Raw genomic sequence first — 51,872 nt, 5'->3', positions numbered from 1 at the left:
AACACGCCGCAACGACGCGCACAGAAAAGCCGATCACGGCCACTGTCAACCATCAGCTGGGACCGAAGTGTCAAGCATCTCCCGGGACCGGACACAGGTGCCGAACCGGGGTGAGTAGAAATCTTCTCTACGGCTTCAAGTGCTCGCTCCGCTCGCCGATGATCCCGGCCTCCTCGAACTGCAAGCAGTCTGATGCAGAGATCAGAGGTGCCGCGCACAGCGCGGCGGCGCCGGCCGGACGCCGCCGCCCGGCTCCCTCCATGTCTCCGCCACCGGGACCGCGCGTCGTCGCCCGCCCGCGCCCACAAAGGGGCGAAAGACCAGGCCGGGGCTAGGGACAGTGCGACACCACAGGTGAAAACCAGTCCGTGTCTGGGGCGGCCGGCTCCGCGGCTTTACGCAGCCACCATGGGGCGAGCCTCGAAGATCGGGGCCCACATCGGGCTATAGCGGGCAGGTCCACAGACTGCCCGATTCGCGACCAGCGTACGGGCCCCGATCTCTCGCCCCATGGCAGCTCCAGCCCAAAGCCGCTGCGCCGACCTGTGCCTATTGGTGGCCGCTGTGGGCCACAACACCCTCGTCGCGCAGGCTCCCTCTAAGCTACGTTGAACACGTTCAATTACTGCCGGGTGATAGCTGTGGGGGTACTGGATGTCAGCGGAGCTGACTGTCGCTCGCCGACTCGGGCGCGTGCTCGGGCGGATCGGGCGATGCGTGCTGACGTACGTGCTCCTTCACGCCGCCGCATGGTTGGCCATCTCGCAAACGGTCTGGTGGGACGACACCTTTCTGGAGACCATGACGCTCGGGATGGGCATGCTGCTGATCATCGGCACACCTACCCTCCTCATCGCCATCTTCGCGGTATGGGTGCATAACCGTATGGACGTAGTCCAGTTCCGCGTCCTGCTTGCCATCCCGCTGATCTTTTGCGCATGGCCTCTCCTTGCAAGCAGCGCAGCCGAACCGCTGCAGTTTCAGGTCATGGCGCAGATCGCCTTCGCCGCACTGATCCCTGCGCCGCTCTTTCCCGAGGGATGGCTCGGCGAGACTGACCAGTGAGGAGGATCCTGTGTGCCCGTAGCGTGCCCGAACGGATGGTTGCCACCGGGGAGTAGCGGGGAATCACGGAGACGGACCAGGAGATGCCCAGGTCAGCGCCCCGCAGCTCAGCGGCCATCCGCATACGTGGTCTTCCAAACAGGTGCTCCAACGCCCAAGCCGCTCAATGGTGTATTCACCCTTCACCGAGGGGTGAATTATGTGGTTGCAGTAGGTTGATTAGCGGAGCGCTTTCAGAGAGTGGGGCCGCGATACGAAACGGCTTCCCGTTATTTGAGATCCGAATCCGCTTCGGATCTCCCCCGACTAGCAATTCAAGGTCGACGGTCCAGTCGTAAACAGCGCCAGGGGATTTCGCCTTTACGTTGAGCAGGAAATCCGCCGCGTCTCCCTTATCTAGGTTCAGGCCGACCCTTTCGATGGGGTTGCCCTGCTCGTCGTAGAGCGTAAATGTGGGAGGAGTGTCATCTACCACGAGATCCGCCTCGCGACCTGGGAAGCCATCCCCGCCCGGACAAGGGAGCGACACGGTAGTCTCCATCGCCGGACCAGCGACCCTTCGAACATGTGGGCGCAATCCCGTTACTACGACCGCCTCGGAGCGTTCTGTCGTAAGGATGAAATGGACGGAGACATTTGTCGAGACGCCGCCCAGTGATCCGACCCACTTGCGTACAGCGTCCGACGCGCATGGGTCTCCGGGTGGAAGATTAAGCTCGTCTGGGCTTTGTGGCACTACCCAGGGCGGGTAACTCCAGACATCATTCACATGCACTTTCGGTTCAGGTTGATGGCGTGGCCACAAGTCTGCTGGCCAGAAAATGACCGCTGCTCCGATCAAGGCGGCAGCAATCGTCGCCGTTGCCCCGATGATGGCATCCTTCCCGGACATGCTGAGACCTCTCGTGGCCCGACCTATTTCGGTTGCAGGTATTAACTGCATCTGACCACTTCATTCATTCGTATGCGCTAGAGCGCCCAGTCGGCCCAGAGTCGGCGTACAGCAGCGCAGTACCGCAACCCCAGCAACCGCCCCAGCCCGGCAGTGTCCCTCCGGGGCTTCGTAGCGACCGGTATGGCCGTCGTTGACCGACCTGGCTAGAGCTACGGATCGGAGGGTGACCGTGCCAGACCCGTGCCAGATCGAGCGGTTTGCCACGGTCAACCAGGGGGCGCGGCGGTGCAGATGCTGTGTTGGCAGGCCTAGTTCCTCAGATGGCGGGTGACCAGCGGGGACGTGTCCGTAAGGGGCGCCGGGCTTACAAAGCAGATGTCGGCGGTTCGAAACCGTCCGCGCCCACCAGTGAAAAGGCCCCCAGCCGATCTTGGCTGGGGGCCTTTGACATCCACGTCTGACATCAACGAGGGCAGTCACTCACGGCCGGCGCCTCCTGAGCAGCCGGTCCATGTGGCTGACAGCTTCGCGTTGCATGTCCTGGACTACGTGGGTGTAGACGTTCATCGTCACGGCGATCTGACTGTGCCCGAGGATCTCCATCACGATGCGGGGAGCGACCCCGGCCGCGGTGAGGAGGGTGGCGCAGCCGTGCCGGGCGTCGTGCAGCCGGATGACCCGGAGGTCGGCGGAGTCGGCGACCCGGGTGAACGAGCGGTACAGGTTCCGCGGCTCGATCGGCCGACCAGTGCGTGTAGTGAACACGTAGCCGTGCGGCTCCCAAATATCTCCTAAACGATCAAGGGCAGCAGCTTGCCTCATTCGCTGCCAGCGCAGGGGCAATGCACATCGCGGGGAGTGGCAACGTCTGCTTCCGACGCCTCCCTTTGGGATCGTCGTCGTACGCCTCGCCCCCGACGCGCTGACGCTGGGAACGGACGCGGATCTCGCGCCTGTCCAGGTCCACGTTCTCCCATCGGAGACCGACGATTTCACCGCGACGGAGGCCGAGTGCTATGGCAAGCACGAAGGCGCGTATAGAGGGTCCTTCCGTGCTGCTGCCAGGAAGTCGAGGGTTTCCTCCAGGGACCACGGGGACAGCTCTCGTGCCTCAACGGACGGAGGCTCCACCAGCGTTGCAACGTTCCGCGTGACGAGTTCTTCCCGGCAGGCAGCAGTCAGCGCCACTGCACTCCGTGTCCGTGGCAGGAGCTGTCGTGCGGGAGGACGGCCGGCTACTGGCGATCCGCCGAGCGGACAACGGGACATGGGAGCGGCCGGGCGGAGTCCTCGAACTCAGCGAGGCCCCGGAGGAAGGCGTAGCCCGAGAGGTCTGGGCAGAGACCGGAATCCGCGTCGAAGTCGACGGGCTGACCGGGGCCCACGGTGTGTGGGTCGACGGCAGACGGGATGGGAGCTGGGCTGAGTGGTGGGTTAGGGAAGTACGTTCCCGACTGCGGTTCTCCGCGGGTGGGGGCTTTGTTCACACAGTGAGGGGGACAGGGTGGATCTCGTCGGCCAGGTGACCTGTGCGTTCGTGAATGCGTTTGACCGCTTCGGCCGAGGGAGCCTCGGAGAGGCAGTAGACCGTGCCGGACTCCGGGTCCGCCCAGGCCCTCTCGAAGTGGACGCCTTCTTCCCCTTCGATGGCGCGGTTATCCTGGTAGGCCTCCCTCAGCTGGTCGGCCGTGATGTCCTTCATCCCGTGGTGGACGTCCATGAACTGGGGCATGGCGTCGCACCTCCTTCCGACTTCCGCGTCCCGGCGTTTCGAATGGCCAACCCGCTTGCCAGCCATCATCTCCATCCTGTGCCCGTACGACCGTGGCGGCGACCGCACGGGCTGGCCGCATCAGGCCGCAGTGGCGGGCTGCCTCCGCTGTTTGACGTCGGCTGTGGGCTTCACGGGTCGCGCACCCGTGGCGGGTGTCGTGCAGGGCTTCGGCGTAGTCGCGTGACGTCCGTTTCGTGATCATGTGAGTCCGAGGAGGGCGAGAGGTCGGCCGGCGTCGCGGGCGTTGCGCCGGAGGCCGGCGGCGATGCTGCTCGTCCCGGCGAGGCGAAGGGCGCCGATGGCGAGGTTGCGCCAGGTCGCCATGGTGCGGGGTGCGGAGCCGGTCCGCAGCTGGGAGGCGTCCTCGGCGAATGTCACGTCTCGGACGTGGTGCAGGGCTTCGATCTTCCAGTGGCTGCGGATCAGCCGAGCGAGCTCGGCGGGCGTGGCCTGTTCCGCAGTGAGGCTGGTGACCGCGTAGACGGTCTTGATGCTGACCTTGCCGGTCTTGCGGTCCATTCGGCGGCGTTTGAGCTGGATGGCCTGGCGGGCGCCGGGAAAGAGCAGGCTGTTCGCCGTGCACACCTTGATGCGGCGGATCTCACCGCGGCCGTGGCCGGTGTCGTGGGTGCGGCCCTGCAGCGGGATCTGCTTCCAGGGAAGGGATTTGAGCTGCTTGTGGAGCTTCTTCTGGTTCCCTTTCGCGATCACGATGTACTGCGCGCCTCGGCCGAGCAGGTAGCTGGCGTGCTCGCGCTGGGTGCGCATGGCGTCGCTGGTCACGACCACGCCCGCCAGATCGGCGAGGGTCTCCAGCAGAGGCTGGAAGCAGGTGATCTCGTTGGTCTTCTCGCCAACGTCGAGTTGGGCCAGGACCAGGCCGGAGAGGTGGTCGCAGGCGGCGAGTAGATGAATCTTGCGGCCCGTGGCCCTGGCCGCTCCGCGCAGGGTCTTGCCGTCGACCGCCCACTGCGTGCAGCCGACCGTCGGCCCCAGCGCGCCGGTCGGCCAGCCAGCGGCCCACCGCCCGGTCCAACGCGTCGCCGTCGATGCGGCCCAGCAGCCGACGCACCGTCGCCTCCGCCGGCAGGCACCGCTTCGGGGACAGCGGACCGGGCCGTACGCCGAGACGCTCCAGGACGGACGGCGGGGCGTCGGTGATCCACTCACCCACCGCCGGCAGGGAGGTCGCTCCGGCCAGAACCGCGCACGCGGTCAGCGCAAGCATGACGACCAGAACGTGCCGTACGCCGCGCGGATCGCGAGTGTCGGGCACCTCGGCCAGACGCTCCAGCAGGCCCGGGATCTCCCCGGGTACGGCCCCGGGATGCTCGCGGAGTTGGTCAAAGGCAAACGGGATCGGCGATGACGCGTCGGCAGACACGGTTCATTCGCCCGCGGTGTCCTCGGCCTCCCAGCGAAGCAGGTCGCCTGGCTGGCACTTGAGCACCTCGCAGAGCGCGGCGAGCGTCGCAAAGCGCACCGCCTTGGCGCGGCCGTTCTTGAGTACCGCCAGGTTGGCGGGCGTGATCCCCACGCGGTCCGCGAGCTCACCCACGGACATCTTCCGCCTGGCCAGCATCACGTCGATGTCGACGGCGATCGGCATCAGATCACCTCGTCCAACTCGGCCTGCATCTGCGCCGCTTCGACGTCGCGCGCGACGGCCTGGGCGAGCAGCATCCGCAGCACGAGAACGATGAGCGCGACCCCCAGGATGGCCACGCCAATCCCGCCCATGATGAGGGTGACGCCCGGGTCGTCCCGCTGGCCCGGCGCATTCAGGGCCGTGACCGCGAACCACACGAGAGCAGCCGCAACGATCGCGCCGATGATGACGTCCACGTACCGGAAGGCGGCGTGGGAGAACACGGTTCCGCGCCGCACCATCGTTACCAGTCGCCATACACAGACCAGGGCGACCTGGGCCGTCCCGATGCCCAGGACCGTGATCACCCGCAGCGGGGTCAGCGGGAGCGACCCGTCCTCCGGGTCACTCCCGCTGACCAACGCCCACACCATCAATGCCTGTACGAACACGGTGCCGGTGAGCACCACCACGAGCACGGCGCGCAGCGCGCGCACTGTCAGCTTTCCCATGACCCATCCTCCCATCGAGATGCGATGGGAATTTATCGAATCTCGATAGGTGAAGCAAGGGCTGGGCCGGAGGGCGGGGCGGCGGTCTCGCGCCATGGCGGGATGCCGCCGCCCCCTCCCGCGGCATGGCGCAACGCGAAGGTTTTCGATCTTGCCGAAGTCGACCTCGCTCAGCCACAAATCGGACGCCACACGACTACGCCGAAGCCTTGGGGGTGTCGTGCAGCCGGATCCGCGGCAGCCCGGCTCCCTCGCTGACGCAGCCGGGCCCGCGATCCCGCCCCGCCTGAAAAGCCGTCCCCAGCAAAACTTGAGAGCTAAGGGAAAATAGCGTCCGCAGCGTCCGCCGGGGATCGCTCGCCGTCTCTGACCTGCGCGTCCGCCAGCATCTGCAGCGTCCGGCCACCCTCCGCTACCAAGGGCGCGTTTCCGCAGGTCAACAGCTCTTAGCGTTGGGCCGGTTGCGGACGCTGCCCCCTCCGGAACAACGAAGAGACCACCTGTCCGGCCGGGGTGGTCTCTTCGTTCCAAGGTCTGTCCGACGGGTCGCGTCACCGACCCCGCACCCGACAGCACTGTCACCCGAATGGAGCAATATGACGTGCCACCCACATGGGTGAAGATCAAGCTGACTAGTGCCCCAACCGAGGCAATCTGTGAAAGGGAAACCAAATGCGCATTCGACGAATCCTCGCCGCCGTCATCGCCACGGCAGCCCTCGCCGGACTCAGCCTCACAGGCGCCGCCACCGCCACCGCTGCCACCGCACAGGGTGCCCCATCCTACGTCACCCCTTCTGAGTGCAAGCAGGGCGGCGGAACGCCCGATCTGACGGACAACACCTGCAAGGGCGGTACGCACGACGGGCAGCCGATCGACTGAACCCCACAAGGCGCCCCGTAGCCACGCGCCACGCGCCGCGGGGCGCTCCCGCGCGAGCGTAGCCGGGAGAGTCGCAGGGACTGTGCCGACCCGTCGCTCGGCATCCAGAAGGCCGCGCTCGTCACGCACATCCGGCGGACGTACTACAGCGACCAGGGGCGGCCCGTGGAGACGGCGGACATCGTGGTGCCCGTCGCTCGTTGCGAGATCGTCCATGAGATCCCGATCAACCGTTAGCGGGCGGGCGACCGGCGGCGCGTTGGATCTTCGAATGCCAGGTCTCAGGCGTGCCCCACGCGTGCCCCTTCCGTGCCCAACAGACCGGGAAACCACGCGACTCCAGAGCAGCAGGCCCGCCCCGCCGGGCGGGACGCGGCCAAACCTCCCCGCCCAACGTGGTCACGGAGTGGGTCCGAGGCCTGTCTGCTGCCGTCGGCGGTGGGGCCGGCCGACGGCGTCCGCGTCGGTCAGCGGGTGCGGAGACGGCTCGTGTACATGTCCGTACGGTTCTGTGGTGCGCCGGAGTGGGTCTTGGTGAGCACCGCCCGTACTCCCTTGCCGTCTGCCACCAGGCCTTGGTAGTCGCCGAGGAAGTAGCCCCCGGAGAACGGCGCCTGCAGCCAGTCGAAGACCCGCGAGATCCGTCGTTCGGTCCGGAGCTTCGGGTTTCCGTGCCGCAGCGTGGCCAGTTGGTAGGCGGTGGGCAGGGTGGTGGTGTTGCCGGGCTTGAGGAAGCGCAGGTCGTAGTAAGTGAGCGCGACCGTGCCCCGCTCGGCGACCGCGATCGACGGTGAGAATGCCGGAACGCCCTTGGGGCTGATCAGCTCCGGGGTCCCCCAGGTGCGTCCGCCGTCGGTGGACCGCACAAGCTGGACGGAGTTGAACTTTCCACCGGAGAAGTCCGAGCCCTCGTAGGCCATGTACAGCGTGCCTGTCTTGGGGTCAACGGCCGGGCTCGGCAGGGTGGCCGCGGCGCGCAGCAGTTTGGTGGGGTCGTTCGGGTCGACCTCCGGTACGGAGGTGTCCCGGGCCACGGTGACCGGGGTGCTCCAGGTCTCTCCGGCGTCGGTCGAGGTGACCACCTCGTAGCGGGCTTCGACGACGGTGCTCAGGTCGTCGGAGTAGGTGATCCGGTCGAAGAAGTCATACAGGGTGCCGGTGGACCGGTCGGCGACGATCAGATGGCCGATGGTCTGGGTGTTGGGCACGGTGCTGGTGTCGACGAACGGCCGGGCCTTGCTCCAGGTGCGGCCGCCGTCGCGGGTGAGGGAGATGTAGCCGGGACCGTCGAGGGAGCTGGGGCCGGGTGGGTCGTTGTCGAGGCGGTTCCAGACCTGGTAGGCGGTGCCCTTGCGGATCGGGTCGGCGGTGAGTGAGGGCTTGTCGTTGAAAAACGGCTGCTCGTCGACGTGCGTGGTGGTGAGGTTCTGCCAAGTGCGGCCGCCGTCGCGGGACGTGACTGCCAGGAGGGCGCTGCGCGTGCTCTTCGTGAAGTCGACGCCCTCCCCGCCGGCGTAGACCGTGCCGTCCGGTCCGGTGCTCACCCAGGGGTCGGAGGCCCGTTCGTAGTCCGCGCCGCCGGGGGCGCACAGGCTGAACGGCAGCGTGCTCCGGTGGAAGGTGTGGCCGTCCGTGGTCCAGCTGGCCGCCAGGCCACGGGCGCCGCCGTCGCTCCAGCGGTCCTGCTGGAACACGGTGACCACGCGCTTGGGGTCGCGCGGATCGACGGACAGGTACGGCTCGACCTCGGTGGCCGGGTAGACGATGCTGTCGGGGGACCTCGCTCCGATGGTGCACTTCGCGTACGGGTCGCCGTGGGACACCTTGACCAGTGGTGTGCCGTCGGGGTTCCGGTCTGCTGCGGCGGGGGCCGCGCCGGTGACCGTGACGAGCAGGAGCGCGGCGCTGGTGACGGCGGTCAGGGGCAGGAAGACGCGCATGCGGGATCTCCTCCGGGCCTGTCGGCCGGGGTACTGGACCGCCGTCATCGGGGCGGCCTGGGGCGCGGAGGTGTACCGGAACGCGAGGGTGGGGCGACTCCGCTTGGTCCTTTTCGGCGTTGCAGCCGGTGCCCTTGATGGGCCGAACGACGGAGTCATCCCCGGGGTCGTCGAGGAGCACGGCGGAGCCGACCGGCGGGTGCACCGTGCCGGTCGGCTCCTTGGTCGTGCTGTTACGGCGCCTTCTTGTAGGTCCCCGGAGAGGGCCGTGGGCCGCGTGCCGGTTGGCGATGCCGGCGGGGTCGGCCTTGACTCAGACGGGTTCGAGCGGGATGACCTGCTGGACCTCTTCAACGGTGGGGATGAGTCAGGGCATCGGCAAAGGGCCACCTCAATGCGGACAGCGGCGCGATCATCGCCCGCGCCAGAAGGAAGACTCCATCACCGTCGGCACATCCAGGCTCGATGCCGGCGGGACTGCTCGTTCGTCTGCGCCTGTTCAGGACCTGCCGAGTGTCAACAACGCTCGTGATCAATACAGCTGGGAAATCCGAATCACTACAGCCAGGAAATGCGAACGACCTCGTCGGTCACTGTATGACGACATGGCCGAGGCCGTTCAGGACGGCGCGGCCGTCTCGAAGCGGTGACGGCCTTGGCTTCGAGACGGTCGGCGTCCACCATCGCGAGTGCCGCGGTGTCGAGACGGGCACGGGCGATCCACCCGACGGTGGTCCGGGTGCAGTTACTCCATACCCACCGCGCCGGGTGCACCGGCCGGACTGGTTGCCCAGCTGTGCGCCGACTGATCAAGTGATCGGCTGCGTGGTCCCGTCAGGCAGCGCGCAGGCATAGCCTGCGTAGGGGCGTGATGTTATCTGTCCGCCGGCTGCCGTGCACTCGTCTCTGGAGATGTTCGGAGACGAGGCGGCCCCGGCGCTGACAGCGCCGACGGCGCTCACGCCGGCAAGGGTTGCCGCGGCCAGGGCGAGGCCCAGGATCCTTCGCATGCGCATGACTTCCTCCTCCTCTCAGGCGCCTTCGTTCGGCCTTCGGGAAGGACAAGTCTCAAGACGACGGCGCCCTCTTACTCAGCATGGGTGCTCCGCATGAGGCCCGCGAGGCGAGGCTGGGCGCCGCGCCCGGGCGGTGACTGCCCTGCCCCGGAGAGGCATGACGTCACCGACCTCGACCGGCCGCATCGGTACGCCGCGTGCGCGTCGGTAGGAGCGGGGCGATGTCGATGTCCTTGGCGTCGAGACTGCCCACCGGGGCCGCGTTGTGTCCGGGCAGGCCGGGGGGTTGAGGAGGAGACGGGCCGTACCTGCCTCCGACCGGTGCCGGCGGGCGGCTGCCCCGCGCCGCCCTCTAACGCGGTTCGTGGGCCGCCGCCCGGCAGGCACCGGTCGCGGCGCCGCCCGCCACTCCGGCCCCGGTCAGCCCGGTCACACAACTCTGCAGGTCTCCGACCACGCCACGGCTGCAGGCCGCTGTGACGGAGTCGGAAGCGGTGGCACCGGCCAGTTCGGCCATCTGTGTGCAGGCGGCGATGTCCGCCCGGGCCGCGGGAGCGGCGAGGACCGCACCCCCGAGGGTGAGGGTCAGGCCGGTGAGGGCACCGGCGATACGGGTCGACGTGCGCATGGGACGCACCTGCCTTCCGGGTTCGTCGCGCGGTCCTGGTCCCGGCGGGCCGGATCCACGCGGTAAGGCCGCCTGGCGACGCTCGGTGAGTGGTGCCCCGGCCGGCGGGCTCACAGACTGACCGCACGATTCTGCGTCGCATCCATTGAGCCGCACCGGGACATGGTCGCCAGGCCGATGGAGAGGGCTCCGGACCGGATGGGACGCACTCGGACCTCCACTCGCGGGCCCCTCACTCCAGCGTCGCATCGTCTCCCCCGCCCGTCCTGGGCATCCGGGGGGCGGCCGCGCTGAGTAACTGCGATTGCGCGAAGCGCCGTAGCCGGCCCGTCCGGCCGACCAGGTGGATGGGACGGCTCAGCGTCCCGCCCGGCCTGTCCCCTGCACACCGCCGGACGCGGCTCGGCCGGGGAGGCGGCCGGCCTTCGCTTCCCCGCGAGGTGCTGGGCCGCCACTGCGGTGGCGCTTCACGGCGAGCGCCGATGGGAGGCCAAGGTGTCGCCGGGGAGAGCGAAGCCCGGCGGCCGGAACAGGCGGTAGCGCTGCGCCAGGTGCAGCCAGCAGCGGCGTCGGCGGTTGTGCTCGTCGTCCCCGGCGGTGATGCGGGCGGAGGTCTCCTCCCCGAGCTTGACGTAGTGGCCGAGGGTGGGTCCCGTTGATGATCCTGCGGTGACTGGCCCAACGCCCCCCGCGTTGCCCGGACTTGGGCAGATGCGGCTTCAGTCGGGCCCATTCCTCGTTCGTGAGATCCCACCGCTCCATGAACATGTCAACGGGCGCGAAGCGTGAGAAGTCACATGATCCGCACCTCAACCACGGACGAATGGCCCCTTGACTCTTTGACGCCCACGTTCACCGTTGACAGCGGGGGCAGCGCGTCGGGGGGTGTCCCAGGCCGGCGCCTGCCCCTCTGCGGTCGCACTGTGATCGCTGCACTGTGACCGTCCGTGACGGTGTGGCGTGTGACACGCCTGTGACAGTCGGCGGACGCCGTCGTGAAGTCGCCCCGGCAGCCTTTTGAAAAGAGGGCAAAACGCCTCATTCGGGCATATGCCTCCTGCTTCCGAGGGCGTGAGCAGAGATGACCGGGCCGATCCGCCGGAGGGAATCCCATGAGCCTCGCACTCGCCACGCCGTACGCCGAAGCCCCCGCACCCGCGCTGGCTCCGCGCGAGCAGGAGACGCTGCGGCACATCGCCGCCGGGCGCACCTACCTGCAGACGGCCCGCCACATGGGACTCTCCAAGCACACCGTCGACGCCTACCTCCGCCGCATCCGCGCCAAGCTCAACATCAACAGCACGGCCGAACTCACCCGACTGGCCATCTCCCTCGGCCTGTGACACCCACGCCCGGCCACCCGGGTCCGACCGCGTCGGCGGTCCGGAACGGTCCGCGCTCGCCGAAACCGAAGACCCCCGGCCGATCACGGCCGGGGGTCTTCGACGTACACACGCACATGAGCGACCTACGAGACGGGCTCCCTTCGTCGGCATTACCCGAATCAGGTAGTGGGGGTCGCCGTCCGGTCCTGCGACCTTTCAGCCTCTCAGCCCGACCGTCGACGTCGGCCCCAGCGGAACCAAACCCTTCCGCCAAAGTCGGCTACTCCGGTTGAACTCCCTCGCTCATCCCGCAGGTCTGTTATCAGAGTAACCCTCCAGACGCCCGATAGCGACGGTTAAATACAATTTTCGACCGGTTTCTCGGTAAAGGATGCGCAGGCCATGGCGGGGCGGCTACGGGGCGGCCGGAAAGCGGCGGACGTACCGCCGCTGCCAAGGGGTCTCGACGGCACGCCGGTCGTAGTGGCGGCGTACGAAGGCCACCGCCTCGGCGGACGGGACGCCGTCGAGAACGGCGAGGCAGGCCAGGGCCGTGCCCGTGCGGCCACGGCCGCCTCCGCAGGCGATCTCGACGCGGTCGGTGGCGGAGCGGGTCCAGGCGTCGTGCAGGACGGATCGGGCGTGGGCGGGATCGCTGGGGAGACGGAAGTCCGGCCAGCGGAGCCAGCGGGATTCCCAGGGGAACTCAGGGGGCTGCCCGCCCAGCAGATGAACGGCGTACGTGGGCGGTGGGCCGGGCGGGAGCGGGCGGCGCAGGGCGCGGCCCCGTACGAGCCGGCCGGAGGGCAGGCGGAGGACTCCGGGGGCGGTCGGGTGCCACGGCTCGGTCACGGTGGCCAAGGTAGCCGAGGGGGTGCGTACGCGGCCGGGGATGCTCCCTGCCGCCTGCGTCTGCTGCCCGCCGCCTGCCGGTCACGGTCGGTAGCCCCCTGAGCGCTGCAGTCCGCGCCCGGTAGCGCCCCGAGCGCCACAGTCCGCGGCCCGTGCCGACTGCGCTCGCAGCGTCGCAGTGGACCCACGACCCACCGAGGGCCCCGTGACCCGGGGCCCTCGGACGTCAGCGGGCAACCGTGACCAGGTCCTTCACCCGGCCCGCCAGCGCCGCGCTCGGGCGCGGGATGGTGCCGAAGTCGTCGAGTTCGTCGACGTCCAGGTGGTCGACGGTGTCCCTGACGGCGTCCTCGGGTACGAACGCGTCGTCTCCCGCCGCCTCGAAGCGCACCGTGATGCCGGAGGGCGGGGCACCCGGGTCGACCGCCTCGTGCGGCACGGGTCTGAACTGGTCCTGGGTGCCCGTCTCCAGCGCGGGAATCTGTGCCGCCCAGTGCTGGGCGTCCCGCAGTTCGCCCCGGCGCAGATGCAGCAGGTACAGACACAGCGCGCTCGTCGCGTTCCCCGCTCCGGCGGCGAACTGCCACCAGAACTGGGCGCCTTCCTCCGCGTCGGCCAGGTCCAGCAGGCAGGCGAAGGCGAGGGCCCCGTCCGGGTCGCGGTCGTCCTCGAAGCGGGCGATGTAGCCGGCGGCCTCGTCGTTCGTGATGACGTTCTGGGACAGCGACCACAGTCCGTCCCGCGCCTGCTGGTGGAGCGTCGCCGCGGGGCGGCCCCACGGGGAGGCACCGCCCGTGAAAATCTGCGTCCAGCGTGCCTCGGCGAGGTCGTGCGCGAGTCGCCGGCGCGATGCCTCCAGTTGTTCCTTCGAGTAGTCGCCCTCGAAGACCCTGGCTCTGGCGAGGGCCTCCTCGACACCGCGCGGCCGGCGTGACATAGGGCTCTCACTCCTCATCGTCGATGTCCACTTCCATGTCGAGATCGAGTTCGGCCGCCAGCCGCCGCTTGGCACTGCAGCGCAGCGTCCGCACCGTGGCCGGGGTGATGCCCATGACCGAGGCGGTGTGCTTCGTCGTGTAGCCCAGCGCATAGCGCAGAAGGACCACGTCAAACTGTCGCTCGGGGAGGTGGGTCATGGCGCGGTAGAGACCGATGCTGTGCTCGAGTTCGTCGACCTGTGCCCGGAAGTGTTCGCGGAAGGTGCCCATGACGGCATCCGTGGCGGCGCGTATCGCACGGGCGAAGGCCAGCGTTTCGGGGCCCGCGGGCGGGCGGCCCGTCACTGTCAGTTCGGTGGCCACCCGCTCCTTGTGCAGGGCCCAGGCGTCGGCCTCGAAGCTGCCCTGGCGGGTGAAGTGCTGCCAGTTGAAGGCCAGGTAGAGGAAGGTGCCGTGGACGAGTTCGTCAGCGGCGTCCCAGTCGCCCAGTTGGATACGCGCGTACTCGAAGTACGGCTGGTGGTACTGGGTGTGGAACGCCCGGAAGGGCGGTGGCATGGAATTGACGAGTCCCTGCATCGCCCGCTTGTTCACATCCTTGGGCTGCCGGCCACTCATGAGCGGCCTTCTTCGTCGGGCCCGTCGGCATCGGGGAGTGCCGGCGGGGAGGTGGGGTGGCGCTGTTCGATCAGGCTGGCGGCTCCGACACGTACACCCGCGCCGAGCAGGCGCCGCGTGAACGCCCGGACATCGGGCGCGTACGCTCTCGCGGCGGCCGCGATGGCCAGCACGAGGGCGGCTTCGTCGAACTTCACTTCGGTGCTGTCCTTACGTTCGCTGTCGGTCGGCACTCGGATCCCCGCTGCTTTCGCACGCCCCGGTGCCTGGAGCGTCATTGCTCGTGCGGACAGCAAAGCGGTTCCGCACCGCGAAACGTGGAGACGTCTGACAACGAATGTCTGGCGGACAGCAACCAGGCGGTTACAGCAACTCGGTGCATACGTTTGCAGTTGAGGATCGCCGGTACTCGCCACCCCTGGTGTACTCGCGAGTCACGCCGGACTACCTGCGGCCCGTCCGGAGCGGGCTGCGGAGGCATCACTCTTTGCGCAAACTCTGGGCAGCGTTCCGGGTGTTGGGGCATGTGACGGACGCCATATGTGGCATATGAACCTGGCATCCGCGTAAGTGGTATCCGTCACCGGGGCACGTCTGTGGGTCACCGTTGTCAGTCCGGGCCCGTAACCTTGTGACCATGTCCCCAACCCTTCGCGAGCTTGGTTCCGTACGGTCCGCTGCTATGGTGAATGCGGAGATTCGCGCACTGTGGGCGCGGTCCGGGGCGCGGTTGTCCGCCGTGGACGAGGCCCGGTACCAGCAGCTGCTCGTGGAGTGGGCGGCGGCGGTCGGGGCGCAGACGGACGCGGGGGCGGACGCGGAGACGGGCGCCGGTGTGATTCTGGGCGCGGGTGTAACTGCGGGCGTGGCTGCGTGTGCGGCGACGGGTGCGGCGCCGGGTGCCGGTGCGAGTGCGAGTGCGAGTGCGGGTGTCGGTGCGGCTCCGGGCACCTCGGGCGCCGGGATTGCCGACGCCGCGTGACGCACTCACGGCATGCGTGAGGCGTGCGTGGCGTACACACGCCGACCGAGGCGCGTTGTCAGTGGCGTGGCCCACACTGGAGACATGTGCCGCAGCATCAAGACTCTCCGACCGCCCGTCCTCCCCGAAGAAGCCACCGAGGAGGACATCAGGGCCGCAGCCCTGCAGTTCGTACGGAAGGTGTCCGGGTTCCGGGCGCCCGCCGCGCACAACCGGGAGGTGTTCGACCGGGCCGTGGACGAGATAGCGGAGTCGACCCGCAAGCTCCTCGACGGGCTGGAGGTGCGTGGCGGCGGGAGCGCGGCCGGGAAGGCTATACCGGTTCCGGCGCCGGACGCCGCATGACGTAGGCCGCGAGGGACCCCGCGGCGAAGAGGGCGAGGACGGACACCGCCACGCCCACCCATGTCGCACCCAGCCACTGGCCGCCGAAGTAGCCGAGGCCGACGCTGTAGCCCGCCCAGGCCACTCCCGCGAGGGCCGACCAGGGCAGGAACTCCGTCACCTTGCGGCGTGACGCGCCCGCGCCCAGGGAGACGACCGAGCGGCCCGCGGGGGCGAAGCGGGCGATGACGACCAGCATGCCGCCGCCACGGCTGAGGGCGGTGCCGAGACGTTGCTGCGCCCTGGTCAGCCGTCGGGAGCGCGCGATCGCCCGGTCAAGTCGGTCGCCGCCGCGCCAGGCCAGCCGGTAGGCGACGAGGTCGCCGAGCACGGACGCAGTCGTCGCGCAGAGCAGCAGCACCAGTAGCGAAGGCACTTCCTGGGGCACCTGGCCGGCGGCCTCGGCGACCGTCGTCGATCCCGCGGCCGTCGATCCGGCTGCGGCCGCCGTCGCGGCCGTGATCACCAGCACACCGCTGGGCAGCACGGGCACGAAGACGTCCAGGAGTACGGAGACGGCCACGACGGCATAGATCCACGGGCTGCCGGTCAGCGACCCCACAATCTCAAGCACCTGGACTCCCCCCTTGATGACAACGCCGCGACGTCGCAGGGGAGCGGCAGGGGCGGCATGACAGCCATACAGCGTACGCCCGCGCCCTGCGGCGAGATCATCAGGGGTGGGCTGAAGTCGGGCGCGGCCGTACGGGCGGCTCGCGGCGCGGAGCAACACCCCCGGCGGGCCCGGCCCCGCCAGCAGGGCGAGGCGCGAGGTGAGGCGCGAGGTGAGAGGAAAACGCGGGTGGGCCCGGGGCCGCACGGCACCAGCTGCCGGCCCGGGCCCACCGCCTGGAACGTCAGGCCGTGACAGCCGTCGCGGACTCCTCGGGCTTCTTCTCCTCGGCCGCGCCGCGCGAAGCGAACAGCCGGTCCAGCCCCAGCGCACCCGAGCCGGTGAAGACCAGCAGCAGGAACGCCCAGCAGAACATCGCGGATGCCTCGCCGCCGTTCTGCAGCGGGAAGAGCGCCTCGGGCTGGTGCACCTTGAAGTACGCGTACGCCATCGAGCCCGAGGCTATGAACGCGGCCGCGCGCGTGCCGAGGCCGATCAGCACCAGGCCGCCGGCGACGAGCTCGATCACGGCCGCGTACCAGCCCGGCCAGGTGCCGGTGGGCACGGTGCCGCCGTTCATTCCGCCGAGGACGCCGAAGAGCGCGGCGGCGCCGTGGCTGGTGAACAGCAGACCGACGACGATGCGGAACAGTCCGAGCACGTACGGCTGGGCCTGGTCCAGTCTCGAGGACGACTGTCGAGTGGCCATCTGGGGGTCTCCTTCGGTCTGGGGACGTGAAACCGATGGGACTCAAGTTAGGCGGACCTAATCAATACTTGCAAGTTCAACATTCAGCCGGCGGTCGCTCTTCATCGGGATTTCACAGTCGGCGGCAGCCACGCGCAGCACGGCCCGTGCCACCGCGTCCGCGTCCGACAGCGTCACCGAGTCCACTCCGGGCCGGGCCCCCGCCGCGGTCACCCAGTGCACTCCCTCGGTGGGCACACCGACCGCGAACCGCCGTGGATGCGCCCGCCCCTGACGATCGATCAGGCGGTACGGCCGAGCTGTCACGTCCAGGCCGCCGGTTTCGTAACCGCCGACCGCATGCGGCCGGCACTGCCCCGTGCGCAGCAGCCGCGCGAGCAACTCGTCACGGCTGCGCCTGAGGTCCGGCTCCGGGAGCCGTGCCTCGATCAGCGTCGTCGCCGTCACCGCCGACCCCGGCACGTCGGGCGACTCGGCGGTGAACCCCCCGTCCTCCGTCCGTACCGCCATCCGCGGGCCGACCACCTCCAGTACCCCGGCCTCGATCAGAGCGGTCATCTCCTCGATCCGGCGGCGCGGCGGTCCGATGGAGAGGAACGCGTTCAGCGGTGTGTACCAGCGGTCCAGATGGTCGCGCCGGGACCCGCCCGACAGTCCGCGGTGGTCCACGATCTGCCGCACCTCGTTGCGTACGTCCCGCAGGACGTCGAGAGCTGCCTTGAGGGGGCCCGCCACATTGCCGAGCGCCGCGTGCTCGGCGTCCCGCCGCAGATGCCCCAGCAGCCAGTCGCGGAAGGCGGCCGGGCCGGTGAAGGTCTCGCCCGCGTACGGCCGTGAGATCCGCTCCCAGGACCAGCGGTCGGCCTCCGTGCACCCATAGGCGTCCAGGACCGCGGCCTCCTCCGGGCTGCCGTGCGCCGTGTCCAGGAAGCGGGTGCGGAAGCGGGCCCGGAACTCCGCCGCGCGGCCGGGGCCCCTGCACAGCAGCGCCTCGTAGTAGACCGTCTCCACCTCCTTGGCGACCCGTGGCCATATCTCGGTGAGGAAGTCCGGCGGATCGTCGGCTTCCGCGCGTTTGCGGAAGACCGCGATCGCGTCCGGGGTGAGCACCAGCGGGCGGTGCCGGCCCGAAGCGCCCTTCGCGTTGTCCCCGCGTGCCTGGTACGGAATGCCGCGCCGAGAGCCCGCGTACAGCCTCGGTTCGCGTCCCGAGGGCCGGTAGACGAGGCGGTTCCCGTCACGGACGAACGCGCCGCCGCGGCCCGTCGTCAGCAGTGCCATGTGGTCGAAGAAGTTGAGGCCGAGGCCGCGCAGCAGGACCGATTCGCCCGGGGCGATCGCGGAGAGGTCGAGGTCCGCCGGGTTGGCGGGGGCGAAGTGGCGCAGGCCGTGCCGGGCCGCGTGGGCGCCGAGCCGGGCCGGAACCGCACCGGGCGCCACCGGCAGATGCCCCTGCGCCAGCACCACCGCGCTGAGGCCGGTCAGCGAGGTCCCGTCGTCCAGTGCCAGCGTCTGCGAACCGTCCTCGGCGTCGTCGAGGCGCACCGCGCGGGCCCGGTGCACCTCCATTCGTACCGTCCGCGACGCGCGGTCGGCGATTTCACGGAACGCCCACTCCAGATAGCGGCCGTAGCAGGCGCGGGTCGGATAGTCGTCGGGGCCGAGCCCCTCGGCCGGGTGGACGGCGGCCCACTCGTACAGGCTCGGCCCCGGCCGTACCGGCCCCTCGCAGTCCACGCTGTCGTCGGTGAAGAGCGTCACCTGGGAAGCGACCGTGTTCATCAGCAGCTCGGCGGGCTGGTCCGTTCGCCACACCTGGCCGGGGCCCGCCGGGGCGGGGTCGATGACATGCACCGTCAGCGCGGTCTCCGGGGCCAGTTCGGGCACGGAGGCGCAGAGCCTTTCGAGGACCGAGGTGCCGCGGGGTCCTGCGCCGACCAGGGCTATGGCGTGCGGAACTGCGGGCAACACGGACAAAGCACTGACTCCCGGGGCAATGTGGGGGCTTGACGGGACGGGAAGCGGATCGTCCGCCTCATCATGCCGTCGCTGTGTGGGGAGCCGGAGGGGCATGGGTGAGGATCATCTGCTGCTGTGTGAAGTGTCACGGACCATTCGTCAGGTTCCGCTCGTCGACCGTCACGAGCCGCGTACCCACACGATCCGCCCGATTGCCCCCGGCCGGTCTGCCGTCCGTGCGCGCCTGGTCGAGCCGGAGGCCGGCCGAGCGCCCGCGCAGCGTCAGTGTCATCAGCTGGTTCCCGAACCACGGCCCGCCGCTCCGGTGCCAGTCGATGACGGGCCGCCCCGCCCGCCCGTGCCGGGCCAGCGCATGGCCGAGCCGCCGCCCCGCCCGGCTCCAGCCGAAGCGGAAGCCGAGCTTCACCGAGGAGTGGATCGCGTTGTGGACGGGGGAGCAGGTCAGTTGCAGCACCCGCGCGTCCGGCGCCGCGTCCGGCCAGACCGGCTCGGCGACGTACGCGTGGTGCACATCCCCGGACAGCACGCAGATCGTCGCCGGTGCCAGCGGGCCGCTGCCCGCCTCCGCGATCAGCGCCGTCAGCTTCTCGAACGATGCCGGGAACGCCGCCCAGTGCTCCAGATCGGACCGTCTGCGCAGGTCTTCGCCGAAACGTGCCCAGCGCGCGCCTCGTTCGCCCCGGCACAGTGCCGCGTTCCAGCTCTCCGCGTCATGGATGAGCGGCGGCAGCAGCCAGGGCAGCGAGGTCCCGACGAGCAGGTGGTCGTACGAGCCCGGGGCCTCCAGTGCCTGTTCGCGGAGCCAGCCCGCCTCGCGCTCGTCGAGCACCGCCCTGTTCTGCTCGTCCAGCACACGGGCCGCCCGGGTGTCGACCATCAGCAGCCGGGTCCTGCCGAAGTCGCGCCGGTAGCTCCAGCGGACCGCGGCCGGATCGGTCTCGGCCTTCGCCGCGAACCGCCGCAGTGCGTCCGTGCCGTCGGGGCTGGACCGTACGGCAGCGTGGACCGGATCCGTTTCGAGCTCGGCCGGGGTGAGATTGCCCAGATGCTGGTAGACCCAGTACGACATCAGCCCGCTGCGCACGCGCTCCTGCCACCAGGCCGTCTCCCGCATCTCCGCGAGCCACGACGCGCTGGTGTTCCAGTCGTCGATCACATCGTGGTCGTCGAAGATCATGCAGCTGGGGACGGTGGAGAGCAGCCAGCGGACCTCGGGGTCCAGCCAGGACTCGTCGTACAGCCGGGTGTACTCCTCGTAGTCCGCGACCTCCACGCCCGGCGGCTCGCGCAGATCACGCCGGGCGGCCAGCCAGCGCTGGGTCGCCTGGGACGTCGCGTCCGCGTACACCTGGTCGCCCAGCAGGAGCAGCACGTCCGGGCGCTCGGCTTCCGGGTCGGCGGCCAGCCGGGCGGCGAGGGTGTCCAGCGCGTCGGGGCCGACCGGGTCGTGCTCGTAGGCGGGCGGCGCGGCCCAGCGGCAGGAGCCGAAGGCGACCCGGACGCCTTCGGCAGGGATCGCGGGGGTGCGGATCGTGCTCTGCGGGAAGGGGGAGTCCTCCAGGGGCCAGACGCGCCGGCCGTCCAGCAGTACCTCGTACGGGGTCGAGGAGGCGGGGGTGAGGCCGGTCACCGGGATCAGCGCGTAGTGGTGGCCCTCGATCTGGAACGTACGGACCGAGCCGCCCGCGCCGTCCGCGCATCGCACCTCGGCCGTGCACGGCCGGTCGGCCTCGACCCAGACGGTCGCCTGCTCACCGGCCTCCCAGTCGACATGCCGCAGTAGTGGTCCCAGGCGCAGCCCGGCTGCCATATGCCCTCCTCCGTCGCCCTCGTACGGTACGGAACGACGGGGGAGGGTAGCGCGGTTCCTTGCCGGACGGACCGGTCAGCCCCTGTTCAGCAGCCGTTCAGGATGGACTGCAGTGCGGACTTCTCGGCCGAGTCGACCGAAAGGTTCCAGTAGTACTTCGTGTGCACCCACATCCGGGCGTAGGTGCAGTTGTAGGAGGAGCGCGGCGGAAGCCACTCGGCCGGGTCCTGGTCGCCCTTGGCCTGGTTCACGTTGTCGGTGACGGCGATGAGCTGCGGGCGGGTCAGATCGTTGGCGAAGGCCTGGCGCGACGAGGTGGACCAGGAGCTGGCGCCGGAGCGCCAGGCCTCGGCGAGCGGGACGATGTGGTCGATGTCGATGTCCGAGGCGGCGGTCCAGGTGGCACCGTCGTACGGGGAGTACCAACTGCCGCTGACCGCGGCGCAGCTGGAGTCTTGGACGACGCCCGAGCCGTCGCGCTTGAGGACGACCTCGCGCGTGTTGCAGGTGCCCGACTGGGTGATCCAGTGCGGGAACTTGTCGCGGCTGTAACCGGTGGAGGAACCTTCCGCCTTGACGGTCAGCTGGCTCAGGTACGTGCGGGCGGTGGCGGCGCTGACCGGGGTGGGCGGGGCGGCCTGGGCGGCCGGCGCGCTGAGCAGTGTGGCGGCCGAGGCGAGCGCGGCGGATGCGGCGAGCATGGCGGTGCGGGAAAGTTGACGCGCGTAGACACCTGACATGCGAACTCCTCTGGAAGTGGGGGGCGTTGGCCGGTTGCGAGCCCTGCGGGCAGAGCCCGGGCCATCGTGGCGGCGCCAGGTTGCCCGGGGATGGGCGCCAGGTAACAGAGTGGCGACATGAACACGTCACGACAAGGCTTCTGACGCCCCGGCAATTCACCTCCGCCCGATTAGGGTTGGGCGCGTGCTCCTGCCGGTGAACGTCACATTCGGGGTCGTACTGGCCGCGCTGCTGGCAGCCGCGGCCGCCGTCGCCGCCCTCGCGCACCTCGGACGCTCCCGCTCCCGCGAGATCGCCGTCGCCGGGGTGCGCGCCGCCGTGCAGCTCACCGCGGTCTCCCTGGTGATCGGCTGGGTGGTCCACTCCGTCCCATTGCTGCTCGGCTTCCTGCTGGTGATGTACGCCGTCGCCGTACGCACCGCGGGGCGCCGGATCACCCCCAACGGCACCTGGTGGCGCACGGCCCTTCCGATCGGCGCGGGCGTCGCCCCCGTCGTCGCCGCGCTGCTGCTCACCGGGCTCGTCCCGGTCAAGGGCATCGCGCTCATCCCGGTCACCGGGATCCTCATCGGCGGGGCGCTCACCGCGACGGTCCTCGGCGGGCGGCGCGCGCTCGACGAGCTCACGATGCGGCACGGCGAGGTGGAGGCCGGGATGGCGCTCGGCCTGCCCGGCCGCGACGCCCGGATGGAAGTGGCACGGGAGGCGGCGTCCGACGCGCTGCTGCCCGGGCTCGACCAGACCAGGACGGTGGGCCTGGTCACGCTCCCCGGCGCGTTCGTGGGGATGCTGCTGGGCGGGGCGTCACCGCTCCAGGCGGGTGCGGTGCAGCTGTTCGTGCTGGTGGCGCTGATGGCGGTGCAGGCGGTCGCGGTCGCACTGGTGCTGGAGCTGGTGGCGCGGGGGCTGCTGCACAGGGACGGAGTCAAGGACCTTGGTCCCTGACGGAGCGGTTCGGGCTTCGCGTACCCTGGTCGGAGCGGAAGGGGAGTAGCTCTTCGCCGGAACGTCGACATACTGCCGAGCTCGTCTCGGCCGGCGCCCGGAGGCGGCCGCCCAGCGTGGCTCGCCAGCGAGACCTTCGGCCAGCAGTGATCCATGACCATTCATGGCGCTGCCGTGCCGAAGCGACCCCTGAAACGCTCAGGTCTCTCGGTGCGGCGGTGCCCGACCGATTGAGGAACCCCACCCGTGCTGAGCTTCACGATCATGGCGATCACCTTCGGTGTCGTCTTTCTCGCCGAACTCCCCGACAAGACGGCCCTCGCCGGGCTGATGCTCGGGACGCGCTACCGGGCGTCGTACGTCTTCGCCGGAGTCGCGGCGGCCTTCGCCATCCATGTCGGACTCGCCATCGCCGCGGGCAGCGTGCTGACGCTGCTGCCGCACCGGCTGGTCCAGGCGGTCGTCGGTGTGCTGTTCCTCGCGGGCGCGGCGATGCTGCTGCTGAAGAAGGACGACGAGGACGAGGAGAAGATCAAGGCGCCGGCCGACCAGTCCTTCTGGAAGGTCTCCGGCGCCGGATTCATGCTGATCCTGATCGCGGAGTTCGGCGATCTGACCCAGATCATGACCGCGAACCTCGCCGCTCGTTACGACAACCCGCTCTCGGTCGGCCTCGGCGCGGTGCTGGCCCTGTGGGCGGTCGCGGGCCTCGGCATCGTGGGTGGCCGGACGCTGATGAAGTACGTGCCGCTGCGGTTGATCACCAAGGTGGCGGCGGGGCTGATGCTGGCGCTGGCGGGATTCAGCCTGTACGAGGCGATCGCGGGCTGAACCGGGGCTCCCTGGGGTCCTGGCGGGGCTGTGCCCGGAGCCTCTGGCGGGGGTGGACGCGTGCTGGTTCCCGTTGGTGGGGGCCGGGTTCCGTACTCAAGCGCCGGACGGGCCGAGCATGGGCACCGCCGAGGGAATCGCGGGGCTCGGGGCGGAGCCCCCACGCGGCGGAGCCGCACATCGACGCTGCGGGGAGGGGTGGGGAGGGTTCGGGTGGGCAGGGCCCCGCGACCTGGGCCGGCGAGGTCAGGCCGTGACGGTCAGGCCGTGACGGTCAGGCTGATCGAGCCGTCGGCCGTCGCCGTCACCCGCAGCGCGGTGAGGTCCCGGACGTGGACGTCCGGGGCGAACGCGGCGGCACGCGGACCGATCCCCACCACCCGCATCCCGGCGGCGCGTGCGGCCGTAATGCCCGCTTCCGAGTCCTCGAACACCACGCACTCCGCCGGTGCGAAGCCCAGCTCCGCCGCGCCCTTGAGGAAGCCCTCCGGATCAGGCTTGCTGGCGCCGACGCACTCCGCGGTGACCCGCACCTCCGGCATGCGCAGCCCCGCGGCGCCCATCCGGGCCTGGGCGAGGGCCTCGTCGGCCGAGGTGACCAGCGCGTGCGGCAGGGCGGCGATGGCGTCCATGAAGGCGGGCGCGCCCGCGACCGGGACGACGCCGTCGAGGTCGGCGGTCTCCTGCGCGAGCAGCACGCGGTTCTCGGCGTGGTTCTCCTCCATCGGCCGGTCCGGCAGGAGGGCGGCCATCGTGGCGTAGCCCTGCCGGCCGTGGACGACCTTGAGTGTCTCCTCCGGGGCGAGGCCGTGCTCGACGGCCCAGCGCCGCCAGACGCGCTCCACGACCGCGTCCGAATTGACGAGGGTGCCGTCCATGTCGAGCAGGAGGGCGCCGGCGGTCAGTACGGACGGGGTGGCGGTGGCCGGCATCGGCGTACTCCAGGGGAAAGAAAGGGCAGAGCGGCTCCCGCTCACCGGTCAGGGAGTGCGAGCGGGAGCCACTTTGTTTTCCTACGATACAAAATACTGGGCCCGTGCGCCAGTGCACCCTCGACGCCGCGGCCGGACAGGCCCTCGCGGACCGGTGCCGGACGGCGAAGGTCCCTTGGACTGCCGGTCCAGGAGACGGTGAAGACGGATCCCCGGACAGAACACCTAGGGCGACAGGTAGGCCCGGTAGTCCGCCCGGCCGCCCAGGGCCGGCAGGGGCTGAACGCGCCAAGTGCGCGCGTACGACGGAGGCGGGCGATCGCCGGCGAGCAGGACCGCGACCGGTTGGCGACGGGCCGCGGCGGCGATGCCCGCCGGGGTGATGCTCCCGTCATGTCCGCCCGGCTGGCGGGAGGCGCAGCCGGTGCGGAACGCGACGCGGATGGCCTCCTCCCCGGTGACCAGGCACGGCGGGCGCACACCATGGGCTTGGAGCACGGCGGCGATGCGGCTGTGGACCGCCCTGTCGGCGCGTACGCGCTGCACCACCGAGTTGAGCACGACGTACTGGATGGCCAGATGCGCCACGACGGCCACGGCGACCAGAACGACCGCAGCCGGGCGCCAGGCTCGGCAGACGCCGACCAGGCACAGCGCCACGGGCAGGGACAGGAGCGCGTACGCCGGCAGCAGGAAGCGCGGAGCCGCGTAGTCGACGGTGAACAGGTACGGCACCGCCAGCGACAGCCCCACCAGCGACGCGGTCAGGATCTCGGTCCGGAGCCGGGCGCGGGCAGCTGCCCACAGTCCCCCCGCGACGAGCAACGGCACCGCGAAGAACCACAGCGCGGTGACCGGGTTTCGCCACGGCACGTCGCAGGGGCGGCAGAGGGTACGCCCGCCCAGCGCCCGGACGTGGTCGTCGACCGCCACGTACCAGCCCAGGTGCCCCTGGATCTCGCTCGCCCGCCGCAACCGCGTGGACAGGCCGCCGTAACGGAGGTACGCCTCGATGATCCATTCGGCGCAGCCGAGGCCCATGGAGACGGCGAGGACGGCGAGCAGCACCGGCCGGCGGCTTCCGCCCACGAGCAGGGCCACCGCCGCGAGAGGCAGAACCAGCCACAGCGCGTCCGACGGCCGCATCAGCGCCACGAACGCCACAGCGGCACCGAGGCCGGCCAGTGCGCGGCGGTCACCAGGGTCCCTGGCCGCCCGCAGGAAGCAGCCGGTCGCGGCCAGCGCCCCGTAGGCGACCCATAGGTTGGGCATCGCCTGCGGGCCGTAGTACGCCGTGATCCACAGGCTCGCGAAAGCCGTCCCGGCGACCGCGAGCACAGGGCCGGGCAGCATCCGCCGCCACACCCACAGCGCGAGGAACAGCCCGCAGCCGGACAGCACGGCCATGTGGACGCGGAGAGCCTCCACGGAGGTGGTCAGTGCCGCGACCGGGGCGACGAGGAACGTGATGCCCCGAGCCCGGGGCGCGCTGAAGAACGCCGCGGGGGCCTGCGGGCTGACCTGGCTGACGTACACGGTTTCGTCCCAGCCCAGTCCCAGACCAGGCGCCACCAGGACCAGTTGGGTGAGCGTGAAGGCCACGGCGACGGCCGCGAGCCAGGGCAGCGGGCGAGCGGACGCCGGAGCCTCGGGCCGGCCCGGGCCCCAACCCCAGCCCCAGGCCCTGCCGCTGTCCCTGTCCCTGTCCTTGCCCCTGCCCCTGCGTACTCGCGCCGCTCTCTGCGAGACCAAGCGTGATTCCGGCATGGCGCGACCTCACTCGAAGCGGTTCCGGGTGCTTGCGCCTTCCACGCTCCGAGGGACCGCCGTAGCTCACCACACATGAGTGGCACTCGGCCGAACGGCTTGCCCAAAGGAGTGGAGGCGGCGATTCCGTAGCTGCGCGTGCCGTTGCCCGGCCACCCATCCGCGAGGATCATCCGAGCATCCGGAGGATCATCGGAGAATCCGAAGGTATGCGCGAAACTCGAAGACCGTGGATGCTTGGAGGCCGTCATGCCGCACACACACGCCTCGCGTCTGTCGACGAACCGCTCGACCCTCCGCCACAAGGTGCGATACGTGCTGGGCCACCCTGGACGTGTGCTGCCGCATCTGCGCCGGGCGGCGCGGGACAGCCTGCTGAGGGTCAGACACCGCGGGAACCACGTCGGCTACTACCGGGCGGTGATGGCCTCGGACACGGCGCGAAGCCCGGAGGCCGCGGTCGGCGGCAAACCGTCGCACGCGCGCTGGCTGGCCATCGGACAGATGCAGTTCGACTACCTGATCGAGCACGGGCTGAAGCCCCAGGACCGGATGCTGGAGATCGGCTGCGGCAATCTGCGTGCCGGGTGGCGGTTCATCGACCACCTCGAGCCCGGTCACTACTACGGCATCGACATCTCGCCCGACATCCTCATCGAGGCCAAGAAGACCCTGGTCCGGTACGGCGTCCAGCGGAAGCTGCCCCACCTGACCCCCGTCGACAACCTGACGTTCGACTTCCTCCCGGACGCCTGGTTCACGGTCGTCCACGCCCACAGTGTCTTCTCGCACTCACCTCTGGAAGTCATCGACGAATGCCTCTCGAACGTCGGGCGCGTGCTGGCCCCCGGCGGCTTCTTCGACTTCACGTACGACCGCACCGTGGGAGCCGAGCACCAAGTGCTGCGTGAGGACTTCTACTACCGCACGGAGACGCTGGTCCGACTGGCTGAGAAGCACGGCCTCGCCGCCCGTTTCATGGACGACTGGGAACGCCTGCCGCACGGCCAGTCGAAACTCCGCGTCACGCACGGCTAGCCAAGGGGTGGCTTGTGGATCTTGCCCGGCGAGATCCACAAGCAAGCCACCCTCTAGTTACCGCGCCCGCCGCGCCCCCCGCCGCCGTCCCCGTCCCACCCGTCGTACGGGTACTCCGTCTCCGCTTCCAGGGCGCGGCGGGTCTCCGGGCCGTAGACGCCTTCCGGGTCGCCGTCGATGCCTCGGGAGGCCTGGTACTCGGCCACGGCGTCCTCGACGCGGCCGTCGTATTTGCCGTGGGGCGGGCCGTCGTAGAGCCAGACCTGGTCGAGGCGCTGCTGGAGCTCGACGACCTCTTCGCCACTGTCGCCGGGGCTCAGGGTCGTGACGTTGCCGGCCGAGGTGGACGGGGTCGCCCGGGAGACCTGGAGCGACGCCCCGGCCGTGGTGGACGGCGCGGCGGCCGAGGACGACGGGCCGCCGCCGGGGGAGGACGTCGCCGACGCGGACGTGGTGGGCCTGTCCGGGGCGGAGGACGCGGAGGTGCTCGGGGAATCGGGCGAGGACGAGGGCCCGTCGGGGGCGGCGGTCAGGAAGGGCTCGGGGCTCTCCAGGTCGGGCAGTGCCCGGTCCTGCCCGTCCTCCTCCTTGGTGAGCAGCCCGCCGGCGAACGCGGCGGCCCCGAGTACGGCGACGACGGCCGCCGCGGCGAGCAGCACCCCGGGCCCCCGGCGTCGCCCGCGCTCCGCTACCCGGCGGTGACCGGTCACGTACACATGCGTGTCCGCAACCGTGTCGTCAGCCGTGTCCGCAACCGTGTACGCGGCCTCGTCCGTCGGCCCGGGGATCACCGGCAGGGGCGCGGTCGCCTCGCCGTCGCCGGGTGGGGCGTACCCGTACGGCGGCTCCGCAGCCCCGGCCGGGGCCGGAAGTGAGGCCTCCGGCCCCGGCAGGGACGGAATCCCCGGCGCGGACGAGATCTCCGGCGCGGACGAGATCTCCGGCGCGGACGAGATCTCCGGTGCGGACGGAATCCCCGGCGCGAACGGAATCCCCGGTACGGACGGAATCCCCGGTACGGACGAGACCCCCGGCGCGGACGGCTCCGCCGGGGACGGGAGGCCCACATACGGGCGGATGCGCAGCGGATTGAAGTCCTCCGCGGCCGTGGTCTCCGCGCAGGCGCAGCCGCGGCCCTGGCCGGGTCTGCCGTCCGCGTCCACCTGCCTGCCGCATTCAGGACATATGTGTCCCGTCATCGTGGGTCCCCTCCCCTTGAGCTGCCTGCGATTATGCAGCCCATCCTTCGGCCGCTCCCACGGGCTCCCCTTCCGGCAGGCCGTAACCGACCGGAACACCCAGGATGGGAGAAGCAGAAGGAGAAGCAGAAAGGGTGCTGCCGACCAGAGGAGTGCTCCATGGCGCAGGAACTCAGGCACCCGGCCGTGAGCCCGGGCCCGATGCCCGGCGGAGGGCAGAACCGCCGGACCGTTCTCGTCGCGATCAGCGCGTTGCTGCTCGGCATGCTCCTCGCCTCGCTCGACCAGACCATCGTCTCCACCGCCCTGCCGACCATCGTCAGCGACCTCGGCGGCCTGGAGCACCTGTCCTGGGTCGTCACGGCGTACATGCTGGCCTCCACCGCCGCCACCCCGCTCTGGGGCAAGCTGGGTGACCAGTACGGCCGCAAGAAGCTCTTCCAGGCCGCGATCGTCATCTTCCTCATCGGCTCCGCGCTGTGCGGCATCGCCCAGAACATGCCGCAACTCATCGGCTTCCGCGCGCTCCAGGGCCTCGGCGGCGGCGGCCTCATGGTGCTGTCGATGGCGATCGTCGGCGACATCGTCTCGCCCCGTGAACGAGGCAGGTACCAGGGACTGTTCGGCGCCGTCTTCGGAGCGACCAGCGTGCTCGGGCCGCTGCTCGGCGGGCTCTTCACCCAACACCTCACCTGGCGCTGGGTGTTCTACATCAACCTGCCCATCGGCATCGTGGCCCTCTTCGTGATCGCCACGGTTCTGCACATCCCGGTGCGCGCGACCCGGCACACCATCGACTACCTCGGTACGTTCCTGATCGCCTCCGTGGCCACCTGCCTGGTCGTCGTCGCGTCCCTCGGCGGCACCACCTGGGCCTGGGACTCGGCGCAGATCATCGGTCTCGCCGTCCTCGGGATCGTCCTGCTCGTCGCTTTCGTGTACGCGGAACGCCGCGCCGTCGAGCCCGTACTGCCGCTGCGGCTCTTCCGGATCCGCACGTTCACGCTCGTCTCCGTCATCAGCTTCATCGTGGGCTTCGCGATGTTCGGCGCGATGGTCTATCTGCCGACGTTCCTGCAGGTCGTTCAGGGCGTGTCCCCCACCCTGTCCGGGGTGCACCTGCTGCCGCTGGTGTTCGGTCTGCTGATCACCTCCACCCTCTCGGGCCAGATCGTCAGCCGTACGGGACGGTGGAAGGTCTTCCCGATCGTGGGCACCGGCGTGACCGCCATCGGTCTGCTTCTGCTGCACCAGCTGACCGAATCCACCTCCACCTGGGAGATGAGCGTCTACTTCTTCGTCTTCGGCGCCGGACTCGGCCTGGTGATGCAGGTGCTGGTGCTCGTCGTGCAGAACGCCGTCAGTTACGAGGACCTCGGCGTCGCCACATCGGGCGCGACCTTCTTCCGTTCCATCGGGGCGTCGTTCGGCGTCGCCGCCTTCGGCACCGTCTTCACGAGCGGGCTCCGCGTGAGGCTCGCCGACGCGCTCGCGGGGCGGCCGCTGCCGCCCGGTACCGGCCCCGGTGAGCTGGCCGCCGACCCGCGGGCCATTTCACAACTCCCGCCCGACCTGCGGCAGTCCGTCCTGCACGCGTACGCGACATCGATCACGGACGTCTTCCTCTATGCGGCGCCGGTCGTCGTCATCGCGTTCGTCGTCGCCTGTTTCCTGAGGGAGGACAAGCTGCGCGGCTCGGTCACCGCGCCCGAGGTGAGCGAGACTCTCGCCTCCAACCCGGTCCATCGCTCCTCGTACGACGAATGCGCCCGCGCCCTGTCGGTGCTCGGCTCCCGCGAGGGCCGGAAGGCGATCTACGTCAAGATCACCACGAAGGCCGGTGTGGACCTGAGCCCCGCGGCGAGCTGGCTGCTGCTGCGCATCAAACGGCACGGCATGGTCGAGCCCGCCCTGCTTGCCGATGTCACTCCCGTACCGATCAAGGCGATCACCGAGGCGTCGCGGCAGGTGGAGGAGCGCCGGCTGGCCCGGCGCGAGGGGCTGGCGCTGATGCTCACCGACAAGGGTGTCGAAACGGCGGCGAAGCTGTCGGCGGCCCGGGAGGAGTCGCTGGCCGAGCTGCTCGGCGACTGGTGGGGTCCGGACCGCCCCACGGACCTGATCCAGCTGGTGAAGGAACTCACCGCCGAACTCTGCGGCTCGGACGGCGAACGCCCGTACGCCAGCGCCCCGCACCGCGACCACCAGGCCTGGCACTACCGCTGACGACGTCCCGGGCTCGGGCTGGGCTGGGCCTGGGCTTGGGCCTGGGCCCGAAATCCGAGCCCGAGCCCGAGTCCGAGCCCGAGCCCGGGCCCGAGTGCGAGCCACAGCCCGCCCGGTCAGAGGTCCTTGCCGTACCAGACCTCCATGTACGGGCCCTCGCAGTACGCCGGGATCTCCCGGTAGCCGTTCCTCGTGTACAGGGTGCGGGCCTCGATCAGATCCAGCCGGGTGTTGAGCACCATGCGCCGCGCGCCCAGCCCGGCGGCCGCGGACTCCAGCGCTGCCAGCAGCAGGGGCCCGCCCCCGGACCCGCGGAACTCGGGCCGCACGTACACCCGCGTCAGCTCGGCGGTCCGCCCGTCCAGCATCAGCACCCCTCCGCACGAACCGGCCGCACCGCCGTACCGGCCCACGACGAACTCCCCGGTGGGGGCCGCGAGTCGCTCCACCCCGTCACCGGCAAGGCCCTCGTCGACTTCTGCCTCGGTCGCGGGCCGGTCCCAGTAGCGGCCGGCGACCTCGGCGTAGTAGTCGCGCCGAAGAGTGGTGGCGGCCGGGGTGTCGAAGCGCTCGAGGAGTATGGACCAGGTCGTCATGTTGATCTCTGTACCTGATCCGGCGGCCGTCCGGCGAACGAATTTGGCGGCATGCGTCCGTGAGGCCGCCCGAGCAGGCGGTCCCATGATCGACGATCGACGGCCGGATCTACGTATACCTACGAGTCCGAGTACGAGTCCGAGTACGAGTCCGAGCACGAGTCAGAGTCCGAGTACGAGTCCGAAGCCCACGAAGCCCGTCGCGTCGTGTCCCCGCCCTGGTCGGTACCGTTTCACAGCCTGAGCCGCACCGAAGCTCGGAGGACACCCGCCGAGTGCCCGCCGAGTGCCCGTCGAAGTACTGCCGAAGTACTGCCGAAGTAGTGCCGAAGGAAAAGGAACGCACCTGATGCCATCCACCGCCTCCAGCGCCACCACATGGCTCGAAGCCCTGGAGCAAGCCGTTCTGCAGCGCAATCCCGGTGAGCCCGAGTTCCACCAGGCCGTACGCGAAGTGCTGGAGACGCTCGCACCGGTGATCAGCCTCCGCCCCGAGTTCCGCGAGGCCAAGCTGGTCGAGCGCATGGCCGAGCCGGAGCGGCAGCTCATCTTCCGTGTGCCCTGGCAGGACGACCGCGGCGAGATCCACGTCAACCGCGGCTTCCGCGTGGAGTTCAACAGCGCGCTCGGCCCCTACAAGGGCGGACTGCGCTTCCATCCCTCCGTCAACCTCGGGATCGTGAAGTTCCTCGGCTTCGAGCAGATCTTCAAGAACGCCCTGACCGGCCTGGGAATCGGCGGCGGCAAGGGCGGCAGCGACTTCGACCCGCGCGGCCGGTCGGACGCCGAAGTCATGCGCTTCTGCCAGTCCTTCATGACCGAGCTCCACCGCCACCTCGGCGAGAACACCGACGTGCCCGCGGGCGACATCGGGGTCGGCGGCCGGGAGATCGGCTTCCTCTTCGGCCAGTACCGGCGCATCACCAACCGCTGGGAGGCCGGTGTCCTGACCGGAAAGGGCACCGCGTGGGGCGGCTCCCACGTACGCACCGAGGCCACCGGTTACGGCAACGTGCTCTTCACGGCCGAGATGCTGAAGGTGCGCGGCGAGCACCTCGCCGGCCAGCAGGTCACCGTCTCGGGCTCGGGCAATGTGGCCCTCTACACCGTCGAGAAGGCCCAGGCGCTGGGCGCTCACGTCCGCACCGTCTCCGACTCGGCCGGTTACGTCGTCGACGAGAAGGGCATCGACCTGCCCCTGCTCAAGCAGATCAAGGAGGTCGAGCGGGGCCGGGTGAGCGACTACGCGGACCGCCGCGGCGCCTCCGCCCGCTACGTCGCGGGCGGCAGCGTGTGGGACGTGCCCACCGATGTGGCACTGCCGTCCGCGACCCAGAACGAACTGACCGCGGAGGACGCCGTCACGCTCGTACGCAACGGTGTGAAGGCCGTCTCGGAGGGCGCGAACATGCCCACCACCCCGGCGGCGGTCCGCGTCCTGCGCGAGGCGGGCGTCGCCTTCGGCCCGGCGAAGGCCGCGAACGCGGGCGGGGTGGCCACCAGCGCCCTGGAGATGCGTCAGAACGCGGCCCGCGACAGCTGGCCTTCCGCCCGGGTCGAGGACGAACTGGCCCAGGTGATGCGCCGCATCCACGACACCGTCCACGAGACGGCGGAACGCTACGGCCGGCCCGGTGACTATGTCGCGGGCGCGAACATCCTCGGCTTCGAGCGGGTGGCGGACGCGATGCTGGCCCAGGGCCTCATCTGACACGAGACCGCCCCCTGGCACGCAGGTGCGTGGCGCCAGGGGGCGGTTGTGCCGGACGGCACGGCGGCTCGCCGGGTCGTCGAAACGTGTCTGTGCGGCGTCCGCGCCCTCGGCGGGCGACGAGCGTCAGTCCTGTTTCGGGGCGGCCTGCTGTACGACCTCGAAGGACCACAGCGTGGACCCGCTGGCCGCAGGCTTGGGACGGTCGCCGCCGCCCTGGTGCGCCGCCTTCATGGGGCCTTCCATCCAGGCCTGAAAGGACTCCTCGTCGCGCCACCGCGTGTAGACCAGGTAGTCGTCGGTGCCCTCGACGGGGCGGAGAAGCTCGAACCATTCGAAGCCGTCGGAGCTCTCGACGGCGTGTGCGCGCGACGCGAAGCGCTTCTCCAGCGTCTCCCGCTGCTCGGAGGGCACCGTCAGTACGTTGATCTTGACTACGCTCATGGGGGCAGCATATGGGGCGGAACGCGGCGCTCGTAGGACGCGCACGCGACCGCCCCGGAACGCTGCCGGCCCCCGCGCCCCGGACGCTGCCGGCCCCCGCTCAGCCGGTGAAGGCCCCCGGCTCAGCCGGTGACGCGTGCCAGCAGGAATCCGTCGTATCCGCGCGCGCCCACGGTCTGCACCGCCGTCGCCGTGAGCCGCGAGTTCTCCGCCACGAGCTCGAACATCCGGCGGGTCGCGCGGACCGCCGCGTCCTCGCTCGCGGCATCGGCCACCGCACCACCGCGTACGACGTTGTCGACGACGATCAGGCTGCCCGGCCGGGACAGTTTCACCGCCCACTCGACGTAGTTCGGGTTGTTCACCTTGTCCGCGTCGATGAAGAACAGGTCGAACGGGCCCGCGCCCTCCGCCTCCAGCTGCGCCAGGGAGTCGAGCGCCGGGCCGACCCGCACCTCGACGGTCTTGTCGAGACCGGCGCCGGCGAGGTTGGCGCGGGCCACGTCCGCGTGCTCCTGCAGGTATTCGAGGGAGATCAACTGCCCGTCGGCGGGCAGCGCACGGCCCAGCCAGATCGTGCTGTAGCCGCCGAGCGTGCCGATCTCCAGGATCTTCTGTGCGCCCTGGGCGAGGGCCAGCAGATGCAGCAGCTTGCCCTGGTTCGGGGCGACGGCGATCTGCGGCAGCCCGGCCGCGTCACTCGCGGCCAGGGCTGCGGTCAGGGCCTCGTCGGCCGGGGCCAGCAGATCGGTGAAGTAAGCGTCTACGTCGTTCCATTGCTGTTCAGACATACGGGAAACGTATCCCAGGCCTCAGGACAGCGGAGGCGGAACGTACACCGCCGCCGGTGGCGCCACCGCCCGGCGGCGCCGTGCCCGTGCCCGCAGCAGCACCGCCGTCACCACCACGGCGAGCACCCCGCCCACCGTCGGCAGCCACACCGGCACCCCGGCGACCGTCAGCAGCTCGTTGTCGTACACCACCCGCCGGAACGGCACGTCGGCGTCGGCCGCCCGCAGTTCGTGGTCCCCGTCGATCCGCGACGGCACCGGGAACTCCTGCTCGATCGCGGTGAGGAACATCGGCGCGCCCCCGGTCAGCTCCTTGACCGCGCCCCCGGGCCGGATCTCGCCCGCGAACGTCACCTCGGGCGCTTCCCCACCGATCCGGTCACGCGGCTCCATCCGGTGCGGCGCGAGGACGTACAGGCCCAGCGACTGAGACGTCCGCGCGAGCCGCGACAGCCGCATCGGGTAGACCAGCCGCTCGCTCGCGAAGCGGATCCGCAGAGGGTCGAGCGTGCCGCCCAGCGTCGCGTCCGTACGGTCCGGCGCGAGCCGCACCGCCACGTACTCCCACTTCTGGTCGACGTACGGCTTCAGCTCGGGCGCCAGCCGCTCCGGCAGCTCGAAGCCGTTCTCGTCGAGCCAGCCGCCCAGTGCGTCCGGGTCCGTGGCCGTCAGCCGGGCCACGTCGAAGTCGCCGAGCCGCTCACGGCCGACGACGCCGACGGGTGGCGCGCCGGCCTCCCGAGGCTGTTCCGCGGCCCCGGCGCCGTCCGTCACGTCAAACGGCCAGTCGCCGCCGCGCGGCCAGAAGTAGTGTCGGGTCCGCTCCTCGGGCTGGGTCAGCTCCCACAGCTCGTCGAAGAGCGCGCCGTCACCCAGCTCGACCGTGGCCCGGCCGGGCACCGGCATGATCCAGGCGGCCCGGGGCGCGTCCCCGTCCACCGTGAAGCGCATGACGATCTCTTCGGTACGCCCGTCCCAGTGGACCGCCGACGTCTCGTGATCGACCTGGATCCGCGACTTCCCATCCGGGATCATCGCGCCGCAGCCGCACGCGTACGCCGGCGCGATCAGTGAGCCGAGCTGCAGCGCGAACAGCGCGCCCACCACCAGCAGAATTCTGTTCATCCCCCGCATGCCCATTCGGACGACGCGATGGACTGTACGGTTCCGGACGTCGGCCCGGGGGGGCGCCCGCAGGGCGCCCCCTCGGGTGGATCGCCGCGTCAAGCCATGATCCGCCCATCGCGGCGGTCGCGCCATTCGAACGCCGGCCGGTCCGTCGTCCGGGCGGTACGAGCCTGCCCGTCAGTGCCCATGGCGGGCGGAGTGCTCTCCGACCGTGAAGTGCATGCCGTAATGGGGGCGGGAGCGAGGGCGGGGGCGATGTCTTCGTTCACGGTACGAGAGTGGGGCCGGGCGGCTACTCTCGGCTACTGACCGAATACAACCCGTCCTGGAGTGGGCGGCGTTGCGCACGAGGGGGTACCGGCGTGACCCACATCAACGTCCTCGACCCGGGCGCCTCGCCGCTCGACTACTACGGCTACGAGCTCCGTCGCTACCGCGAGGCCGCCGGGCTCACGCAGAAGCAGCTGGGCGCCGTCATCAACTACACGGGGTCGCTGGTCGGGCAGATCGAGTACGGCGCGGAAGCTGCCGACGGAGGCGTTCAGTCAAGCCGTGGACGCGGCGCTGGGGACGGGTGGGTTACTGACCCGGATGCTCGGGCTGGTGCTGCGGAGCCAACTGCCCGCGTGGTTCCAACAAGTGGCCGAGTTGGAGGCGCGCGCGACGGAGATCTGCACCTTCCAGACGCACATGGTGCACGGGCTGCTGCAGACGCAGGCGTACGCGCGCGCCGTCCTCGGCGCCCTGGACCGCAGCAAACTCGACGACCGCACGACGGTCCGGCTCGCGCGGCAGCGCATTCTGGACACGGGCGAGCCGCCCGCGTTCTGGGCGATCCTCGGGGAGGCGGCGCTGTGCCAGGAGATCGGCAGCCCGGTGGTCATGAGGGAGCAACTGGCTCAGCTGTTGGCATACGAGGACGACCTCCGCGTCAACATCCAGGTGCTGCCGTTCTCGGCGGGGGCCCACGCCGGACTGACGGGCTCGTTCAACCTCTACCGCTTCGCGGGCGACCCGGCCATCGTCTACACCGAGGGCTATGGGCAAGGGCACCCGACGGCCAACCCGGACACCGTCAAGAACTGTTCGCTCCGTTACGATCACCTCCAGGCCGCCGCCCTGTCCATCAAGGACTCGGCCGCGCTGATTCGGCGCACGATGGAGGATCGCTATGGGGAGCAGCAACTCACATCTGACCGGCGCCCAGTGGCGTAAGTCCAGCTACAGCAGCGACCAGGGCGGCGACTGCGTCGAATGCGCCCCCCTCGGCGGCGCCGCCTGGCGTAAGTCGAGCTACAGCGGCGACCAGGGCGGCGACTGCGTCGAGATCGCCGAAACCGCCCACCTCATCGCCGTCCGCGACTCCAAGGTCCCCGACGGCCCGCACCTCACCCTCACCCCGGACGCCTTCAGCGCCTTCGTCGACTCGCTGCGCTGATACGGGCGCTCCTCGGGCGCGACCTCCCGGCGACCGGACCGTCGACCCGTCGGCCGTTCCGGAGCATTGGCGATTCCGGCGTTCCATACCGTTCGTGATCGCGGCAATTCGGCCTGTAAGTAACGCGATTGACGGAAACTCAATTCAAACCCGGATCTAGATCTCGATCAGATTACGACATCCTTAAAATGGACTGGACCACAGCGGGTTGACGCGCGTAACTGCCCTACGTAGCAGTCGAGTTGACGGTTCATCAATTCAATAGCGCCGGTAACGGGACGACTTCAGGAAAGTCGGTCTCATTTGTCTGAATTATCCATCTTTTTGTTCTGGCAAGCTTCCGCGCACCGTTCCCTGACCAAGGAAGAGGTGCAACTTGCCCGGACGTCGAAGACTCAAGAAACCTCAGCGTCGTAGGCCCCGCCGGCTCATATTCGGCACGGCCGCCGTCGCAGTGATGGCGGTCGTGGCCGGACTGGCATACCAGGTGGCGCAGCCGGGAGGGGATGACCGCTCACTGCCGCTCGCCCAGGGGGAGCCCGCCGTGGCCTCGGAGCCGGCGAAGGGGCCGGCGCGCGAGAAGGAACCCGATCCGCTCGACGAGGTCCCGAAGAGCGAGCCGCAACGGGGCATGGTCTATGAGGGGTTGAAGCCCGCGCCCGAGGGGGATCCGTGCGCGGGGGTGTACCGCACGTCAGTCGGTCACTGCACCCATGGCCCTGACGCCCCTCCGAAGGGCGTCGACATCAAGAAGGACACCGCGCCCGCGGTGAAGGCGGCCGCGCCCGCCGAGGATCCGACCAAGGCGGGGAGCGCGAAGTCCACCGGGGGTGAACTTCCCCGCACCGCCGCACCCGCGCTCGACGGCGCGGCACGGAAGGCCGGTGGCCCTCCCGCCGCCGGGGGTTCGGCGTCGAACGCTCCCGCGGCGAACGGCCCCGCGGGGCAGACCGTGCAGTGCGACAGCGACGGCAACACCGGCAACCGCGTCCAGGTCGTGTACGCGCACGCACCCGGAAGGGACCGGTACGCGGAGTACCTCCCGTCGTTCCGCAAGTGGGCCGCCGACGCCGACCTCATCTACTCGGAGAGCGCCAAGGACACCGGCGGTGTCCGGCACATCCGCTACGTGACGGCCGCCGACTGCACGCCGACGGTGCTCAACATCGAGCTCCCGGCGTCCGCGCTCGCCGAGTTCAGCGCCACCAACAGGGCGCTGGCCGACAAGGGCCTCGACCGCCGCGACCGCAAGTACATGATCTTCGCGGACACCCAGGTCTACTGCGGTATCGGCACCTTCGCCGGTGACGAGCGTCCGGGCCAGAGCAACCTCAGCAACTTCGGCCCCTCCTACGGCCGTACCGACACCGGCTGCTGGGGCGGACACACCGCGGCGCACGAGCTCGGCCACAACCTCGGGGCGGTGAACAACAGCGCCCCCAACACCAGCCGGGGCGCGCACTGCACGGACGAGTGGGACGTCATGTGCTACTCGGACAGCCCGTACTACCCCAAGATGCGCAGCATCTGCCAGGACGGGGAGTACGAGAACCGTCTGGACTGCAACCACGACGACTACTTCCACACCAGCCCCAGGCCGGGCAGCTATCTGGCCACGCACTGGAACATCGCCGACAACCAGTTCCTGATGAGGGCCGCCACCGGGACCACCCCGAACCCCGGCCCGACCCCGAGCCCGACCCCGACCACGGGGCCCACCCCGCGGCCCACCCCGACGAACGGATCCGGCACCGGACCCGACGTCACGGTCGGCCAGATCGCCCCGGACTCCGCAGTCGCCGGCTGGCAGCCCGTCAGCGGCGCGGTCTGGTATCAGATCTTCCTGAACGGCCAGGCCGTGGGCTGGGTTCAGACGACCAGTGTCCGCGTCTACAACCTGAAGCCGGGTACGGACTACACCGTCGCCGTCTCGGTGCGTGACTCCTCCGGCCGGGACAGCGGCAGGGGCAGGGCGACCTCGTTCCGTACCACGGGCGGCGACGGCGGCGGCATGACGCCCACGCCGGGCACACGCTATCTGCTCACCAACGGCGCGACCGGGGCAGCCGCGGAGATCTGGGGCGGCCGGAGCGCGGACAACACCGTCCTGGTCGGCTCGCAGCGCAACGGATACGCCCAGCAGCAGTGGTACTTCGACGGCGCGGGCAACGGCTACAGCCGCATCCGCTCGGCCGTCTCGGGCAAGTGCCTCCAGGTCGGCGGCGCCCCCGCCCCCGGTATGTGGGTGGCGCAGCAGCCCTGCCGCGACATCGCGGCCCAGCGGTGGAGGATCGCGGGCAGCGGCGGCGGGGTGAAGGTGACCGCCGGCGACAGCGGCTACGTCCTCGGCGTCAGCAACCGCCCGTACTACGGGTCCTGGCTGATCGAGCTGCAGAACGCGGCGGGCGCACCGGCCCAGATGTGGACGGTCCAGAAAGCGTCCTGAGTCTCAAGGACCTGTCTTCCGGATCTTCCGGACCTCACGTCGCACAGGACGGCCGGCGGGCCTGCGCCCGCCGGCCGTCCTCGCCTCACCCCCTCGCCTCACCCCCGTCACCCCACTCACCCCCTCATGGAGCACATGTCATGCGCCGAGCCCTTCTCACGGCCGTAGCCGCCGCCCTGGCGGGATCGGCCCTTTCCCTGGCCACCGCCACCGGTGCCCAGGCCCACGGCGACACCCTGAAGGTGGAGATCACCGGACAGGACTTCGGCCGGGTACGGACGACCGTCGTCTGGGAGAACGACAACGACCCGGTCGACGAGCGGGTCGCCGCCACCGTGAACGCGGTCGGCGCGGACGGAAGGACCGTCGGCCCCTGGAAGCTGGTCCGCGACCCGGCGGCGACGACCGGCTACACCACCGCCGAGGCGCTGCCGCCCGGGCGCTGGAAGGTCACTGTTGAAGTGGGCTATCCGGGGCTCGGCCGTGACCAGGAGGAGATCACGGTCTCTCCGGGCACCCCTGCCTCGCCGACGGCCGCCCCAAGCCCTGCGAAGCCGGGGGTCTCGGCCGTACCGGGCACGGCACAGCCCGGGACCGCCACGAGCACCGACCCGGCGCGCTCCGGCAGCACCGAACCCGCGCGCCCCGGCGGCGGCGAAGGGACCGGCACGGCTGACGCCGCCACTTCGCCCGCAGCTTCCGGTACGGGGACCGGCACCGACACCTGGCTGGTGGCGGGGGGCGCAGCCCTCCTGGTGTGTGCGGCCGCGGCCGGCGTCGTATGGCGTACCCGGCGCGCTCGGGCGCGGGCCGACCGCTGACCCGGCGACATTGTCAGCGTTTTGGTCCTTGCGCCGGTCGGGCGGGAGACGGGGGCGGGGCGTAGGGGGGATGGCCCCCGCCTCCCATGGCCGGGTGCGGCGCCCGGCTCTCAGGTGCCTACGGCGACCTGGAGTTCCTTGATGCCGTTCAGCCAGGCCGCCCGCAGCCGGCGCGGGTCGCCCACCAGGCGCAGGTCCGGCAGGGTGTCGGCGAGCGCGTTGAAGATCAGGTCGATCTCCTGGATGGCGAGGGACTTGCCGAGGCAGAAGTGCGGGCCTCCGCCGCCGAAGCCGAGGTGCGGGTTCGGGTCGCGGGTGATGTCGAAGACCTCGGGCCGGTCGAAGACGTCGGGGTCGTTGTTGGCGGAGGAGTAGAACATCCCCACCCGGTCGCCCTTCTTGATCTTCTGGCCGCCGAGCTCGGTGTCCTGGGTCGCGGTGCGCTGGAAGGAGACCACGGGCGTGGCCCAGCGGACGATCTCCTCGGCGGCGGTCGCCGGTCGCTCCCGCTTGTAGAGCTCCCACTGCTCGGGATGGGTGAGGAACGCGTGCATGCCGTGGCTGATGGCGTTGCGCGTCGTCTCGTTCCCGGCGACCGCGAGCAGCAGCACGAAGAAGCCGAACTCGTCGGACGACAGATTGCCTTCGCCCTCCGCCGCCACGAGCTGGGTCACGATGTCCTTCGCCGGGCACTCCTTGCGGGCGGCGGCCAGGTTCATCGAGTAGCCGATGAGTTCCATGGCGGCCTCGGCGCCGATCTCTTCGGTGATGGCGTACTCGGGGTCGTCGTACGCGACCATCTTGTTCGACCAGTCGAAGATCCGGGCCCGGTCGTCCTGGGGTACGCCGATGAGTTCGGCGATGGCCTGGAGCGGCAGTTCCACGGCGATGTTGGTGACGAAGTCGAAGCTGCCGTCGGTGCCGTCCGCGTTCGCCCTCGCCCTCGCCGCCTGGACGATCTTCCGGGCGCGGTCGCGGAGTGCGGCTTCCAGGCTCCGTATCGCCCGCGGGGTGAAGCCGCGCTGGACGATCTGGCGGACCCGGGTGTGCTCCGGCGGGTCCATGTTCAGCATGATCAGCTTCTGGACCTCGATCTGGTCACGGGTGATGTGCTCGTTGAAGCGGATGACTGCCGTGTTCTCGGTGGACGAGAACAACTCCGGGTGCGTGGAGACGTACTTGACGTCCGCGTGCCGTGTGACGACCCAGTAGCCCTCGTCGTCGAAGCCGGTGATGCCGCGGGGCTGCGGACACCACCAGACAGGTGCGGTCTGCCGCAGTTGGGCGAACTCCGGGAAGGGTATGCGGCTCTGCAGCAGATCGGGGTCGGTGGCGTCGAACCCTTCGGGGAGATGGGGGCAGGACATCGGCAACTCCAGGTCTGGCGGCTGGACAGTTGTGCGGCGGCTGAAAAGTTCTGACGGCCCATCAGAATTGCCCGCAAGGTAGTAACGGGTTCTACAAGTGGCAAGGGTCGCGGCGGGAACTGTTGCGTGCAGGAGCCTTGCGAACCCGGGGTAACCCTCATAAGACTGCTCAGAGAACTAGAACGCGTACTAGTTCTTCTTGCGGTTCTTGCGTGCGGGTCGCCGGGACGCCCCGCCGCTGTGCTGAGGAGAGGACGAGCTCATGGCCGCGGAACCCGTCATCGTCGAAGCCGTACGCACACCCATTGGCAAGCGCGGTGGCGCGCTTGCCAATCTGCACCCCGCCTATCTGTTGGGCGAGACCTACCGTGAACTCCTGGGACGCACCGGCATCCACGCCGACTGTGTCGAACAGATCGTCGGCGGCACCGTCACCCACGCCGGCGAGCAGTCCATGAACCCCGCCCGCAACGCCTGGCTCGCGATGGGACTTCCGTACGAGACCGCCGCGACGACCGTCGACTGCCAGTGCGGTTCCTCGCAGCAGGCCTCGCACATGACCGCGAACATGATCGCGGCCGGCGTCATCGACATCGGCATCAGCTGCGGTGTCGAGGCCATGTCGCGCGTCCCACTGGGCAGCGGCTCCAAGCACGGGCCGGGAAAGCCCTGGCCCGACGAGTGGAACGTCGATCTGCCCAACCAGTTCGAGGCGGCGGAGCGCATCGCGCGCCATCGCGGGCTGACCCGCGAGAACGTGGACTCCCTCGGCCTGATCTCGCAGGAGCGCGCGGCCGTCGCCTGGTCCGAGGAGCGCTTCAAACGCGAGACGTTCGCCGTCCAGGTCCCCACGACCGAGGAGGAACAGCACGCGGGGCAGGGCATGTGGCGGCTCGTCGACCGTGACGAAGGGCTGCGGGACACCTCCATGGAGGCGTTGTCCGGGCTGAAGCCGGTCATGCCCACCGCGATTCACACCGCGGGCAACTCCTCCCAGATCTCGGACGGCGCCGGCGCCATCATGTGGGCGTCCAAGCGCATGGCCCGGGCGCTCAAGCTCAAACCGCGCGCCCGGATCGTCGCCCAGGCCCTCGTCGGCGCCGACCCGCACTACCACCTGGACGGGCCGATCGACGCGACCCGGGCGGTGCTGGGGAAGGCGGGGATGTCGCTCAAGGACATCGATCTCGTCGAGATCAACGAGGCCTTCGCCTCGGTCGTACTGAGCTGGGCCCAGGTCTTCGAGCAGGACCTGGCGAAGGTCAACGTCAACGGCGGGGCCATCGCGCTGGGGCATCCGGTGGGCGCGACCGGGGCGCGGCTGATCACGACGGCGCTGCACGAGCTGGAGCGCAGGGACAAGGAGTTCGCGCTCATCACGATGTGCGCGGGCGGGGCGCTGGCGACCGGGACGATCATTCAGCGGCTGTAGGCCAGTCCGGTGGATCTTGCTGAGCTCGCGCCTGATCCACCGGACAGGCTCCAGCCCGATTGCGGCGGCGGTGCGGTCGCGGCTCGCAGTACGATCGACCCTCCGAAAGCGCCGTAAGGGGAGCCGCGTTGATCGAACTGTCCCATGTGATCCGTGACCTGCGCAGCCAGCTGAACGAGGCCAGGCGGGCTGCGGACGGTGAGGAACTGGAGCTGGAGCTCGGCGATATCGAGCTCGAACTGTCCGTCGCCCTGGAGAAGGGCGGAGGCGGATCCGGGAAGGTGAAGTTCTGGGTCCTCGAACTGGGCGGCGACAAGAAGAAGAACAGCACCGACACCCAGCGCCTCAAGCTGACGCTGCAGCCCAAGCTGAAGTCCACCGGTAGGCGGCCTCATGTGTCCGGCGAGGCCGTGACCGGGGAGAGGTGAGCGCGAATCCTGTGGCCGGGCAGTGGCTGCTGCCCGGCCCTTCGGGTCTGGACCAGGACAGGGCCGCGCAGGTCCTCGTCACCACGCACGCGGGCCGCGACGAGCGCGGCTCCGGCTACCGGGTGGCCTCGGGGCACCTGCTCACCGCCGCCCACGTCGTCCGTGCGGCCGCGGAGCTACGCGTGGTCTTCCGGCCCGACCGGCCGGACGAGTGGTCGGCGGAAGGCGTCGTCGTCTGGGCGGACGACCTGCTCGACATCGCCGTCGTCGCGATCGGCACCACCGGCCCCATCGGCCGCCCGGAGGAGCGAAAGGGGGAATTCTCCGCCGTGGAGGCGGGGTTGCCCTCCGTGCGGTTCGGGGCCGTCCCGGCGCTGGACGGCACGGTGACCTGCTCCTCGCTCGGTTTCCCCCGGTACAAGCTGCGCCGGCCCGCCGACGGTTCGGCACCCTTCAGGGACGCCCACCATCTCGCCGACGGGAAGGCTCCGGTCCTCTCCAACAGCCGTGAGCGCAGGCTGGCCATTCACACCCTCGCGTCGCCGCAGACCGATGCCTCCGACGCGCACAGCCCGTGGGAAGGCATGTCCGGCGCCGCCGTGTGGAGCATGGGCTGCCTCATCGGGCTCGTCACCGAGCATCACGAGGACGAGGGCCCGGGGGAGTTGTCCGCCACGCGTGTCGACCGGTGGTACGAACACCTCACGCCCGCGGACACGGCACGGCTGAACGAGCTCATCGGGCTTCCGCTCACCCCGGCCGGGCTGACGGAGGTCCGCGTCGACCTCCCGCCGGCCGACGTGGCGGCCGTACGCCGGAACCGGGGGCTGTACGCGCTGCTGGACGCCGAGCTCAACGCCTCCCCGGTGCACCACTACCGGCTGCACGACCGGGCCGACCCGTCGCTTCACGACGCCTATGTCCAGCAGCGGGTCGAGGGGACGCCCGATGCCTCGGGTGCTCCGGACGCCTCAGCTGCCTCGGGCGCCCCGGGACCCCCGGGTGGGAGGACGATGACCGCCGGCAAGCTGGTGAAGGCCGAATCGGCCCTGGCCCAGCACCGCCACGTCGTGCTGGAGGGACCACCGGGCGCGGGCAAGTCCACCTTCATCCACCACATCACGCGCACCCTCGCCCGAGCCTGGATCACCGGAACCGGGGACTACGGCGGAGACAGTGCGGAACTGCTCAAGCGGAAAGTCATTCCGGTACGCGTGACGGCCCAGGACCTCGCGGGCCCCGAGCCGCTTCCGGCATTGCTGCGCGGATCGGTGCACAAACGGCTCGGTGCACTGCTGTCGCCCGGTCTGCCGACCGGAGTCTTCGAGGAACCCGTCCCGGGCGTCGAATGGCTGGTCCTGGTCGACGGTCTGGACGAGATCGTCGACGTCACCGTACGACGCCATGTGATCGACGCGATCGCGGCGGATGCGAAACGCCCGGCCAGCCCGTTCCGTTGGGTCGTGGCCACCCGCCCCATGCCTGCGGCGGAACTGGCCTCGCTGCGGGGCGGCGGTGTCGCCGGGTATGTGCTGGCCCCCTTCGACGACGCGCAGCTGCGGCTGCTGGCACGCCGCTGGCTCGATGCCTATCCTGGAGTGACCGGTGCGGGCGAGGACGTAGTGGAGCGCTTCCTCCAGCACATCGACGCCAAAGGACTGCGTCAGATCATCAGGACGCCGCTGCTCGCCGCCATCGCGCTCATGGTGTACCGACGCATGCCGCCCGGCGGTCTGCCGACCGGCCGTGCGGGCCTCTACGAGGAGCTTCTGAAGCACCTCCTCAACCGCCGGGACGCGGAAGGCGGTCGGCGAACGGCGTGGCGCAGGACGGTCGTCGAGGCCGGGGGCGAGGAGTCCCTCGCGGACTGGCTCCACAGCAACCGAGTGCCGCTGCTGACCCATCTGGCCCGGCTGACCCTCGCCTCCGACAGGGCGGTGACCATCGACGACGCCGTCGTCTGGGCGAAGGACCGGATAACCGATCCGCCGGACTTCTTCGCGGCCTGGCCGGACACGGTCGGAGGCCTCCTGACGGGCACCGGTCTCTTCTATGGTGTGACCGCCACGGGCGAACTGCGCTGGGGTCACCGGAGCCTCGCCGAATACCTGGTCGCGCGGGACTCATCCCGGAGTCTCACCGACGACTGGCCGGGCCAGGAGTGGCAGACCGACGAACTCCTCACGGCAGCGCTGTCGGAGACCCCCGACGACCTGGCAGTGCTGACTGTGGCGTGCTGGGCGCACGAGCGGGGCGAGCGGGCGGCGGAGCGACTTGCCGGGCTGCTGATGGACCGCAGCGACCGGTACGAGGACTACGTCGTCCACACGAGCCAGGCGATGATCGGGCGGGACGGAGCGATGGACGGGAACACCCCGGACCGGTACGCCCTGCTGGCGGGGCGACTGCTCGCCGACGGCGTTCAGCTGCCACGGAGCCTGCGCTCCTCTGCCACACAACGCCTGGCCGAGCGCGTTCACTCGCGGTTCCACCTCGACCTCTTCGGCGACGTCCTGCACGCGCTGCCGGACCCGGAGCCGGGTCGTCAGGCCCTGGAACGGATCCTCGCCGACGAATCTCTGGCGTTCAACTCCCGGTGCGATGTTCTGCTCGCACTCGGTCGGCATTCCGGGGCTGAGGCAGCGATGGAGGCGGCCCACTGGCTGCTGGCGCAGGCTCCGCCTGAAGTCCAGACCATCGTCGTCCGCGGCGGCAACGTGTGGATCAGTGCCGCGGATCCGCGTGCGATCGTTGCCTCCGTCCTGGCGCGGTCGGAGGATGCTGAGGCGCAACGGATGGCGGGGAGATTGGCGCGGGAGTCTTACGCCGGTCTCGGTGGGAAGGAAGAACATGTCGAATCGACGACGCGAGGATTTCTTGCCGACGCGTTCATCGCCCTCGGGGAACCCGACCGCGTAGAGGACCTGCTGCGCTCCGAGTCGGCCGACAGCCTCACGATCACACGGCTGCTCGCAGCGGGTGCCACCGGAGCCGCCGTGGCCCTGGTGACCGAGGCCGCCGCTGCGTCGGGTTCGCGTGAAGAAGCAACCACCGCGCTCGAATGTCTCGTGGAGGCAGGGGTTCTGGAGCCCGTTCCGAGGATCGCCGCGGACGTTCTCCGCGCCGCGGCGGAGGAATGGGGTGGATCGCGGCACAAGGACATGAGCAGCTACCACGCGGAGATGATCCACCGGCTACTGCTGGCGCTGCTGCAGGCCGGTGAGCCTGAGGTTCCGTTGGACGTCATCCGGGCGGTGGCGGGGCAACCGGTAGGTGTCGACCCGGTTCTTCTCGCATGTGTCCCCAAGGCACCGGCGCATTTCGCCGATCTGCTGAGGAGCGCTGACCGGTCGGGGTTTCATGATGTCGTCCGCGAGGCGGTGGCCGCGTTGTCGGTCGATCAGGAGCACACCGCTGTCCGCCTCCACGCGAGCCTGGTCCGGTACGAGATCAGCGAGTTCCAGGACAGGGACGCGCTGCTGCGGAACCTCCGGGACGGCGGCATACCGGCGGGAGACCGGCTCGACGTGGTGGAACGTCTCCTGTTCACACGTCTGGGAGCGGAGGCCGACGACATTCTCGTGGCGTTGGCCGGCGAGGAAGACCTCAAGCGGACGCTCAGGGTCGCGCGGCTGCTGCTGTGGGCGGGACATCCTCACGAGGCGGCCTCGGTGGCGGAAGCGGCCGCGTTCGCGGACGACGATCAGATGCTGCGCATGGACCCGCTTGCCCCGGTGCGGCTTCTGGCGGTGTGCGGTCCTGAGCGTTGCGCGCCGGTGGCGCTGCGGTTGATCGCGCTCATGCTCGATCGCTTCGAGGAGGAACCGGAGGGCGAGGAGGAGCCGGGTGACGAGTACCGCCAACTGGTCTCGCTCGTTCGGCATCTCCGTGGCCAGGGACTGATCACGGCCGAGTCCGAAGAGGCGTTCGCGGAGGCCGTGACGGATCTCGTCGAGCGGGCCAGGGCCGAGGGAAGGGCCACCGCCCTCCTTGCGGCGATCTCCGACCGCCACCCGGACCCGCGCGACGGCGAAGAGGGCACGGCAGTATGACGAAGGCCCCGGTGGCCGACGCCCTCGCGTCGGCCACCGGGGCCCTCAGATGCTGCGACTGCCGTCCGCCGGCTCAGTACCAGTTGTTGGCCTGCCAGAAGTTCCAGGCGCCGCACGGGCTGCCGTAGCGCTCGTTCATGTACTCCAGACCCCACTTGATCTGGGTCTTGGGGTTGGTCTTCCAGTCGGCACCGGCCGAGGCCATCTTGCCGCCCGGCAGGGCCTGGACCAGGCCGTACGCGCCGGAGGAGGCGTTGGTGGCGGTCGGGTCCCAGTTGGACTCGTGCTGCACGATCTTGTCGAAGCACTGGAACTCGGCGGCCGGCATCATCTGCTGCGCCAGCTCCTGCGGCGTGGCGGCCGAGGCCGTCGACGTCGTCCCCATCACCGCACCGGCCGCACCGAGAAGCACGGCGGCACCGGCGACAACGGACTTGTTGCGGGCAGTGAAACGGGTGATCAGCGAGCGGGACAAGGCGGCACCTAACGTTCGGGGACTGTGCTGTCGCGAGGGGCGGGCCGAGCCGGGCTCGTGTGCTGGGCTTCGAGGCCCTGCGGCGCCTTGCGACGAGAACAGTTGTAGCCAGAACCCCGGACCCGCCGCCGTGACCGGACTCACCCCGTAGATACGACGTAGAGGGGGCAGGGAGGGCCGAAAGTCCCAAACTAGACATATGGGGTTTATGTGCAGGTCAGGGAGGTGGCCCGAAGGCAGAGGCCCCTGGGAAACCGACTACGAAGGCCGATCGTTTCGGGACCAAAGTCCTGTGGGCCGCCTCACCCCTCGGATGAGGTTTTGGCGGCCTCGAATGTGACCTGGGCCTCGAAGGCCGCGCGCCGTGTCGCCCGGCGGAGCGCCTTCAGGAGCGTCGGGCCGACGGTGAGCGTCAGGACGACGGTGAGGGCGGCACGGCCCAGGTCCCAGCCGAGCGAGGTGGCCAGGACGTACGCGAAGAAGCGCACCAGGTTCTCGCCGACCGGGTCGCCCGCGTGGAAGGAGATCCCCGAGGCCATGCCCGGCACGATCGTCCAGCCGTACAGATTCATGACCGTGCCGTACGCGAACGCCGCGGCGAAACCGTACCCGGCGAGCATCAGCAGCTCGGCACGGCCCCGGAGGCGGTCCGGGCCGGGCAGCAGGCCCGCGCCCGTCGTGAACCAGCCCATCGCGAGCATCTGGAACGGCATCCACGGCCCGACACCGCCGGTGAGCAGCGCGGACGCGAACATCGTGACCGAGCCGAGTACGAAGCCGAAGCCCGGGCCGAGCACCCGGCCGCTCAGCACCATCAGGAAGAACATGGGCTCCAGGCCCGCCGTACCCGCGCCGAGCGGGCGCAGCGCGGCGCCCACGGCGGCGAGCACACCCAGCATCGCGACGGCTTTCGCGTCCATGCCGCCGTCGGCGATCGTCGCGACGACGACACCGACGAGAAGCGGCAGCAGCGCGGCGAAGAGCCAGGCGGCGTCCTGGGCGTGGTCCGTGACGGCCGCGTCCGCGCCGGCGAGCAGCGGCCAGCCGAAGGCGACGACGCCGATCGCGCTGACGAGGGCGAGTGCGGCGACGGCGCGGGGGCCGAGACGGACGGGGCGGGCCGTCACAGGGCCTCCTCGACCTGGGCCACGGTCAGCCAGGGCTCCGGGGCGAGGATCTTCGCGACCTGGGGCGCGAAGGCGGGCGACGACACCACGACGTCGGCCGTCGGGCCGTCCGCCACGACCTCGCCGTCCGCGAGGATCACCACCCGGTGCGCCAGCTCGGCGGCGAGCTCCACGTCATGCGTGGCGAGGACGATGGCGTGACCCTCGGCCGCGAGACCGCGCAGCACGGAGACGAGCCGGGCCTTCGCGGCGTAGTCCAGACCACGCGTCGGCTCGTCGAGGAGCAGCAGCGGGGGGCGGGCTGTCAGCACGAGCGCGAGGGCGAGCGCCAGGCGCTGCCCCTCGGAGAGATCCCGGGGGTGGGTCTCGTCCGGCACGCCGGGCAGCAGCGCGGTGACGAGTTCCCGGCAGGTCCCGGGCGCGGCGCCCGCGTCCGCGTCCGCGGCGGCGCACTCGGCGCCCACCGTGTCCGCGTACAGCAGATCCCGCGGCTCCTGCGGGACCAGCGCCACCTCCCGGATCAGCTCGCGGGGCGGGGTGCGGTGCGGGGTGAGCCCGCTCACGGTGACCGCGCCGGCGGTCGGCTCGACCATGCCCACCAGCGTGCCGAGCAGTGTGGACTTCCCGGCGCCGTTGCGGCCCATGAGCGCGACGGTCTCGCCGGGCGTCACGGTGAGGTCGACGCGCCGGAGCGCCTCGACCCGTCCGCGGCGGACGGCGAGGCCGCGCGCTTCGGCCGCGGGCCGGCTCCGCCGGGTGCTGGGTGCGGACGGGTGTACGCCGGCGGCCGCGTGGTGAGTGCGCCCGTCCTGGCGGCCGGGCGGGGTCCCGCCGTCGGCTGCCGCGGGGCGGCTGCGCCGCAGGAGTCTGCCGAACAGGCTCCGGGCGGAGTGCTCGCGTACCTCGGCCGCGGGCACGTTGTGGGTGCGCCCGGCCTGGTGGTCGGGCGGGGTTCCCTCGCTCGCCCAGAGCTTCGCCTGCAGGTACCCCCGTCTTGCCTCGCTCGCCGGTGCGGGCCGTCGTGAGGGCGCGGGTCCTCCGGCCGTGGGTGCCTCGTCATCGGCGGGTGCGGACCGTTGGCCAGCCGCAGCCGCGGGCCGGAGTTGGTCGGTCGTCGCGTTCGCGGGCCGGGGCTGGGGCTGGTCGGTTGTCGCGTTCGCGGGCTGGGGCTGGTCGGTCGTCGCGTTCGCAGGCCGGAGCCGGTCGGCCGACGCGTCCGCTCCGTCCGCCGCGCCCGCTGCGTCGGGCAGTGCGGTCGGGGCCTCGTCGGTTCCGCGAAGCGGGTCGGTGTCCGCCGACGCACCCCATGTCTCCCCTGGGGTGGCGGCCGGCGTCGCGGGTCCGCGGCGGCGGGCCGGGGGCTTGCCCACGGTTTCGGGAAGGGGCGGGGTGGGGGAGGGAACAGCGGCCGCACCCGGAACCCGCGGCTCCGTCCCCGACAGCCGCGCCCGCAAGTTGCCTGCGCGGCGCCGCGCGTCCCGTACCGACAGCGGCAGCGGGTCCCAGCCCGCCAGGCGGCCGAGGGCGACGACCGGGGGGTGGACCGGGGAGACGGTCATGATGTCGGCGGGGGCTCCCGTCACCGGGGGCTCGCCAGGAGCCGGGAGCAGGACGACCTGGTCCGCGTACTGGACGACCCGCTCAAGACGGTGCTCCGCCATCAGGACGGTCGTGCCCAGATCGTGGACGAGCCGCTGGAGGACCGCCAGCACCTCCTCCGCCGCGGCCGGATCGAGCGCCGACGTCGGCTCGTCCAGAACCAGCACCTTCGGGTGCGGGGTCAGCACGGAGCCGATCGCGACGCGCTGCTGCTGGCCGCCGGAGAGCGTGGCGATCGGGCGGTCGCGAAGACCGGCCAGGCCCAGCAGGTCGAGGGTCTCCTCGACGCGGCGGCGCATCACGTCCGGGGCCAGGCCCAGCGACTCCATCCCGTACGCCAGCTCGTCCTCCACCGTGTCGGTCACGAAGTGGGCGAGCGGGTCCTGGCCCACCGTGCCGACGAGATCGGCGAGCTCGCGCGGCTTGTGGGTGCGGGTGTCCCGGCCGTTCACCGTGACCCGGCCCCGCAGCGTGCCGCCCGTGAAATGGGGCACCAGCCCGGAGACGGCACCCAGAAGTGTCGACTTGCCGACCCCGGACGGGCCGACGAGCAGAACCAGTTCGCCCTCCGGGACGGTCAGGTCCACCCCGGCGATCGTGGGCGCGGCGGCGTCGCCGTACGTCACCGAGACGTTCTCGAAGCGGATCACGACGACTCCTTGGGCGGTGCGGGAGCTAGGAACGCGGGCAGCAGGCCCACCAGGACCGACACCGCGGGCCACAGCGGCAGGGTGGGCGCGGTCAGCGGTACGACGCCGGGGTGCAGGGCGTCCGGATCGTACGAACCCGCCCGGATCGTCAGCGCCGCGACCGCCACGCCCGACCCGGCCACCAGCCAGGCCCGGACGCCCCAGCGGTCGGGGCGGTAGCGGGTACGGACCTGACGGCGCCCGCCGAGCCACAGCCCCGCCAGCGCCGCGGCGAACCCGCCCAGCAGCACCGGCAGTCCGTAGCCCGCTCCCTCGGCGGCAAGCAGTCCGTACGAGCCGGCGCAGACCCCGAGCAGACCGCCGAGCGTGAGGGCTGACGTGGTGTGACGGATGGCGGGCGGCACCTGTGCCGTACGCCCGTACCCGCGCGCGTCCATCGACGCGGCCACCGCGACCGACCGCTCCAGCGCGCCCTCCAGTACCGGCAGCCCGATCTGCAGCACCGCCTTCACCCCGCCGGTCGGGCGGCCGCGCAGCCGACGGGCGGTGCGCAGCCGCACCACGTCCGCGACCATGTTCGGCGCGAACGTCATCGCGACGACGACGGCGACGCCCGCCTCGTACAGCGCACCCGGCAGCGACTTCAGCAGCCGCGCCGGGTTGGCGAGGGCGTTCGCCGCACCGACACAGATCAGCAGCGTGGCCAGTTTCGCGCCGTCGTACAGCGCGAACACCAGCTGCTCGGCCGTCACCCGGCCGCCGATCCTGATCCCCTGCGACCAGTCGGGCAGCGGTACTTCCGGCAGCGTCACCAGCAGATGCGTACCCGGGATCGGCGAGCCGAGGACGGCGGAGAAGACCAGCCGGGCCGCGATGACGAAGAGCCCCAGCTTGACGAAGGCGCCGTACGAGCGGGCCCACGGCGCGTCGGTGCGGCGCGCCGCCACGACGTACCCGGCGACGCAGACCAGCAGGCCCAGGAGGAGGGGGTTGGTGGTCCGGGACGCGGCGGTGGCCAGACCCAGAGCCCATACCCACCATGCCCCCGGGGGCAGCGCGTTGCTGCGGCTCGCCTCGGGGGCGCGCAGGACCCCGCCACGGGGCGGGCGCCGCCCCGGGCGCCCGCGGTGTGCCGTGTCCCGGCGCGGGGCGTACCGGTCCCGGCCGGGGCGGCCGG

General features: G+C 70.5%; 43 protein-coding genes and 6 pseudogenes. 19 read left to right on the top strand and 30 right to left on the bottom strand.

Annotated elements, in window-relative coordinates; all coding sequences use genetic code 11:
* Window positions 1-654: 654 nt before the first annotated feature.
* On the top strand, window positions 655-1,065 hold the full coding sequence (locus AC0699_RS20625) for a hypothetical protein (RefSeq protein ID WP_478662134.1): 411 nt from the start codon (window positions 655-657) through the stop codon (window positions 1,063-1,065).
* 1,375 nt (window positions 1,066-2,440) lie between these two features.
* On the opposite strand, the pseudogene AC0699_RS20620 reads toward AC0699_RS20625, so the two are convergent.
* Window positions 2,441-3,145: pseudogene (locus AC0699_RS20620) on the bottom strand (tyrosine-type recombinase/integrase); the annotation flags it as partial.
* Window positions 3,146-3,156: 11 nt separating this feature from the next.
* On the opposite strand from AC0699_RS20620, the pseudogene AC0699_RS20615 reads away from it, so the two are divergent.
* A pseudogene (locus AC0699_RS20615) lies at window positions 3,157-3,345 on the top strand (NUDIX domain-containing protein); the annotation flags it as partial.
* A gap of 98 nt (window positions 3,346-3,443) precedes the next feature.
* Here the strand turns inward: AC0699_RS20615 and AC0699_RS20610 are convergent.
* The 5 genes and pseudogenes from AC0699_RS20610 to AC0699_RS20590 all read right to left on the bottom strand — a co-directional run bounded on the left by AC0699_RS20610 (window position 3,444) and on the right by AC0699_RS20590 (window position 5,834).
* Window positions 3,444-3,692, bottom strand: coding sequence for an SCO4226 family nickel-binding protein (locus AC0699_RS20610; protein WP_478662132.1), 249 nt, complete (start codon window positions 3,690-3,692; stop codon window positions 3,444-3,446).
* Between the two features lie 240 nt (window positions 3,693-3,932).
* Complete coding sequence (locus AC0699_RS20605; protein ID WP_478662130.1) at window positions 3,933-4,904, bottom strand: ISAs1 family transposase; 972 nt, start codon at window positions 4,902-4,904, stop codon at window positions 3,933-3,935.
* A pseudogene (locus AC0699_RS20600) lies at window positions 4,804-5,010 on the bottom strand (transposase family protein); the annotation flags it as partial. The pseudogene AC0699_RS20600 and the gene AC0699_RS20605, both read right to left, overlap by 101 nt.
* Before the next feature lie 111 nt (window positions 5,011-5,121).
* Window positions 5,122-5,343 carry a helix-turn-helix domain-containing protein gene (locus AC0699_RS20595; RefSeq protein ID WP_054237256.1) on the bottom strand — a complete coding sequence of 74 codons (222 nt, stop codon included), beginning with the start codon at window positions 5,341-5,343 and terminating at the stop codon, window positions 5,122-5,124.
* Window positions 5,343-5,834, bottom strand: coding sequence for a DUF2975 domain-containing protein (locus tag AC0699_RS20590; protein ID WP_478662128.1), 492 nt, complete (start codon window positions 5,832-5,834; stop codon window positions 5,343-5,345). The genes AC0699_RS20595 and AC0699_RS20590 overlap by 1 nt, the downstream gene beginning before the upstream one ends.
* 672 nt (window positions 5,835-6,506) lie before the next feature.
* Here AC0699_RS20590 and AC0699_RS20585 point away from each other — a divergent pair.
* A complete protein-coding gene (locus tag AC0699_RS20585) occupies window positions 6,507-6,716 on the top strand; it encodes a hypothetical protein (RefSeq protein ID WP_478662127.1) in 210 nt (69 codons plus the stop codon).
* 96 nt (window positions 6,717-6,812) lie between these two features.
* A pseudogene (locus AC0699_RS20580) lies at window positions 6,813-6,953 on the top strand (GntR family transcriptional regulator); the annotation flags it as partial.
* 230 nt (window positions 6,954-7,183) lie between these two features.
* Here AC0699_RS20580 and AC0699_RS20575 read toward each other — a convergent pair.
* The 3 genes and pseudogenes from AC0699_RS20575 to AC0699_RS20565 form a co-directional block, all read right to left on the bottom strand.
* Window positions 7,184-8,656 (bottom strand): sialidase family protein, encoded by a 1,473-nt coding sequence (locus AC0699_RS20575; RefSeq protein ID WP_478662125.1) that lies wholly within the window; start codon window positions 8,654-8,656, stop codon window positions 7,184-7,186.
* A gap of 1,368 nt (window positions 8,657-10,024) precedes the next feature.
* Window positions 10,025-10,300 (bottom strand): hypothetical protein, encoded by a 276-nt coding sequence (locus tag AC0699_RS20570; RefSeq protein ID WP_478662123.1) that lies wholly within the window; start codon window positions 10,298-10,300, stop codon window positions 10,025-10,027.
* 651 nt (window positions 10,301-10,951) lie between these two features.
* Window positions 10,952-11,062, bottom strand: a pseudogene (locus AC0699_RS20565) (transposase); the annotation flags it as partial.
* A 350-nt stretch (window positions 11,063-11,412) separates the two neighbouring features.
* Here AC0699_RS20565 and AC0699_RS20560 point away from each other — a divergent pair.
* Window positions 11,413-11,643, top strand: coding sequence for a response regulator transcription factor (locus AC0699_RS20560; RefSeq protein ID WP_478662121.1), 231 nt, complete (start codon window positions 11,413-11,415; stop codon window positions 11,641-11,643).
* A 396-nt stretch (window positions 11,644-12,039) separates the two neighbouring features.
* Here the strand turns inward: AC0699_RS20560 and AC0699_RS20555 are convergent, their stop codons facing one another.
* The 4 genes from AC0699_RS20555 to AC0699_RS20540 form a co-directional block, all read right to left on the bottom strand.
* A complete protein-coding gene (locus tag AC0699_RS20555; RefSeq protein WP_478662119.1) occupies window positions 12,040-12,477 on the bottom strand; it encodes a protein-tyrosine phosphatase family protein in 438 nt (145 codons plus the stop codon).
* Window positions 12,478-12,703: 226 nt separating this feature from the next.
* Window positions 12,704-13,414 carry a hypothetical protein gene (locus AC0699_RS20550; protein ID WP_478662116.1) on the bottom strand — a complete coding sequence of 237 codons (711 nt, stop codon included), beginning with the start codon at window positions 13,412-13,414 and terminating at the stop codon, window positions 12,704-12,706.
* Between the two features lie 7 nt (window positions 13,415-13,421).
* Window positions 13,422-14,033, bottom strand: a complete 612-nt coding sequence (locus tag AC0699_RS20545) for an RNA polymerase sigma factor (protein ID WP_478662113.1) — start codon at window positions 14,031-14,033, stop codon at window positions 13,422-13,424.
* A complete protein-coding gene (locus AC0699_RS20540) occupies window positions 14,030-14,266 on the bottom strand; it encodes a hypothetical protein (RefSeq protein ID WP_469770430.1) in 237 nt (78 codons plus the stop codon). The genes AC0699_RS20545 and AC0699_RS20540 overlap by 4 nt, the downstream gene beginning before the upstream one ends.
* Before the next feature lie 449 nt (window positions 14,267-14,715).
* Here AC0699_RS20540 and AC0699_RS20535 point away from each other — a divergent pair, with 449 nt between their 5' ends.
* Window positions 14,716-15,015: a hypothetical protein gene (locus AC0699_RS20535; protein WP_478662109.1), complete on the top strand. Its 300-nt coding sequence runs from the start codon at window positions 14,716-14,718 to the stop codon at window positions 15,013-15,015.
* An 84-nt stretch (window positions 15,016-15,099) separates the two neighbouring features.
* The gene (locus AC0699_RS20530) at window positions 15,100-15,360 is read left to right on the top strand and encodes a DUF2277 domain-containing protein (RefSeq protein WP_478662108.1); all 261 of its coding nucleotides are present in this window, start codon (window positions 15,100-15,102) and stop codon (window positions 15,358-15,360) included.
* Here AC0699_RS20530 and AC0699_RS20525 read toward each other — a convergent pair.
* The 5 genes from AC0699_RS20525 to AC0699_RS20505 form a co-directional block, all read right to left on the bottom strand.
* The gene (locus AC0699_RS20525; protein WP_478662106.1) at window positions 15,329-15,973 is read right to left on the bottom strand and encodes a DedA family protein; all 645 of its coding nucleotides are present in this window, start codon (window positions 15,971-15,973) and stop codon (window positions 15,329-15,331) included. The two genes, AC0699_RS20530 and AC0699_RS20525, sit on opposite strands and share 32 nt — an antisense overlap.
* Window positions 15,974-16,256: 283 nt before the next feature.
* A complete protein-coding gene (locus tag AC0699_RS20520; protein WP_478662104.1) occupies window positions 16,257-16,721 on the bottom strand; it encodes a DoxX family protein in 465 nt (154 codons plus the stop codon).
* 57 nt (window positions 16,722-16,778) lie between these two features.
* Complete coding sequence (locus AC0699_RS20515; protein ID WP_478662102.1) at window positions 16,779-18,794, bottom strand: FAD/NAD(P)-binding protein; 2,016 nt, start codon at window positions 18,792-18,794, stop codon at window positions 16,779-16,781.
* A 31-nt stretch (window positions 18,795-18,825) separates the two neighbouring features.
* Window positions 18,826-20,511, bottom strand: a complete 1,686-nt coding sequence (locus AC0699_RS20510) for an alkaline phosphatase D family protein (protein ID WP_478662099.1) — start codon at window positions 20,509-20,511, stop codon at window positions 18,826-18,828.
* An 86-nt stretch (window positions 20,512-20,597) separates the two neighbouring features.
* Complete coding sequence (locus AC0699_RS20505) at window positions 20,598-21,251, bottom strand: HNH endonuclease family protein (protein WP_478662097.1); 654 nt, start codon at window positions 21,249-21,251, stop codon at window positions 20,598-20,600.
* Window positions 21,252-21,435: 184 nt separating this feature from the next.
* Between AC0699_RS20505 and AC0699_RS20500 the strand changes: the two genes are divergently transcribed.
* Together AC0699_RS20500 and AC0699_RS20495 are read left to right on the top strand one after the other, a co-directional pair.
* Window positions 21,436-22,197: an ABC transporter permease gene (locus AC0699_RS20500; protein WP_478662094.1), complete on the top strand. Its 762-nt coding sequence runs from the start codon at window positions 21,436-21,438 to the stop codon at window positions 22,195-22,197.
* A 246-nt stretch (window positions 22,198-22,443) separates the two neighbouring features.
* Complete coding sequence (locus AC0699_RS20495) at window positions 22,444-23,028, top strand: TMEM165/GDT1 family protein (protein ID WP_478662091.1); 585 nt, start codon at window positions 22,444-22,446, stop codon at window positions 23,026-23,028.
* A 260-nt stretch (window positions 23,029-23,288) separates the two neighbouring features.
* Here AC0699_RS20495 and AC0699_RS20490 read toward each other — a convergent pair whose 3' ends face one another.
* Together AC0699_RS20490 and AC0699_RS20485 are read right to left on the bottom strand one after the other, a co-directional pair.
* Window positions 23,289-23,960, bottom strand: a complete 672-nt coding sequence (locus AC0699_RS20490; protein WP_478662088.1) for an HAD-IA family hydrolase — start codon at window positions 23,958-23,960, stop codon at window positions 23,289-23,291.
* 225 nt (window positions 23,961-24,185) lie between these two features.
* Complete coding sequence (locus AC0699_RS20485; protein ID WP_478662086.1) at window positions 24,186-25,727, bottom strand: hypothetical protein; 1,542 nt, start codon at window positions 25,725-25,727, stop codon at window positions 24,186-24,188.
* A gap of 249 nt (window positions 25,728-25,976) precedes the next feature.
* Here AC0699_RS20485 and AC0699_RS20480 point away from each other — a divergent pair, with 249 nt between their 5' ends.
* Entirely contained in the window at window positions 25,977-26,765 is a 789-nt protein-coding gene (locus AC0699_RS20480) for a class I SAM-dependent methyltransferase (protein ID WP_478662084.1), read from the top strand.
* Window positions 26,766-26,818: 53 nt separating this feature from the next.
* Here AC0699_RS20480 and AC0699_RS20475 read toward each other — a convergent pair whose 3' ends face one another.
* Window positions 26,819-27,964 (bottom strand): peptidoglycan-binding domain-containing protein, encoded by a 1,146-nt coding sequence (locus AC0699_RS20475; protein ID WP_478662082.1) that lies wholly within the window; start codon window positions 27,962-27,964, stop codon window positions 26,819-26,821.
* 159 nt (window positions 27,965-28,123) lie between these two features.
* Between AC0699_RS20475 and AC0699_RS20470 the strand changes: the two genes are divergently transcribed.
* Entirely contained in the window at window positions 28,124-30,190 is a 2,067-nt protein-coding gene (locus tag AC0699_RS20470; RefSeq protein ID WP_478662080.1) for an MDR family MFS transporter, read from the top strand.
* Window positions 30,191-30,306: 116 nt separating this feature from the next.
* Here AC0699_RS20470 and AC0699_RS20465 read toward each other — a convergent pair whose 3' ends face one another.
* The gene (locus AC0699_RS20465) at window positions 30,307-30,786 is read right to left on the bottom strand and encodes a GNAT family N-acetyltransferase (RefSeq protein ID WP_478662078.1); all 480 of its coding nucleotides are present in this window, start codon (window positions 30,784-30,786) and stop codon (window positions 30,307-30,309) included.
* Window positions 30,787-31,135: 349 nt separating this feature from the next.
* Here AC0699_RS20465 and gdhA point away from each other — a divergent pair, with 349 nt between their 5' ends.
* Entirely contained in the window at window positions 31,136-32,497 is a 1,362-nt protein-coding gene (gene gdhA / locus AC0699_RS20460; protein WP_478662075.1) for an NADP-specific glutamate dehydrogenase, read from the top strand.
* A gap of 126 nt (window positions 32,498-32,623) precedes the next feature.
* On the opposite strand, the gene AC0699_RS20455 is transcribed toward gdhA, so the two are convergent.
* The 3 genes from AC0699_RS20455 to AC0699_RS20445 all read right to left on the bottom strand — a co-directional run bounded on the left by AC0699_RS20455 (window position 32,624) and on the right by AC0699_RS20445 (window position 34,866).
* Entirely contained in the window at window positions 32,624-32,941 is a 318-nt protein-coding gene (locus tag AC0699_RS20455; protein ID WP_478662072.1) for an antibiotic biosynthesis monooxygenase family protein, read from the bottom strand.
* A 122-nt stretch (window positions 32,942-33,063) separates the two neighbouring features.
* On the bottom strand, window positions 33,064-33,732 hold the full coding sequence (locus AC0699_RS20450) for an O-methyltransferase (RefSeq protein ID WP_478662070.1): 669 nt from the start codon (window positions 33,730-33,732) through the stop codon (window positions 33,064-33,066).
* A gap of 21 nt (window positions 33,733-33,753) precedes the next feature.
* On the bottom strand, window positions 33,754-34,866 hold the full coding sequence (locus AC0699_RS20445) for a DUF2330 domain-containing protein (RefSeq protein ID WP_478662149.1): 1,113 nt from the start codon (window positions 34,864-34,866) through the stop codon (window positions 33,754-33,756).
* A 356-nt stretch (window positions 34,867-35,222) separates the two neighbouring features.
* Between AC0699_RS20445 and AC0699_RS20440 the strand changes: the two are divergent.
* The 4 genes and pseudogenes from AC0699_RS20440 (at window position 35,223) to AC0699_RS20425 (ending at window position 39,565) form a co-directional block, all read left to right on the top strand.
* Window positions 35,223-36,075: pseudogene (locus AC0699_RS20440) on the top strand (helix-turn-helix domain-containing protein).
* Window positions 36,032-36,298, top strand: a complete 267-nt coding sequence (locus tag AC0699_RS20435; protein WP_478662067.1) for a DUF397 domain-containing protein — start codon at window positions 36,032-36,034, stop codon at window positions 36,296-36,298. The pseudogene AC0699_RS20440 and the gene AC0699_RS20435 overlap by 44 nt, the downstream one beginning before the upstream one ends.
* A 457-nt stretch (window positions 36,299-36,755) precedes the next feature.
* Window positions 36,756-38,744, top strand: a complete 1,989-nt coding sequence (locus tag AC0699_RS20430) for an RICIN domain-containing protein (protein WP_478662065.1) — start codon at window positions 36,756-36,758, stop codon at window positions 38,742-38,744.
* A 140-nt stretch (window positions 38,745-38,884) separates the two neighbouring features.
* Complete coding sequence (locus tag AC0699_RS20425) at window positions 38,885-39,565, top strand: hypothetical protein (protein ID WP_478662063.1); 681 nt, start codon at window positions 38,885-38,887, stop codon at window positions 39,563-39,565.
* A gap of 110 nt (window positions 39,566-39,675) precedes the next feature.
* Here the strand turns inward: AC0699_RS20425 and AC0699_RS20420 are convergent, their stop codons facing one another.
* Complete coding sequence (locus AC0699_RS20420) at window positions 39,676-40,932, bottom strand: cytochrome P450 (RefSeq protein ID WP_478662060.1); 1,257 nt, start codon at window positions 40,930-40,932, stop codon at window positions 39,676-39,678.
* Between the two features lie 262 nt (window positions 40,933-41,194).
* Here AC0699_RS20420 and AC0699_RS20415 point away from each other — a divergent pair, with 262 nt between their 5' ends.
* The 3 genes from AC0699_RS20415 to AC0699_RS20405 all read left to right on the top strand — a co-directional run bounded on the left by AC0699_RS20415 (window position 41,195) and on the right by AC0699_RS20405 (window position 46,844).
* Window positions 41,195-42,364, top strand: a complete 1,170-nt coding sequence (locus AC0699_RS20415) for a steroid 3-ketoacyl-CoA thiolase (RefSeq protein WP_478662057.1) — start codon at window positions 41,195-41,197, stop codon at window positions 42,362-42,364.
* 128 nt (window positions 42,365-42,492) lie between these two features.
* On the top strand, window positions 42,493-42,792 hold the full coding sequence (locus AC0699_RS20410; protein ID WP_453668518.1) for a trypco2 family protein: 300 nt from the start codon (window positions 42,493-42,495) through the stop codon (window positions 42,790-42,792).
* Window positions 42,789-46,844 (top strand): trypsin-like peptidase domain-containing protein, encoded by a 4,056-nt coding sequence (locus tag AC0699_RS20405; RefSeq protein ID WP_478662053.1) that lies wholly within the window; start codon window positions 42,789-42,791, stop codon window positions 46,842-46,844. The genes AC0699_RS20410 and AC0699_RS20405 overlap by 4 nt, the downstream gene beginning before the upstream one ends.
* Window positions 46,845-46,917: 73 nt before the next feature.
* Here AC0699_RS20405 and AC0699_RS20400 read toward each other — a convergent pair whose 3' ends face one another.
* The 4 genes from AC0699_RS20400 to AC0699_RS20385 form a co-directional block, all read right to left on the bottom strand.
* Window positions 46,918-47,319, bottom strand: coding sequence for an aggregation-promoting factor C-terminal-like domain-containing protein (locus AC0699_RS20400; protein WP_478662050.1), 402 nt, complete (start codon window positions 47,317-47,319; stop codon window positions 46,918-46,920).
* 302 nt (window positions 47,320-47,621) lie between these two features.
* Entirely contained in the window at window positions 47,622-48,479 is an 858-nt protein-coding gene (locus tag AC0699_RS20395; RefSeq protein ID WP_478662147.1) for an ECF transporter S component, read from the bottom strand.
* On the bottom strand, window positions 48,443-50,695 hold the full coding sequence (locus AC0699_RS20390) for an ABC transporter ATP-binding protein (protein WP_478662048.1): 2,253 nt from the start codon (window positions 50,693-50,695) through the stop codon (window positions 48,443-48,445). Before AC0699_RS20390 ends, AC0699_RS20395 begins: the two co-directional genes overlap by 37 nt.
* Window positions 50,692-51,783 (bottom strand): energy-coupling factor transporter transmembrane component T, encoded by a 1,092-nt coding sequence (locus AC0699_RS20385; RefSeq protein ID WP_478662144.1) that lies wholly within the window; start codon window positions 51,781-51,783, stop codon window positions 50,692-50,694. The genes AC0699_RS20390 and AC0699_RS20385 overlap by 4 nt, the downstream gene beginning before the upstream one ends.
* Between the last annotated feature and the right edge of the window lie 89 nt (window positions 51,784-51,872).

The sequence above is a fragment of the Streptomyces sp. NPDC043870 genome, assembly GCF_056435785.1.
This window is presented reverse-complemented; position numbering and strand designations above follow the sequence as displayed.

What these genes read in the sequence shown, in the direction of transcription:
- AC0699_RS20430 (WP_478662065.1), top strand. Translation starts at nt 36,756, where the DNA reads ATGGCGGTCGTGGCCGGACTGGCATACCAGGTGGCGCAGCCGGGAGGG.
- AC0699_RS20520 (WP_478662104.1), bottom strand. Translation starts at nt 16,721, where the DNA reads ATGGCCACTCGACAGTCGTCCTCGAGACTGGACCAGGCCCAGCCGTAC.
- AC0699_RS20625 (WP_478662134.1), top strand. Translation starts at nt 655, where the DNA reads ATGTCAGCGGAGCTGACTGTCGCTCGCCGACTCGGGCGCGTGCTCGGG.
- AC0699_RS20475 (WP_478662082.1), bottom strand. Translation starts at nt 27,964, where the DNA reads ATGACGGGACACATATGTCCTGAATGCGGCAGGCAGGTGGACGCGGAC.
- AC0699_RS20485 (WP_478662086.1), bottom strand. Translation starts at nt 25,727, where the DNA reads ATGCCGGAATCACGCTTGGTCTCGCAGAGAGCGGCGCGAGTACGCAGG.
- AC0699_RS20465 (WP_478662078.1), bottom strand. Translation starts at nt 30,786, where the DNA reads ATGACGACCTGGTCCATACTCCTCGAGCGCTTCGACACCCCGGCCGCC.
- AC0699_RS20515 (WP_478662102.1), bottom strand. Translation starts at nt 18,794, where the DNA reads ATGCCCCTCCGGCTCCCCACACAGCGACGGCATGATGAGGCGGACGAT.
- AC0699_RS20470 (WP_478662080.1), top strand. Translation starts at nt 28,124, where the DNA reads ATGGCGCAGGAACTCAGGCACCCGGCCGTGAGCCCGGGCCCGATGCCC.
- AC0699_RS20585 (WP_478662127.1), top strand. Translation starts at nt 6,507, where the DNA reads ATGCGCATTCGACGAATCCTCGCCGCCGTCATCGCCACGGCAGCCCTC.
- AC0699_RS20610 (WP_478662132.1), bottom strand. Translation starts at nt 3,692, where the DNA reads ATGCCCCAGTTCATGGACGTCCACCACGGGATGAAGGACATCACGGCC.
- AC0699_RS20450 (WP_478662070.1), bottom strand. Translation starts at nt 33,732, where the DNA reads ATGTCTGAACAGCAATGGAACGACGTAGACGCTTACTTCACCGATCTG.
- AC0699_RS20570 (WP_478662123.1), bottom strand. Translation starts at nt 10,300, where the DNA reads ATGCGCACGTCGACCCGTATCGCCGGTGCCCTCACCGGCCTGACCCTC.
- AC0699_RS20545 (WP_478662113.1), bottom strand. Translation starts at nt 14,033, where the DNA reads ATGAGTGGCCGGCAGCCCAAGGATGTGAACAAGCGGGCGATGCAGGGA.
- AC0699_RS20505 (WP_478662097.1), bottom strand. Translation starts at nt 21,251, where the DNA reads ATGTCAGGTGTCTACGCGCGTCAACTTTCCCGCACCGCCATGCTCGCC.
- AC0699_RS20490 (WP_478662088.1), bottom strand. Translation starts at nt 23,960, where the DNA reads ATGCCGGCCACCGCCACCCCGTCCGTACTGACCGCCGGCGCCCTCCTG.
- AC0699_RS20420 (WP_478662060.1), bottom strand. Translation starts at nt 40,932, where the DNA reads ATGTCCTGCCCCCATCTCCCCGAAGGGTTCGACGCCACCGACCCCGAT.
- AC0699_RS20435 (WP_478662067.1), top strand. Translation starts at nt 36,032, where the DNA reads ATGGGGAGCAGCAACTCACATCTGACCGGCGCCCAGTGGCGTAAGTCC.
- AC0699_RS20575 (WP_478662125.1), bottom strand. Translation starts at nt 8,656, where the DNA reads ATGCGCGTCTTCCTGCCCCTGACCGCCGTCACCAGCGCCGCGCTCCTG.
- AC0699_RS20510 (WP_478662099.1), bottom strand. Translation starts at nt 20,511, where the DNA reads ATGGCAGCCGGGCTGCGCCTGGGACCACTACTGCGGCATGTCGACTGG.
- AC0699_RS20415 (WP_478662057.1), top strand. Translation starts at nt 41,195, where the DNA reads ATGGCCGCGGAACCCGTCATCGTCGAAGCCGTACGCACACCCATTGGC.
- AC0699_RS20445 (WP_478662149.1), bottom strand. Translation starts at nt 34,866, where the DNA reads ATGCGGGGGATGAACAGAATTCTGCTGGTGGTGGGCGCGCTGTTCGCG.
- AC0699_RS20550 (WP_478662116.1), bottom strand. Translation starts at nt 13,414, where the DNA reads ATGTCACGCCGGCCGCGCGGTGTCGAGGAGGCCCTCGCCAGAGCCAGG.
- AC0699_RS20560 (WP_478662121.1), top strand. Translation starts at nt 11,413, where the DNA reads ATGAGCCTCGCACTCGCCACGCCGTACGCCGAAGCCCCCGCACCCGCG.
- AC0699_RS20535 (WP_478662109.1), top strand. Translation starts at nt 14,716, where the DNA reads ATGGTGAATGCGGAGATTCGCGCACTGTGGGCGCGGTCCGGGGCGCGG.
- AC0699_RS20530 (WP_478662108.1), top strand. Translation starts at nt 15,100, where the DNA reads ATGTGCCGCAGCATCAAGACTCTCCGACCGCCCGTCCTCCCCGAAGAA.
- AC0699_RS20480 (WP_478662084.1), top strand. Translation starts at nt 25,977, where the DNA reads ATGCCGCACACACACGCCTCGCGTCTGTCGACGAACCGCTCGACCCTC.
- AC0699_RS20455 (WP_478662072.1), bottom strand. Translation starts at nt 32,941, where the DNA reads ATGAGCGTAGTCAAGATCAACGTACTGACGGTGCCCTCCGAGCAGCGG.
- gdhA (WP_478662075.1), top strand. Translation starts at nt 31,136, where the DNA reads ATGCCATCCACCGCCTCCAGCGCCACCACATGGCTCGAAGCCCTGGAG.
- AC0699_RS20590 (WP_478662128.1), bottom strand. Translation starts at nt 5,834, where the DNA reads ATGGGAAAGCTGACAGTGCGCGCGCTGCGCGCCGTGCTCGTGGTGGTG.
- AC0699_RS20595 (WP_054237256.1), bottom strand. Translation starts at nt 5,343, where the DNA reads ATGCCGATCGCCGTCGACATCGACGTGATGCTGGCCAGGCGGAAGATG.
- AC0699_RS20425 (WP_478662063.1), top strand. Translation starts at nt 38,885, where the DNA reads ATGCGCCGAGCCCTTCTCACGGCCGTAGCCGCCGCCCTGGCGGGATCG.